The sequence below is a fragment of the Nonomuraea sp. NPDC001699 genome (genome assembly GCF_053596455.1).
The window spans coordinates 1-53,662 of record NZ_JBSFGF010000013.1 but is presented as its reverse complement, the minus strand read 5'-3'; the positions used below and the strand labels follow the sequence as shown (position 1 = coordinate 53,662).

Below are 53,662 nucleotides of genomic sequence, written 5' to 3'. Positions count from 1 at the left end.
CACGGGGATCGCCGGCTACGACCTGTACCGCCTGGACCCGGGCGGCTTCGTCCTCGCCGGCACCACGACCAGCACCGTCGGCGGCTTCTCCGGCGAGCTGAACCACCTGTACACGATGTACGTCGTGGCCAGGGACCTGGCGGGGCACCTCAGCCCGCCCTCCGCCCTGATCACCGTCCCGGCGACGCTCGGGATGACCCCGACCACCTCGCCGACCCCGCTGCCGGGCGACCACGTGCCGCCGTCCAAGCCGTCCGGGCTGCGTGACGCCTGCCTTCAGGACTATCCGGGCGTCACGTTCTGCTGGCAGCCGTCGAGCGACAACGTGGCGGTGACGGCGTACGACGTGTACCGCGAGACCGCGACGGCGTACGACAAGGTCGGCACGGTCCTGCCGCCGAGCCTGAACTTCGCCGAACCCGGCCTGGTCGTCGGGCAGCGCTACACCTACGTCGTGGTCGCCAAGGACGCCGCCGACAACCTCAGCGTGCCGTCGGACCCGTTGTCCGCGCTGGCCAGGGAGGGTCTTCCGTCGCCGAGCCCGTCGACCGGGCCGGCGTGCACGGTGACGTACCGCGCGATGACGGCCGGGCCTCGCCTGGACGCCGAGATCGTCGTGCGCAACACCGGCACGGCCGCGGTCGACGGGTGGACGCTGACGGTCGACTACCCGGCGGCGGCCGCCGTGCGCCTCGTCTCGGGCTGGTCCGCGAACTGGACCCAGGCCGGTACGGGGGTGGCCGCCGCGAACAAACCGTGGAACAAGGTCATCGCCGTCGGGTCGGCGACCCAGGTCGGGTTCACCGCGGCGTTCAGCGGGGCGCCGCCTTCTCCGGCGAGCTTCGCCCTCAACGGGAAGCCCTGCGCCACCGGCTGACCTACGCCGGCTTCGGGGCTGCACGTCGGGGCCGATCACGACGGTCAGCCCCGAGGCTGCTCGCCGGGGCCCCAGCGAGCGTGCGCCCGCGGTGACGGGGGGCCGTGTCATCGTCGGCCGCAGCTCACGCCCGTAGTGCGTCGAGGAGGCGGGACAGGGCCGCCTGGGTGTCGGCCAGGTCGTCGGGGGCGGACTGCGCCAGCCAGAGCGCGGCCTCGTTCATCGCCCCCGACAGCAGGCGGGCCAGCGGCGCGACCGGCTGGGCGGGGATGGAGCCGTCCGCGACGAGGGCGGCCAGCGCCTCGGTCAGATGCCGGACACTGGTGGCCTCGTCGATCGCGCGCCACTCGTTCCAGCCGAGCACCGCCGGGCCGTCGATCAGCATGATCCGCTGCACCTCGGCGTCGGCGCCGGCCGCGACGAACGCCGCACACCCCGCCTTGAGCTGCGCCCACGGGTCGCCCTCGGCCTCGGCCGCCGCGGCCACCCGGTCGGCCACCTCGCGCTGCACCTGTTCCAGCACGGCCCGGAAGAGCTCGGGCTTGCCGCTGAAGTGATGGTAGAGAGCGCCTTTGGTGACGCCGGACTCACCGACGATCTCCGCCAGGCCCACCCCGGCATAGCCCTTGGTCGCGAACAGGCGTCTTGCCGTGACGAGCAACGTACGCCGCGTGCGTTCCTTCTGCTCCGTCCTGGTCACTGCGTCCCCTTTGACATACCGACGGTATCCCAACTAGCGTACGCCCACATACCGTTGGTACGTGAAACTTGGAAGGAGCAGCGCATGGAACTGAGCAGCGTGTATCCGGTGGTGTGCACGGCCGATCTCGCCGCGTCGAAGGACTTCTACGTCCGGCTGTTCGGATACGAGGTGACCTTCGAGGCCGACTGGTACGTGAGCCTGCGCCGCGGGCCGTACGAGCTCGCCCTGCTCGACCACCGGCACCCGACGCTGCCCGCCGCCTACCGCCGGCCGGTCGCGGGACTGCTGATCAACTTCGAGGTCGCGGACGTCGACGCCGAATGGGAGCGGCTGGTCGTGCGCGAAGGGCTGGCCCCGGAGCTGACGTTGCGCGACGAGGACTTCGGCCAGCGGCACTTCATCGTCGCCGACCCCAACGGCGTCCTCGTGGACGTGATCACGCCGATCCCGCCCTCGGGCGAGTACGCGTCCCAGTACGCGCCCGCCTGAGTTCGGCCCGGCGGGACTCGGACTGGACCCGTCGCGCTCATGGGGAAATCATGGGAGGGTGCGCATGGCCTTCGCCCATGAGGCGACGATCGACATGGAGGCGCACGGTGACGTGCGCGCCCCCGGCGCGGCGATCACCGTGGCTCTGTGCGGGCACTGGGAGCACGAGCCGCCCTGCCCGATCGCCCCGCACCACACGACCGCCGAGCGCCGGGACGGCGCCGTCCACCTGCGCGTCCTGTTCGCGGCCGACGCGGAGGCGGCGGACGAGGTCCGGGCCCGCATCGACGCCGCGCTCGCCCGAGGGGCGCTGGAGGGCCCCGACGGGGTCACGACCCGATGGCGGCTCCTGGACACCCGCCCCGGACGCCCGCACGCCGAGGAACTGCCGCACGCCGAACGTCTCCGGAACAGCTGAATTCCACCGAATCCCGGCGACCCGAACCAGTACGCCGACCACGTTTTCCCGCGTCAGTGAAGGAGCGCCGATGACCGCCGATCCGCCGATGACCACCGATCCGACGATGGCCCGGATCGGCCAGGGGGTGGAGTTGCACCACCACCAGGGGCGACCCGAGGCCGCCCGCGACTTGTTCGCGCGGATCTGGGACGACATCGGCGGCGAGCAGGGCGACCCGCTGCACGTCTGCGTCCTGGCCCACTCGATGGCCGACGTGCAGGACGACGTGCGGCAGGAGCTGATGTGGGACCTGCGGGCGCTCGCCGCCGCCGACCGGGTCACCGACGAGCAGGTGGCACAGGCCGGGGTGGCGCTTCCGGTGGCGGGGCTGTACCCGTCGTTGCACCTGAACCTGGGCGACTGCCATCGCAGGCTGGGCGAGCTCGACCGCGCCCGTGAGCACCTGCGGCAGGCCCGGGCGCGGATCGACGTGCTCGGCGACGACGGGTACGGGCGACTCGTCAGGGGCGGCCTGGACCGGCTGGCCGGATTGCTGGGCGAGCCCGCCTGAGCGGCCGATCCCGACACAACGGCTTTCTCGCCACCATTTTCCATCGCATTCAACGCCATTTCCGGCGAATATCGAGCACCCGCAATGCTGGCTGAAATTCTCGACTGCGCGACGAACAGAGAATTGCGTTCTGCGGGAGTGTGAAAAGGAGTCCGAGCGGCGATATCACTTTGAGTCAACGAACGGTGCCACTCCGTCACGAAGAGCGCACCGGTCTCCACAAGAGGAGAGTCTTTGATCTCGAAGAGCAAGAAGAACGTCCGTTCCGTGGCGGTGGCGCTCGCCGCGGCCGCCGCCTTCACCGCCACCATCCCGATCAGTCCGGCCTTCGCCATCGATCACGTCGAGTGCCGCGGCGGGGAGAACTTCCTGAAGATCTGGTCCCACCTCAACGGCCGCGACAGCGTCGACTGCTACGCCAACCGCGGAAGGACCGACTTCGGCGGATGGTGGGTCGACAGGATCTCCACCGGCAACAACGACCTGATCTACTACGACGCCAACGGCGACTCGGTGAAGATCGAGCGCTGGCACGACATCAGCTTCCCCAACCGCCCCCCGAAGGTCAGCTCCATCGAGATCCTGTGACGGGTTGACCTGCTGTGGCACCGGCTCGGCGAGCGGGACGGGCCCAGCGGGGCCGTGACCACCGCCGCCCACCGCCGCCAACCTCGCCCACCTCGACGGGCGGAGTGACGCAGCCGTGCGCCCACCCGGTGACGGATCACCGGGTGGGCGCGCGGCGGCGGGGGTTACGCCTCTTCGGCCACGCCCAGGTACATCACGTTCGGGTACGCCGGGTTGAAGGCGATGGAGGTGACCCGGTCGTACGGGTTGTGGTTGATGGTGACGCGGTTCTTACGGGTCTCATACTTGTAGATGTCGGTGCCGATCCCGGACCAGCCGGTGCCGAAGTCGAAGTAGAGGACGTCGGCGTCCTTCGGGTGCGGGGCGAGCAGGGGCCCGTTGGGAATGGTCACCGTGGCGCTCTGGTCCACGACGGAGGTGAAGTTCCTGCCTCCGTCGTCGGAGCGGTAGATGTGCCGGCCGTCCGACGGCGCGCCGCCCTCCGTCTCCGCCATGTCGAGCCCCATCGCCCAGACGACGTTCCCGGCGGCCGGGGAGATCGCGGCGCTGAACACGTTGACCCGGCCGCCGGGCTCGGTCAGCCCCTCGGCCGAGGTCCAGGTGCGGCCGCCGTCGAAGGTGACGCGGGCGCCGAGGTCCGAGGCGCCCAGCACCACGTGGTCAAGGTCGCGCGGGTCGAACACCGCCGTGTAGGACATGCGGGTGTCGCTCGGCGTCCAGGCCGGCACCCCGACGGGCTGCCACGTGCGCCCGCCGTCCAGCGACTCGCGCAGCTGGCCTTCGAGGTCGGACGTCCGCAGGCGGTCGCCGTTGCCCCGGTCCACGCCGAGCCCGATCAGGTCGCCGCCGGGCGCGGTGAGCGGCGTGACGCCCTCGGGCGTGGCGAGCGCGACGTTGCCGTCGCGGTCCCAGGCGTAGGCCCGGCCGCCGCGGGCCGCGACCAGCTCGATGTACCAGCCCTTCATCTCGCCGGCCACGTTCCAGGTGCAGCCCGCGTCCTTCGAGGCCAGCAGCTGCCTGTTGGACATGGCCAGCAACTGGTTCGGGTTGTCGAGCGCGACGAGTCCCGTGGTGTAGACGATCGGCCCCAGCACCTTGCTGGTGGACGCGATCTTCTTGCCGTCGTTCCACGCGTACGTCACGGAACCGTCACCGGCGACCGTCTGGCAGGACGGCCGGCTCCAGCCCGCGCCGTCGAAGCCATCGCCTGAGTTGCTCGCCATGGCCGGCGCGGCGGCCGACAGGACCGTCAGCGCGGTCGCGATTCCGATGGTGAACGCCTTCTTCAACACTGCCTCCCCGACAGGAATGTCTTAGATGTCCGGTTCTATCGGTGAACACGGCGCCCAGGCCAGCCCTGACGGAGGCAGGTTCACGCCATGGCAGGTATCTGACACACTGTTTGATCATGAACGCGCACGACAACGCCCTCGCGGCCGTCGGGGTGGACGCCGAGGACGAGCTGATCTACCGAGCCCTGCTGCACCGGCCGCGCGCCACGCTGCCCGAGCTGGCCGCGCACACCGGCCGCACCACGGTGGCCCTGCGCCGCGCGTGCTCGCGGCTCGAAGCGCTCGGCCTGGTCAGCCGCATGGCGGGCCGCCCGGTCCGGTACGTGCCGACCAGGCCGGACGTGGCCGTCGCCGCCCTCATCTCCCGCCGCGAGGAGGGGCTGGCCCAGGCCAGGCTGGCCGCGCTCGCGCTGCTGGCCGAGACGCCGCGCACGGAGAACCTGGCCCCCGAGGAACTGGTCGAGGTGGTGCAGGGGCAGGCGGCCGTGGTGCAGCGGTTCACCCAGTTGCAGCAGACCGCGACCGAGGAGCTTCTGGTGCTCGACCGGCCGCCGTACGCGCAGGACCCGTCCCAGCAGAACGCGCCCGAGATGGAACGTCTCGCGCACGGCGTCCTGGTACGCGGTATCTACGACGCCTCGGCCCTGGAGATCCCCGGCAAGCTGCGGCTGGCCCAGGAGTCGGCGGCGGCCGGCGAGCAGGCCAGGGTCAGCCCCGAGGTGCCCATGAAGCTGGCCATCGCCGACCGGCGGACCGCCATCCTGCCGCTGAGCACCCACGCGTCCGCCCACTCCGACAGCGCGGTCATCGTGCACTCCTCGTCGCTGCTCGACGCGCTGGTCACCCTGTTCGAGGTGCTGTGGCGGTCGGCGCTGCCGCTGCCGCTCTTCGACGCGCACTCCCGCCCGGTCGACCTGCCGGACCCCGAGCTGTTCGCGCTGCTCGCCGCCGGGCTCAAGGACGAGGCCGTCGCGCGCCAGCTGGGGGTGAGCCTGCGCACCGTGCACCGCCGGGTCAGCGAGCTGATGGACCGGCTCGGCGCCCGTACCCGCTTCCAGGCCGGCCTGCTCGCGGCGCGCCGCGGCTGGTGGGACGCGGACGCCTGACCCCGCGCACATCGGGCCGGGGCTGCTGCCGCGCAACGGCTTCGTCCGCGAGGGGGTGCTGCGCTCCTCCAACTGGGCTCGGGCTCCTCGTCCGGGAGTGGAAGCCGGCCGCGCGGAGCTGGGCGGCGTCCCGGACAGGCCGCTCATGTCGGCGGCCCGGTCCATGACCGGGCGTCCCGATGGGCGTAGCATCGCAACATGATCTTCTCTGCGGGAGAGGCCGGCGTCGCCGTCGTCCTGGGTCCGGGCGGCCCTGTGGGCACCGCCTGGCTCCTCGGCCTGGCGGCGGGCCTGCGCGAGGCGGGCGTGGAGCTGTCGGAGGCCGATCTGCTCGTCGGAACCTCGGCGGGCGCGATCGCCGGAGCCGCCCTGGCCGTCGGGCGCGACCTGGACGAGCTCGCCGAGCTGCCACCCGCGCCGCCGGAAGGCCGGATCGGGGACCCGACCGTGATGCCGCGCGTCCTTCGGATGCTCAACACGCCCGGCGCCGACCCGCACGAGGCGCTGCGCCAGGTCGGCGAGCTCGCCCTGCGGGCGGACGCGCTGCCCGAGGAACGGCATGTGGCCGCCATGGAACGGCTCGTGGGCGCCACCACCTGGCCCGACCGGCCGCTGCTGATCACCGCCGTGGACGCCGGGAGCGGCGAGCACGTGGTCTGGACCCGCGACAGCGGCGTGCCGCTGCACCTCGCCGTCGCCGCCAGCAGTGCCGCGCCCGGCCACGCCGCCCCCGTCACCATCGGCGCGCACCGGTACATGGACGGCGCGCTGGGCGGCGGGTCCAACGTCCACCTGGCCGACGGCGCGGGCACGACGGTCCTGGTCGAACCGCTCGGGCACATGTTCCCGGGTCCCCGGATCGAGGCGGGGGTGCGGATCGTGCCGGACGAGGCGGCGCTGGAGGCGTTCGGGCCGGACGTCGGTGACCGGAGCCGATGGGGTCAGGTGTACGAGTCCGGGCTCCGCCAGTCCGCCGGCCTCGCCGACCGGATCAGGCCGTACCTGGCGGGAGGCCGTTCCGGCCCGGTCTGAGCGCGCGGCCGACCGTCTCAAGTCCTAGGACCATCGCCCGATCCGCCGTCCGCGGGCCGAAGGTCACACTGTGACGCGTGCTCGTCTCCCCACCGCGCGATCGCGCCGTACGTCTCTTCCTCGTGGGCATGTTCGTCGACGCCCTCGGCAACGGCCTGTACGTGCCGCTGACCCTGCTGTTCATCCAGCGGGTCACCGGCCTGCCCATGCCCGTGGTCGGTCTGGGCATGACGCTGGCGGCCACGGTCGCGCTGGCCGCGAACCCGGTCGCCGGGGTGCTCATCGACCGGTTCGGCACCCGTACGGTGCTGGTGGGCACGTACGTGGTCCGCGCGCTGGGCTTCGCGCTCTACCCGCTCGTGGACGGCTTCGGCCCGCTGGTCGCGGTCGCCGCCGTCATCGCGGCCGCCGACCGCGCGTACTACCCGGCCGCGAGCAGCCACGTGGCCGTGCTCGCCAGGGGCGAGGGCAGGGACCGGCTGTACGCGATGCAGGCCACGGCCCGCAACGTCGCCTTCGGGCTGGGCGGCCTGCTGTCCGCGGCCGCCGTGTCGCTGGCCGGTCAGACCGGTTTCGCGCTGATCGCGGGGCTCAACGCGGTCAGCTTCGCGACGGCCGCCGCCTGCCTGCTGTTGCCCCGCCGCACCGAGAATCCGCGCGGGACGGGCGCGCGGGAACCCGGCAAGCCGCGCGAACGGGGCGGCTACCGGCGGGTGCTGGCCGATCGGCCGTTCATGGGGCTGGTGACGGCCGAGGGGGCGTTCACGCTGACGCACCTGCTGCTGCCGGTGGGCATGCCGCTGTACGTCGTCCCGGTGCTCGGCGCCTCGCCCGCCCTGCTGGGCCTGCTCTACACCGTCAACACGCTGCTCGTCGCCGCGGGGCAGCTTCCCGTACGCCGGTGGCAGCGGCGTGCCCGGCGTACGCACGCGATGGCGCTGGCCGGAGCCGTGTTCGTGCTGGCCTGCGGCCTGTACGCCGCGACGGCGCTGCTGCCCGCCGGCCCGCCGCGGATCGGCGGCCTGCTGGCCGCCACCCTCGTCTTCACCCTCGCCGAACTCCTGCACACCGCCCCGGCCGCCACACTGGCCGCCGGGACGGCCCCTCCGGCGCTGCGCGGCCGCTACTTGGCGGTCCACCAGATGACCTGGTCGGTGGGCCAGGTCGTGGCGCCGGTCGCGTTCTCGGCCCTCGCCGGCGCGGCCCCGCCGCTGATGTGGGCCGCGCCGGCCGCCCTGCTGGCCGTGGCCTGCGCGGGGCTGCTGCGGCTGTCGCTCCGCCTGCCCGCGGAGGCCGTGGCGGCCCCCGTCGCGGCGGGGAGCGGCCGCGCGCACGGCCCGGCGGCGTGAAAACGGCCCCGGCGCCGAAGCAGCGAATCGCGGCAGGCGCGCGTTCCTAGGTCATGAACGCTGAGATTGTCGCTCGCGCGTCGCCGCCGGTCACCGCCGGCGACGCGGTGGTGACCGGCCTGTATCGCGAGCATCGGCTCGCCCTCGTACGCCTGGCCGTGCTGCTCGTCGGCGATCGGGAGAGCGCGGAGGACATCGTCCAGGACGTCTTCTCCCGGTTGCACGGGAAGAGTCCTGACGTCCTCACGCTGTCGTACGTGCGCGTCTGCGTGCTGAACGCCTCGCGCTCGCTCCTGCGCAGGCGTGCCGTCGCCGTCAGGGCGATGGTGCGGCGGCGGGATGAGCCGGTGGACTCGGCGGAGACGATCGCACTCCTGGGCGAGTCGCGGCAGGAGATGCTGACGGCGCTCGGCCGGTTGCCCCGGCGGCAGCGCGAGGTTCTCGTCCTGCGTTACTACCTCGACCTGTCCGACGCCGACATCGCCCACGCCACGCGCCTGCGGCAGAGCACGGTACGGTCCACCGCTTCCAGAGCTCTGGAGCGGCTTGAGCGCGAGCTGGGAGGCGGAGCATGACCACGATCGAGGATCGGCTCAGGGACGCGCTGGCGGCCAGGGCCGGGACGGTCGGCGACGACGGGCGGCCCCGGGTCGTGCCGTCGCCGCGCCGGGCGAGGGTCGCCGCGCGGTGGTGGTGGACGCCGGTGGCGGTGGCCGCCGCGACCGCCGCCGTGGTGGGCGTCACCGTCCTGGGAACCCGGACGATCGGCTCCGCGCCGCCCTCCCCCGCGGCCCGGCCGACGCCGTACTCCGGCCGCCTGTCGCCGCCGGTCGGGCAGGTGTGGCCGGGGGCGGTGCACGAGATCCCGGCGACGGGCCCCGGCGGCCGGGTCTTCAAGCCGGACGCCTTCGTCACCGACCGCGTGCTGGTGGGCCGGACGCTCACCGCGAACCGGCTCGACGGCATCTGGACGTACGAGCTCGACCAGCGGCTGTTCACCCAGGTCGCGCCGCTGACGGACCTCGGGGTGGCGAACGACGCGGTGGTCGTCGGCGACGGGTACGTCGCGTGGTCGGCGTACCGGGACGGCAGGTCGGAGATCTGGGCGGTTCCCGTCACCGGGGGCGTCCCGCGGGCGATCGCGACGCTGACGGCCGTGATGTCCAGCGACAACGCCTACTCCGGGATCAAGAAGCTGGCCATCGCCGGCGGCATGGCCGTGTGGTCGCCCCCCGACGGCGGCGTCTACCGGGTGCCGCTCAAGGGCGGGAACGTCTCCCTGATCCCGGGGACGAAGGGCTTCTACCTGGTCGAATGGCCCTGGGCCGGCTGGCCGGCGCACGACACGACCGTCGACCATCCCATCACCCGTCCTTTTCAGCAGTTGAAGGACGTGCTGACCGGCAGGTCCAGGAAGGCGGTCGCGCAGAAGGGGCGCTCGTCGTGGAGCGACTGCGGCCCGACGTGGTGCTTCAACGGGACCGCAGCCTGGCAGCGCGACGGATCGCACCGCCGCGACCTGCCCGGCACGGCCAGGGGAACCCTCCTGTCCGGCCGATTCGTCCTGCTCAACCAGAGGGACCCCGGCGGCGGGCAGAGCCTGGCCGTGCACGACGTCGCCACGAAGCGCACGGGCCTGCTCTTCCCCGTGCCGACGCGCAGGGGCGACAAGGCGCCGCCCACCTTGTACACCCACGAGGGAGTGATCTGGTACCGGACCGGCAAGGGCACCCAGGTGGTGATCGACCTGAAGGCCGCCGGACGATGAGCGAGGGCCGGGGCGGCCGCCCCGGCCCTCGCTCAGGGTTGGGCGTCGAGCCATTCCTGGAAGGTGGGCCCGGCCAGCACGGCGTGCGGGCCGGGCAGGAACGCCCCCTCGGCGGCGAGCGCGGCGTCGGGCATGCCCGAGCCGTCCACGCCCACGACCTGGACGCCCCGGCGGGCGCCGAGCAGTGCGGCCGCCTCCGCCAGGATCTCCTTCCGGGGGCCGGCGATCTCGGGGACCGGCGTCCCCGGAACGGCTTCGCCGAGGGCCAGGTCGGCCAGTTCCTCGGCGACGGTACGGCAGGCCACGAGCTGGGAGGGCAGCGCCGGGACGTGGGCGACGTCGCCCTGCCGCCAGTCCAGGAGCTGCCCGACGAACTCGTGGAACTGCGCGGCCCGCAGGACCCGCACGGGCAGCGGGCCGGACCGGAGCAGTTCCTCGTGCGCCTTCTTGGCGGCGAGGAACCCGGCGGTGGCCCGGTCGACGCCGATGATCGAGGCGACCGCGATCCGGGCGACCCCGGCCTTGCGACCGTGGTCGTGCAGGTTGCGGGCCGACGTGCGGAAGAACTCCGTCGCGGCCTGCTGCTCGGAGGCGTGCCACGAGGCGACGTCGATGACGATCTCGGCCCCGGTGAGCGCCTCGGCCAGTCCCTCCCCGGTGATGACGTCCACGCCGGTGGCCCGGGACATCGGCACGACCCGGTGTCCCCGTTCGGTGAGGACGTCGACGACGTGGCGTCCCAGGCGGCCGGTCGCTCCGGCGACCGCGACCGTGGTGGTGTTGTTCATGTCGGACTTCCTTATCCGTGGTGTGGCGTCGTGACGGGCAAGAGATCCCGGCGGCCCGTCCCTTGTGACAGGAGCGCCCGTGTGACATAGACCACCGCCCGCCGATGTCACGCGGCGGCGGGGCCCGGGATCGTATGACCATGGCCCGGTCACCAGCGAACAGGCAGGAACCACCGATGAGCGGACGAACCGAACGACCGACGTCCCCGGCGGACGACGGCCGCCTGGACGCGGCCACCGAGGCGTTCGTCGCCCACCGCAACCTGCTGTTCACCCTCGTCTACGAGATCCTCGGCTCGGCCACCGACGCCGAGGACGTCCTGCAGGAGACGTGGCTGCTGTGGGCGGGCGTCGACCTCGGGACGGTCCTGGACCGGCGCGCGTACCTGATCAGGATCGCCACCAGGCAGGCGCTGAAGCGGCTGCGCACGCTGGGCCGGCGCCGAGAGTCCTACGTCGGGCCGTGGCTGCCCGAGCCGCTGCTGACCGCGCCCGATGTGGCCGACGACGTCGAACTGGCCGACAGCGTCTCGATGGCCATGCTGCTGGTGCTGGAGACGCTCGGGCCGACCGAGCGGGCGGTGTTCGTGCTGCGGGAGGTGTTCGTCCTGGACTACGACGAGATCGCCGGGGCGGTCGGCAAGAGCCCGGCCACCGTGCGCCAGATCGCCCACCGGGCGCGCGCGCACGTCGCCGCGCGCCGGCCGCGCGGCACCGCGTCCCCGGCCGAGACGCGGGCCGCGCTGGAGGCTTTCCAGCGGGCGGTCGAGACCGGCGAGTTGCAGGGCCTGCTCGACATCCTCGCGCCGGACGTCGTCGCTCTGAGCGACGGGGGCGGTGTCCGGCACGCCCTGCTGCGGCCGCTCGTGGGGGCCGGCAACGTCGCCCGCCTGCTGGCCGTCGGCTGGTGGAGGCGCGAGGGGGCGCGAGGGGGCAGGTCGGTGGAGATGGTGCAGATCAACGGCGGGCCGGGGCTGCTCGTCCGGATCGGCGGCGAGGTCGACGGAGTGGTGGCGGTACGCATGGAGAACGGCTACGTGACCGGCGCCTACCACGTGCGTAATCCGGAGAAGCTCTCGCGGATAGAGCAGGAGACCGCCGTGAGCCGCTGACCGACGGGCGCTCCGACGTGCTCCGAGGCGCTTCGAGGCGCTTCGAGGCGCTTCGAGGTCAGGAAGGCTCGGTCCGGCGGATCAGGCGTCTGCCCAGCCGTTGCGCGGGCATCTCCACCCATCGCCAGGTCAGCGCGCACAGGCCGAGCAGCGCCGCGCACACCGCGGCCAGGAGCGCCAGGCGCGCCGGCAGCGGCACGTCCGACGGCTCGGGCAGGAAGAACTCGACGCTCTCCAGCAGCAGCGGGTGCAGCAGGTAGATCGAGTACGACACCAGGCCCAGCCAGGTGAGCCACGAGGGCATCGTCCGGTGGCGCAGGGCCGTCCCGGCGGCGAAGGTCAGCCAGGCCGCCACGATCGCCACCTGCACGCCGGGTTCGTCACGCGCCGGCCACAACCCCGCCAGCGGTATCAGCGCCACCCACACGAGGTGCCCGCGACCGAGTTCCCCGGCCTCCACCCGGTGGAGCGCGGTGCCGGCGAACATGGTCGCCAGGATGAACAGTCCCTGCCACGGCCCGGGATAGCTCTGGTTGACCGCCAGCAGCAGCAGGATCGTGCCCGCGACGGCCACGGCGCCCGCCTGCCGTACGCGCCTGCCGCCGCGCAGCATCGCGGCCAGCCCGGCGGCCACCACGGCGGTCACCACGACCACCACCGTGAGCATCCGGCTCGCGCCGCCGGCCGACAGGAGCGTCACCGGCAGCAGCCCCGCGCCGAGCACGGCGGCCGCCGTGAACGCCAGCGCGGTCGCGGTGCCGCGCCGGTGCACCCCGAGGGTGAACATCGCCGTCAGCAGCAGGTAGAAGGCCATCTCGTACGACAGCGTCCACAGCACGTTGGCCACGTTCGGCACGTACAGCAGGTTCTGGAGCATGCCGGCGTGGGCCAGGGCCATGGCCGCCGGGCGGGTGTCCCACCAGATGTGCAGGTCGTCCCAGCCGAGCGCCGCCAGCAGCAGCATCCCGGCCACGCACACGGTGAACAGCGGCCACAGCCGGAAGAACCGCGAGATCCAGAAGGCCCGCACGCTGCCCCGGCGCTCCAGGGACGCGGGCACGATGTAGCCGCTGACCAGGAAGAACACCAGCACGCCGTACCAGCCGGGATCGAAGACGGCCTTGATCGACGTTCGCGCCTCCGGCCACAACGGTTCGAGCGCGTGCTCGAAGACCACCACCATCGCGGCCAGTCCGCGTAACGCGTCCAGCCAGGCCAACCGCCCGGCACGCGGCGAGACCGGCTCCACGACCGAGGGGGAAGCAGGAAGCATCCGGACATCGTAGTGAGAAATATCGTTTACGGCCTTCCAGGCTGCGGTTCCCGCGATGCCGGCGGCCGTGTCCCAGGATCAGGCGCTCATGAGCCACCTGCCCACGTTTGGCGACGTCGGGCCTCGGCGACTACGTCGTCGCCGACCACGCGACGGACCGGCTCATCGGGACGTCGATGCTCGCCCGCCGCTCCCCCGAGGACGGAGGGGAACTGGAGCTGGGCCACGTCCTGCGGCGCGGCGCATGGGGAGCGGGGTTCGCCTTCGAGGCCGCGACGGCCGTGCTGCGCGCCGCGGCCTGACCAGGTGTCACAAGCCCGACATGGACGCCGCCAGGTACTGCCCGAGCTGCGGGATACGCGCGTCGGACAGGCGGCTGGACGGGCCGGAGATGCCGGCCGCGCCGATCAGGGAGCCGCGGATCCGCACCGGCACCGCGACGCACCTGACGCCGTCGAAGGTCTCGTCCCTGTCGACCGCGTAGCGGACCTCGCGCGACTCCTCCACCCGGCGCCGCAACTCGATGGGCCCCTTGGCGGCGTTCTCCGTGCCGCCCGCGTAGGACAGGCGGGCCAGGTGCGTGTCGAGGGCCTCGGGATCGAGGGCCGACAGGTAGGCCTTCCCCAGCGCCGAGCAGTGCATCGGCCGGATCGTCCCTAACTGCTCGGAGACGGCCACGACGTGCCGGGTGGGGAAGAACGCGAGGTAGACCATCGTGTCCTTGGCCGGCACCGCGAGGATCGTGGCGTCGCCGCACTCGTCGCGGATCGAGGCGAGCACGGGGTCGATGATCTGGCTCCAGTCGGTCTCCGGCGCCTGGATGAGGCCGTAGAACTTGGCCGGGACGATCGTGTAGCGCTTCGTCGCCTCGTTGCGGGCCACGTAGCCCGTGGCGACCAGCTCCGCGAGCAGCCGCAGGGCGGTGCTGCGGTTGACGTCCAGCTCGCGGGCGAGCTCGGCGGCGGTGAGCGGTTCGGTGGAGAGAAGCTCCAGCGCGCGCAGCGCGCGCTGGATGGGAGAGGCGGTGCGGCCGTCGGAGGGTTCGTTCGCACCGGGGCTCTGGTTCGTGGTCATGACAAGGATTGTCCGCCGTTCAGGCCGAAGAGATGATCAACTGCTTCGCGGTTCGTCCTGAAGGACTTCTCGGCCTGGTCCTCCCAGCCGAAGACCTGCACGGTGAGGATGCCGTCGAACCCGACCGCCTCCAGTGCCGTGCGCACCTCGGCCCAGTCGATCTCGCCGCGGCCGAGGTCGAAGTGCTGGTGGATGCGGCACGAGACGCCGGGCGGGTTGACGATGGTGCGACCGGGCCGGAAGGTGTCGGCGACGTGGACGTGGTCGAACCAGCCGCGGGCGTACTCGACCTGCTCGGTGACGCCGCCCTGGAGGTGGTAGGCGTGGGGCACGCAGTGCAGGTAGCGCAGCCGCGGGCTGTCGATCTCCTTGATCAGGTCGACGGCCCCGGCGGTCGTCTCGATGAAGTCCCAGGGGTGCGGCTCGACGACGAGCTCGACGTCCTCGCGTTCGAGCACGGGCAGGAGGTCGTCGATCGAGCGCAGGAACGCCTCCCGGCAGGCGTCTGGCTGGTCGGGGTGGCCGGACAGCTCGGTGTTGACGCGCCGGCAGCCGAGCTCCACGGCGGCGGCGATGCCGTCCCGCCACCACGCGACGGCCTGCTTGCGGACGTCCTCGTCGGGGCTGGACCACGCCTGGATCACGGCGACCGAGGCGATCTCGACGCCTGAGCCGTCCGCCGCGTCGCGGAAGCCGCGCAGATCGGCCGGCGAGGCGTGCATGGGGCCGAACGCCGGGATGAAGTCGTCGCGGTTGCCCATCTCCAGGTAGCGGTAGCCGGCCTCGGCGGTGGCGCGGGCGGCGTGCTCGACCGGTTTCCCCTGGAGCATCGCCGGGTCCAGAGCGATCTTCATGCCACTTCATCCTTCCAAACGCTGTCAGGGACGATGACCGCCTTGCCGGGGACCCGCTGGGCGCGAAGCGCGTCGAGCGCGTCGTTCACCGCGGAGAGCCGCCAGCGGGCGGTCGGGGGAAGTCGGAGTTTCCCGTCGGCGGCCAGCGCGAGGATCGACTCCAGGTCCTCGCGACGGCCCGACCGGATGCCGCGGATGTCGGCCTCCTTGCGCGCGACGACCGCGAAGTCCACGTCCGGGACGCGAGCGTACCCGGCGAGCAGGTATGTGCCGTGCGGGTCGAGCGCGTCCAGGCCCGGCGCCAGGACGGCGGGCGCCCCCGTGCAGTCGATGACGACGTCGACGGGCGCGGCGGCCGCCTCGACCGAGGCGACGACGTCGTGCCCGACGGCCCGCAGCGCGCGGCGGCGCAACGGGTTGGGCTCGACCGCCTGGACGGGCACGCCGTGCACGCGCAGCAGCTCGGCGCACAGGTGACCGATGGGCCCCGCCCCGAGGACGAGCACGCGGCGCGGACGGCGTTCCAGGGCGACCCGGACGCTGTTGGCGGCGGTCGCCCCGCCGTCGACCAGCGAGGCGGCGTCCTCCCACGACAGCGGCGGCGGCACCTCGACGAGCTGACCCGCCCGTACGCGCAGGTAGTCGGCGTAGCCGCCCCAGGCGCCGAGCACGCCGGTGATCGACACCAGCTCCGGGCACAGCCGCTCGTCGCCGGCCCGGCACGCCGCGCACGAGCCCTCGCCGGTGAACAGGGTGATGACGGCCCGGCGGCCCATCCACTGCCGCGCTCCGGCTCCGGCGTCCACGACGACCCCGGCCGGCTCGTGGCCGAGCACGAAGGGCGTCTCGGGCCGGTAGGAGTGCCCGGCCAGGACGTGCAGGTCGGTGCCGCAGATGCCGCAGGCGTGCACACGCAGGACCACGTGGTCGTCGGCCTCGGGCACCGGACGCGGCACGCGGGTGACGTCGAGCCGTTCGCTCGGGATCGAGGGGGCCACGGCGGCCTGCATGGTGTCCGTGGCTGACGTTGCTCCCACTGGTCGCCTTCTTCCGGGGGGCAGGTTCGGTGTGCACACAGCATCCACAAGTGTTGCGGCAGATGCAACCCCTTGACGCCATACGCAACACATGACTTTCCGGGAGAGGGTGGAGATTTCACAGGAAACACCCCGATCACAGGGGTTGACATGCCCTGATTGTCCGCCATAGCGTCGGGCACCACTAACGTCCCTTGGTGCAACACAGTTCGTCTGACGCAACACCTCGCTACTGATCACAGCGAGAGGTCGAGCCCCCCACGGCCGCCCGCAAGTGCTCTTCGTCGCCGACCTTGTGGATGAGACTTCAGGACGCGAGGAGTCACCGCCATCGAAATCCCTCCGACATCCCCCTTTTGCGGAGGCTTCATGGCTCATTTCAAGGAGGACAGGATGCTCCGACACCATCGCTCCGCACGAGCTCTGACCGCTGTCGCCACCGCCGCCGCCATCGGCGCCACAGGTTGCGCGGGCTCCTCGATCACCACGAAGCCGGCCGCCGCGCCGACCGACGTGGGCACGTCGTGCGCCAAGTACGGCACCGTCAAGCTGACCGTCGGCATGTCCGAGGCGGGCGAGGCCATCGCCAACGGATTCAAGGAGCAGGTGAAGTCCTTCCAGGCGGCCAACAAGAACGTCACCGTCGACCTGCAGATCAAGGACTGGGCCTCCTCGGCCAGCACCATCAAGCTGGTGATGTCCGGCAACAACCCGCCCGACGTCATGCAGGGCAACTCCGGCTGGGCCATCAACGGCGCCCTGTGGAAGGCGGGCCTGCTGCTGAACCTGGACCCGTACGCCAAGGCGTTCGGGTGGACCGAGAAGTTCCCCGAGTCCGCGCTGACGGTCAACCGGTTCACCGCCGACGGCAAGGCGCTGGGCGAGGGCAACCTGGTCGCCGTGCCGCCGGCCATCCAGTACGTCGGCGTGTTCTACAACAAGGCCGTCCTGAGCAAGCTGGGCGTCGACCCCGCCACCCTCGACGACAAGGCGGCCTTCGTCCAGGCGCTGGACAAGGCCAAGGCGGCCGGCGTCACCCCCGTCATGCTCGGCGACTCGGAGAAGTGGCCGGCGCTGCACAACCTGTCGCTGTTCAACGGCTGGTACGTGGCCCCGGACACGATCAACAACTGGGTCTACAACAAGCCCGGCAGCACCTACGACGACGACGGCCACCTGAAGGGCTCGACCGACTTCCGCTCCTGGATGGAGAAGGGCTACTTCAACTCCGACGCGCTGGCGACCAGCTTCACCGACGCCACCAACCGCTTCGGCAAGGGACAGTCCGCCTTCTTCGTCACCGGCTCCTGGGCCCTCGGCGATGTCGGCAAGGCCCTGGGCGACGACGCCGGCTTCATGCTCTTCCCCGCCGGCGACAGCGGCAAGCACGCGGCCGTCGGCGGCTACAGCCTCCCCTTCAGCATCTCCGCCAAGACCAAGTACCCCGACTGCGCGGCGGCGTTCATCGACTACGTGACCGCCGGCGACGAGGCCGTCGCGGCGCAGATCGCGGCCGGCCGCCCCTCCGCGACCAAGGCGGGCGTCAACGCCAAGATCGACGACCCGCTGCTCAAGCAGATGGTCACCGCCTACGAGCGGCTGTCGTCGGAGAACGGCCTGTTCACGTGGGAGGACTGGCCCACCCCGACGATGCTGACGTTCCAGGGCGCCGAGGCGCAGCGGCTGCTGTCCGGCGAGGTCACGCCCAAGCAGTTCAACGAGTCGGTCCAGAAGAACTGGGCCGACTACATGAAGACCCGTTCCTGATCCGCGGGGCGGCGCACGAGGCGCCTGCCCCGACCCCCATGCGAGAAAGGCCATTCGTGGACAAGGTAGTCATCACCGTAACCGTCGACTGTTCCATGTCGTATCCCGGCTTCAAGGGCATGCCGCGGATCGACGACGTGCCCGCCGTCGCCGCCGAGTACGTACGGGCGATCGACTCCGGCGCGTCGCTCGTCCACCACCACGGCGTGCACTACCTGGAGGACTCTATCCAGGAGGACGGCCGCCAGCTCTCCCGCACCGACTTCGACGGCTGGGCCGACCTCACCGACCGCATCCGCGCCGAGCGCGACTCGATCATCCAGTTCGGCATCGCCAGCGCCCGGCTGGAGGAGAAGGTCGCGCTGATGAAGCTGCGCCCGGACATGATGTCCTACGCCTTCAACGTGCACGACGAGTACTTCCGGCCCGACCCCGCCTACCCGGCCAACGAGCAGTACGCCATCCACACCCGCCCCGAGCTGGAGGCCTTCTGCAAGGCGGCCAAGGAGCACGGCGTCAAGCCCGAGGTCGAGTCGTTCTACACCGGCGCGTTCTGGAACCTGGAGTTCATCCGCGACCAGGGCCTGCTCGACGACCCGGTCTGGACGACCCTGTTCCTGGGCTGGCCCGGCGGCGCGTGGACGCCTCCCACCGAGGACTCCCTGCTGTACCTGGTCAGGCACCTGCCGCCCCGGGTCAACTGGAACGTCAGCGTGATGAACCCGAAGATGCAGTGGCGCCTGCTGGCCATGGCCATGAGCCTGGGCGGTCACGTGCGGGTCGGCTGGGAGGACAACCCGTACCTGCCGGACGGTTCGCCGTCGCGCTCCAACGCCGAGCTCGTGGACGAGATCGTCAAGATCGCGCACCTCATGGGCCGCGAGGTGGCGAGCCCCGAGGAGGCCCGCGAGATCATCGGCCTGCCCGCCGCGCCGGGCGGGGCCCGGCCGGAGGCCGCGGCCGCCGGCCGGAGCGCCTAGGAATCCGTCAGGACATGCCGGCGGGTGCGGTGCGGGGGACCGCACCGCACCGGTCGCGCCACGTAGGGAAGTTGATCGCACCATGGCCGTCACGGTCACCACAGACGCCGGCCCGGCGACGCCGGCCGGCAGGCGCCCCCGCCGGGGAGTCCGGCGGGGCGAGGTCCGCGGGATGCCGTACCTGCTCATCCTGCCCGGATTCATCTTCTACGCGCTGTTCGTCCTCGTCCCCATCGCCGACACGGTCCGCCTGTCGTTCCTCGAATGGGACGGGCTCTCCCCGCAGACGTGGGTCGGGCTCGACAACTACCTCCAGGTGCTGACCGATCCGAACACCTGGACCTCGTTGCGGGTCTCGCTCGTCTTCGTCGTCTTCGGCTGCGTGCTGCCGGTGACGCTCGCCCTGCTGCTCGTGGGCATCATCGCGCGCACCAGGATCCGCGGGCTGAGCTTCTTCCGGTTCGTGTTCTTCCTGCCGTACACGATCGCCCTGGCGGTCGTCGCGATCGCCTGGCGCTGGCTCTACTCGCTGGACGGCTCGCTCAACGCGATCATCGAGGCCGTCCTCGGCCCCGACCTGGTGCGGCCGTTCCTCGGCGACGCCGGTCTGGCGCTGCCCGCCCTGGGCGTCGTGGCGCTGTGGGCGACGTTCGGCTTCGTCGTGGTCATGCTGCTGTCCGGCACCCAGCACATCCCCAAGGAGCTGTACGAGGCCGCGCGCATCGACGGCGCCGGACCGGTGCGCGAGTTCTTCACCGTGACCCTGCCGGGCATCCGCCACGAGCTGCGCGTGTCGCTGGTGATGACCCTCACCCTGTCCCTGCGCATCTTCGACCTGCCCCTGATGGCGACGCAGGGCGGCCCCGGCTACGCCACCACCACGCCGTCGCTGATGATGTACCGCGACGTCTTCGTCAACGGGCAGATCGGGCCGGGAGCGGCCATCGCCGTGCTCCTCACCCTGGTCATCTTCATCGGCGTCGGCCTGGTCAACCGGCTCGTCAGATCGGAATAACACGATGATCTCACGCCGCAGCAACACCATGTCGTACGTGGTCCTGCTCCTGTTCGCGGCCTTCGCGATCTATCCCTTCATCTCCACGACGCTCGTCGCCTTCAACCCGCCGGACGCGTCCGTGAGCGGGCTGGCCTGGCCGAGCCAGTGGTCGCTGGACAGCTTCGTCAGCGCCTGGGAGAACCCGGACGCGGGCATCGGACGCTCGCTGCTCAACAGCGTCCTGCTGTCCGGGGTGGTGGTGAGCGTGTCGGTCTTCTTCTCGATCCTGACCGGCTACGCGTTCGGGACGATGCGGTTCCGCGGCTCGTCGCTGCTGTTCCCGCTGTTCGTCCTCGGGCTGATCGTGCCGTACGAGGCGACCGTCATCCCGCTCTACTACCAGTTCCGGGCCTTCGACCTCATCGACACCTACTGGTCGATGATGCTGCCGTGCATCGGCGGCTCGATGGCCTTCGGCACGTACTGGATGACGTCGTTCTTCAAGTCCTTCCCCCGCGAGCTGCTGGAGGCGGCGCGGACGGACGGGTCGAACCGGTGGCAGACGCTGTGGCGGGTGGTCGTGCCCACGGCCAGTTCGCCAATCTTCGCCCTGGCCACCATCCTGTTCATCTGGACCTGGAACAACCTGCTGCTCGCGGTCGTGATGATCTCTCAGCCGGAGCTGCGGATGGTGCCCGCCGCACTCAACTTCTTCGTCGGGCTGCAGTACGGCAGCAACTACCAGATCACCTGCGCGGCCGCGATCATGGTCGCGCTGCCGGTGATGATCGTCTACTACCTCCTCCAGCGCCGGTACGGCGCCGACGTGCTCGCCGGTTCGCTCAAGGGCTGAGGCCCGGCGCCCACCAACCATCCATTCGTCACATCCTGTACAGGAGAATCACATGTCAGTGTCGAAGCCGGGGATCGGCATCGCGGGTCTCGGGCTGATCTCGAAGACGCACGCGGCGGCCTACAAGCGCATGTCCGACGTGGTCGACCTCGTGGCCGGCTGCGACGTCGACCCCGAGGCGGCGGCGGCCTTCACCGGCGAGTTCGGCGCCCAGACCCATGCGAACCTCCAGGACCTGATCGACGACCCGCGGGTCGACGTGGTGGACCTGATCCTGCCGCACCACCTGCACTACGACGCCGCGATGGCGGTGCTGGACGCCGGCAAGCACCTGATCCTGGAGAAGCCGGTCGCGCCGACGTACGAGCAGTCGGTGGCCATCCAGCGCCGGGCGGCCGAGGCCGGCGTGCACTTCATGGTCGCCGAGAACAGCCGCTACATCGCCGCCTACCAGGCCGTGCACCGGCTGGTGCGCGAGGGCGCCATCGGCGAGGTCATCCACGCCAGGACGTACCTGCGCTCCAACGAGAAGGCCCACCTGTCGATGCCGGGCTACTGGCGGACCCAGTACAAGCTCGGCGGCGGCCTGGTCATGGACACCGGCGCCCACTCCTTCTACCTGCTCAAGTGGCTGCTCGGCGAGTTCGAGGAGCTGACCGGCGTCTCCAGGAAGGTGTTCCCGCTCGACAACGAGATCGAGGACACCGCCGAGGTGTACGGCCGCATGCGCAGCGGCGCCCACTTCTCCTGCGGCTTCACCTCCGTGTCGGAGGTCCCCCACAGCGAGCGCCTTGAGCTGTACGGCACCGAGGGCGGCATCCTGGTGGACCAGATGTCCGACCCGGTGGTCAAGATCTTCCGCGGCCAGCACGACTACCGCGGCGAGGCCGTCGCCGACGTCCCCTTCGGCCCCGACGCCTGGCATCCCGGGGGCTGGCACTACGAGTCCGTGATCACCGAGGTCACCGACTACGTGCGCTCCCTGGTGGAGGGACGCCCTCCGCTGATCGACTCCGGCGACACCGTGTACGCCATGCGCGTCGTCGAGGCCGCCTACGAATCCATCCAGTCCGGGAGGACCGTCACCGTCCCGGCCGGCGCGCAGCTCTGATCCACCCCGACACCGGAAGCTGGACTTCTCCATGAGACTCATGCGGATCGGCGCCGCGGGCGCCGAACGTCCGATCGTCGCGATCGACGACGAGACCTACGTCGACGTCTCCGACGTGGTCACCGACTTCGACGGCTCCTTCTTCGCCGGCGGCCTGGACGCGCTGGCCGCGACCGTCGCCGACCGGGTGGCCGCGGGCGCGGTCGCCCGCTTCGCCGGTGAGCGCGTCGGCGCGCCGATCGCCCGTCCCCACCAGATCCTGTGCGTCGGCCTCAACTACGCCGACCACGCCGCCGAGTCGGGCGCGGAACCGCCGGCCGAGCCGATCATCTTCACCAAGGCGCCGAACACGCTGGTCGGCCCCGACGACGACGTGCACATCCCGCGCGGGTCCTCGGCCACCGACTGGGAGGTGGAGCTCGGCGTCGTGATCGGCGCCCGGGCCCACTACCTGCAGAGCGACGACGAGGCGCGCGCCGCGATCGCGGGGTACGTACTCGTCAACGACGTCAGCGAGCGCGACTTCCAGCTGCGCCACGGCGGCCAGTGGGTCAAGGGCAAGTCGGCCCCGACGTTCAACCCGTGCGGGCCCTGGCTGGTCACCCCGGACGAGCTGGGCGAGGTGAACGGCCTGGGCATGTGGCTCGACGTCAACGGGCAGCGCCGCCAGACCGGCTCGACCGCCGACATGCTGTTCGACCCGGTCTTCGTCGTCCGCTACCTGAGCCGGTTCATGGCACTCGAACCCGGCGACCTGATCAACACCGGCACGCCCGCGGGCGTCGGCATGGGCTTCGACCCGCCGGTCTACCTGCGGCCGGGCGACCGGATGGAGCTCGGCGTCGACGGCCTGGGCCGCCAGACCCAGTCCGTCGTCGCCGCCCCCTGACCGGAGGGCCACAGACGGCCGCCCGAGCCCAGGGCGCCCGGGCCGAGCCGCCCGGCGCGTAACGGCGCACGTCGAAGTGTTCGGGGTCGGGGAAGGGCGCCGGGTCGTGGTTGGCCGTGTGCGAGTTCGGCAGCACGACGCCGCCGGCGCGCAGCACCGCCCCGGACGGCAGTTCGACGTCGTCGGCCAGCCGCCGCAGCAGGCCGTTGGTGCCCGGCCCGTCGAAGCGGAGGATCTCGCCCACGGCGAGCTCGGTCAGCGCGGGCTCGGTCAGCGCGGGCTCGGTCAGCGCGGGCTCGGCGGCCACCGCACCAGCTCGGTGAAGGCCGCCATGCGCGCCTCCGCGCCGGCCGCCGACGCCCCCAGGAACGCCTCGGACCACTGCTTGAAACGTTCGTGGTCGGTGCCGGGCAGGCCGATCACCGTGCAGCTGAGGCGGGCCGACAACGGTGAGGCGTAGTCGGCGACCAGGTCGGGCAGGGCCGTCCGGGCTCGGCGAGTCCGGTGCGGCTGCTGTGCGGGCAGGACAGGACGGCCCGCACGTCGTCGTACCGGACGGCCATCGGCACGATGTCGCCGCTGGGCAGGACCACCGTCCCGACCGGGTCGGACGCCAGGCGGCGGGCCAGGTCGGGAGAAGGGGTGCCGTGCGGGCCCGGGGAGAAGTCCTTCCACATGACGTCGGCGCTCATGAGCCTCCTGCCACGGCGGGTCGGGCGAGCCGCGTCGCCGGTCTCGCCCGATCACCCTGTCCGCCGCGTTTCCGCGGGGGCAAGAGGCCGGCCGATCTAGGAACGCCAGTCCGGCAGCCGGTCGGACTCGCAACCGGCGTCCTCGATCGCCGCCACGATGAAGCTCTCCTCGACCGGCCCCTCGGTGAGCACGCTCACCCGGCCGGACTCCAGGCTCACGTCCACGCCCACCACCCCCGGGATCAGGGCCAGCTCCCGCTTCACCGCCTCCACGCACTTGACGCAGCTTCCGCTGTTCAGGTCGGGGATGCCGTACGTGACGAGACTGTGGACAAGCGTGATCATAAGGTCCTCCGAAGTGCGGTACAGGGGTTGGGTATGGGGTCTGTTTCACCACGCCGTACCCTTTTCTGAGCTTGCCGTACGGCGGGCCACGACGACAGCGGATACGGCTTCCGCTTCCCGCCATGGCGGGAAGCGGACAGGAGAGGGATGTGAGCGAGGAGGCCACCGCCAGGCGGGTGTACACACGCATGCGCCGGCACCGGGAGTCGTTCGGCGAGGCCGCCACTGGGCTGGGGCTGCGCGGCACCGAGCTCCAGCGCGCACGGGAGCGGCTGACCAGGCTGGGCCTGCTCAACCCCGGCGCCGAGATCGCCGTCGACGCGATGGCCGCGCTCAGCCGCATGCTGGTGGGCGGCGAGGAGCTGCTCGGGATGCTCGCCGAGCAGCGGGCGGCGTCCAAGGAGCTCACCGAGCACTACCTGCGGCTGGACGGCGACCCCCAGGACGCCCATGTCGAGTTCTTCCCCCGGTCGCAGGTGGAGCTCCTGCGCGAGAGGCTGCGGGCGGCGACGGCGCGGGCGCGCGAGGAGATCATGGGCATGCACATGCCGCACGCCTGGGAGCCGGACCGGCTGAGGGCCTCCCGCGCCGAGGACGTGGGCGCGGTGGCGCGCGGGGTGCGGGTGCGCATCATGCACGCCCAGAGCCAGCTGGCCCAGCCTGCCCTGCGTGACCACGTCCAGGGCATGCTGGAGGGCGGCGTCGAGGTGCGGACCATGCCGTTCGTCCCGGTACGGCTGATCATGCTGGACCGGGAGCTGGCCGTGGTCGAGGTGACGCCCGGCGACCTCATGGCGGGCGCGATGATCATCGAGGGCCGCGGACTGGTCGCCTCCTACGCCGCGCTGTTCGACTACTGCTGGATGACGGCCTCCGAACCGGGCGAGGTGCCCAGGGCGGCCGACGGCGAGGACCTGGGCGAGCAGCAGCGCGCCGTGCTGCGCCTGCTGGCCACGGGCGCCAAGGACGACGCCATCGCCCGCGCCCTGGGCGTCTCGAACCGTACGGTGACCAGGGTCGTGGGGGAACTGACCGCCCAGCTCGGCGCCGACAGCCGCTTCCAGGCGGGCGTCCGCGCCGCCAAGCTCGGCTGGATCTGAGCCCGGCCCCCTCACCACGACGGGCCCGGCACCTCGGTGACATTGGTGCTGAATGATCACGCTGATCACACTGATCACTTGACACCCAGCGGGCGGCGGCACGCCTTGTATGCTGCCGCTGTTCCTGGTTTTGTGGCGCCGAGCCGCTGAGGCCGTGCGACACCGTTCTCCTGGCGGGGCGCACCTGCGCCGCCTGCGTGTACACCCGATTCACGGATGGCATGGGGCAGGTGGGATGACGACGGTTGGGGAACCGGATCAGGTGGTGCCCGACGAGGCGCGGCCGTGGCCGCGCGGCGCGGCGCGGCACTACCGGCGTGACCCGCTGGGGTTCGTGGAACAGGCGGCTCGCGCGCGCGGACCGGTGTTCCGCCTGCCCGACGACGGGTCGCTGTGCGTGGCCGACCCCGTGGAGGCCCTGCGGATCCTGCACGACGAGGCGGGCGACTACGACGAGGTGTCTGGGTTCTTCCACGTCGGCGGCGGGCTGCTGGGGCCGCGGGCGACGCAGGCGGCGATCGGCCGGGCGGCCCGTACGACGTTGCGCGCCCATGTGGCCGCCCATCGCGAGCGGCTGCCCGCCGTCGTGGCGGAGCTGGGCGAGGTCAGCCAGTGGCCCTCGGCCGGACGGGACGCCGTGCACCGGTTCCTGGCCGGCGCCCTGCTGCGGCCGGACAGCCCGCCCGCCCTGCGGGAGCTGATGGCGCACGTCGTGCGGCGCGAGGTGCTGATCCGCCCCAGCGGCCGGCTGGCGCGGGTGTCGCGGCGCGCCCTGTGGGCCCGCGTGGTGCGGACGATCGCCGCCGAGGTCCGCCACCGGCGAACCCGACCACGACCCGGCACCCTCCCGGACGCCTCCCCACCCGACCCCGACCGCCTGCCCGACGCCTCCCCGCCCGGCCTCGGCGACCTGCTGGACGCCGTCATCGGCGCCACCCCGCCCGAGACGCCCGCCGAGCACGTCGCGCAGGTGTACCTGCTGCTGTTCCGCACCTCGATCGCGCCGGTGGGCCACGTGGTGGCCTGGGCGCTGCTGTCGGCGGCGGCCGACGACGTCGACCTGGCCGCCGTGCCCGCCGGGTCGGCCGTACGCGAGTCGCTGCGGCTCTGGCCGGTGGCCTGGCTGCTCGGCCGCCCGGTACGCCGGGCCCACCAGGTCGGCGGCGTGCCGCTGGAGCCGGGCGAGAGCGTGTCCGTCTGCCCCTACCTGCTGCACCGCGACGAACGGCACTGGCCCCAGGCCGCCGCGTTCCGGCCGGAGCGCTGGGACGGCTCCGAGCCGCGCGGCCCCTACCTGCCCTTCGGCGGCGGCCCGTTCACCTGCGCCGGGGCGGCCGTCGCCCAGACGCTGGCCACCGACCTGCTCGCCGCCCTCACCGACGGCGCCCGCCTGGAGGTGCGTGCCGGCCCCGGGCGTCCCCACGTCGAGGGCATCATCACGCCCCCGCCCTTCCTGGTGCGCCGCACGGCACGCCGGACCTGACCACCACCGGTTCATCGGTTCGTCGGTTCGTCGAGGAGGGAGGTGATTCACCATGAGGAAGCTGCTGCGCCGCGTCACCGGCCGCCGGGTCAACCGGCAGGCCTGGTTCATCTGGTAACCCCGCTCGACCGGCCGCGCCGGGCCCCGGGCCCGGCGCGGTCCCAGGAGGCATCGCATGTCGCACGTCCAGGAGACGATGGCCGCCTACGAAGGCGTCGCCGCCCGCTACGACGAGCTGAACGCGCAGACGGACACCGCGGCCCTGGTGGGCCGGTTCGCCGAGGCGGCGCAGCGGCACGGGAGCCGGGGGAAGCGGCTGCTGGACGCCGGTTGCGGCACGGGCGGCAGCAGCGCGGCCTTCAAGGCGCTGGGCTACGAGGTGACCGGCTACGACCTGTCGCCCGCGATGGTGGCGGCCGCGCGGCGGCGGACGTCCGCCGAGGGCATCCCGTTCCTGGTGGGCTCACTTCTGCGGCCCCCGTCCGGGCTGGCCGGTTTCGACGTGGTCGCCTGCGTGGACGTGCCGCTGACGTACCTGACGACGGCCGACGAGCTGCGCCAGGCGCTGTCGGCCGCGCGCGCCCAGCTCGCCGCCGGCGGGGTGCTGCTCTTCGACCTGAACACCATCGGTTACTACCGGCGCACGTTCGGCGTCCCGGTCGTCGCAGACCGCGGTGACCGGTACGTGGCCTGGTTCGCCCACTCGCCGCGGATCGAGGCGGACGAGGTGGTGATCACGCAGTTCGACCTGTTCGAGCGCGTGGGCGCCGGCTGGGAGCGGCTGTCGATGCGGCACGTGCAGCGCCATCACTCCGACCGTACGGTGCGCCTGGCCGCCGAGCAGGCCGGGCTGCGCGTGGTGGCCGCTCACGGGCTGGTGGGGACGTCGGTGCACGATGTGGCCGACGAGGACGCCCACGACCGCATCCTGTACGTCACTCGTACGCCCTGATGTTCGCTATATTCAGAATATGGTGAATCTACCGTCGGTCCTGTCCCTCCACGGTTGCGACCTGCGTTACGCCGACAGCGGTGGTGACGGCGTGCCGGTGGTGTTCTCGCACGGCGCGGGGGCCGACCACGTGATGTTCGACGCCCAGTCCCGGTACCTGCGGGCGCGCGGGTACCGCGTCGTCACCTGGGACCTGCGCGGCCACGGCCTCTCGCGCCCGTCCGGCGTCCGCTTCACCGCCGAGCGCGCGATCGCCGACCTGTGCGCGCTGATCGAGCACCTGGCGCTGGAACGGCCGGCGCTCGTGGGCCAGTCCCTCGGCGGCAACCTCGGCCAGGCCGTCGTCCGGCGGCATCCCGGCCTGGCCCGCGCGCTGGTCGTCATCGGCGCCACGCCGAACACGGCGCCGCTGTCCTGGCGGGACCGCCTGCTGCTGCGGGCGGCCGCGCCGATGCTGCGGACGATCCCGGCCAGAAGGCTTCCGCGCCTGATGGCCGACGCCTCCGCGACCACCGAGGCCGCCAGGGACGACGCCCGGCGGGCCTTCGGCCAGGTGCCGAAGAAGGAGTTCGTGCAGGTGTGGCGGGCGACCGTCGGGTTCCTCTCCCCCGACCCCGGCTACCGCACGCCGGTCCCCCTGCTCCTGATCCGCGGCGAGCGGGACACCACCGGCAACATCGCCTCGGCCATGCCCGGCTGGGCCCGGCTCGAAGGCGTCGATGAGATCGTCGTCCCCGGCGCGGGCCACATCGCCAACCAGGACGCCCCGCAGGCGGTCAGCGAGGCGATCGACACGTTCCTGCGGACGATCCCGGCGCCGAGGCAGGCACGGCGATGAGCGAGCGGCACGCGTTCGTCACCTCGGTGGGTGACCTGCTGGCCTCCTGGAACCTCCCGCACGCGACCGGGCGCACCTACGGGCTGCTGCTCCTCACCGAGGAGCCGATCTCGCTCGACACCATCGCCGCCGAGCTCGAACTGAGCAAGGGCGCGGTGAGCACCGCGGTACGGCAGCTCGATTCCTGGGGACTGGCCAGGGTGATCCCGCAGCCCGGCAGCCGGCGGCTGCTGGTCGAGGCCACCGGGGGGATCGAGTCGCTGCTGGAGGCGAGCCAGGCGCGGGCCAGAACCCTGATCGCCGCCCTGCGCGAGGGCGAGACTCTGGTGAACCCCGGCCCCGCGCAGGAGCGGCTCCAGGAGGTGATCGGGTTGTTCGCCGGCTATGTCGACGTCGGAGGCCGGATGCTGGCCGGCTACCGGGAGCGACGCCCCGGAACCGACGCGGCGGGGTAGCGTCTGACCCACGAAGTCGATCAAGGGGGCCCGGTGGCGGAACGGTCGGACATGTCCAGGAACGCGCGGGCCGGCAGGTACGGCGACGTCGCGACCGCGCTGGCGTTGCACAGCGACAGGCGGCTCGGCCAGGCGCTGGAGCAGGCCCGGGTGCTGGGCTCCGGCATCGGCGGCACCTCGGCGCTGCTGGACGTCGACGGCGTGCCGGTCTTCGCCAAGCGCATCCCGCTGACCGACCTGGAACGCGGCCCGGCCAACGTGCTGTCCACCGCGAACCTGTTCGAGCTGCCGCCGTTCTGCCAGTACGGGGTCGCCGCCATCGGCGCCCCCGGCTTCGGCGCGTGGCGCGAGCTCGCGGCCGCCGTCATGACGACCAACTGGGTGCTGGCCGGGCACAGCCCGGCCTTCCCGCTGCTCTACCACTGGCGGGTGCTGCCGGGCGCGCCGCCGCCCGCCGACGAGCACGCCGACGTCGAGGCGGCCGTGGAGTACTGGGAGGGCTCCCCGGCGGTGGGCGAGCGGCTGCGCGCCCTGGCCCGCGCCTCGGTCTCCGTCGTGCTGTTCCAGGAGTACATCCCGCACGACCTCGACCACTGGCTGGCCGCCCAGGTCGCCGCCGGTCAGGACGCCGCGACGGCGGCGGCCGTCCTGCTCGAATCGCGCCTGCTCCCCGCCGTGGCCTTCATGAACAGCCGCCACCTGACGCACTTCGACGGGCACTTCGGCAACATGCTCACCGACGGCGAACGCCTGTACATCGCCGACCTCGGGCTGGCGACCTCCTCCCGGTTCGACCTGTCCGGGCCGGAGATCGAGTTCCTGGAGCACAATCGGACCCACGACACCGCGTACGCGATGGCACGGCTGGTCAACTGGCTCGTCACCGACATCTGCGGGGTGAAGGTGCCGCCGGACGGCGTGCCGGAGGAGCGCAACGCGTACATCCGCGCGTGCGCGGAGGGCGCCGACCCCACCGGTGCGCCGCCGGCGGTGGCCACGATGATCCGCCGGTACGCCCCCGTGGCGACGGCCATGAACGACTTCCACTGGGACTTCTACGGCACCAGCCGGACGACGGCGTACCCGGGCGAGAAGATCGAACGCGCCCTGAAGGCGATGCCCTGACCCCGGCGCGCCGGGCTGGGCCAGGGTCCCTGGTGACGGCCCGGCCGCGGGTGTCATACCGTCACATCATGGACGAGCACCGCCAGAGCATCCCCGACGTTCTCCGGCCCGTCAGGGACGCCGCCGCGGCCCTGGGAGCGGACTTCCCCGACCTGGGCGCCGCGCTGCGCGCGTTGCGGCAGGTCGAGGTGGAGGTGGAGCTGGCGACCGATCTGCTGATGCGGCAGTCCAACGCGCAGGCGAACCAGGACGCGAGGCCACTGGGCGACCCGGCCTCCTGACCGCCACGGCGAAGTCGAGGTTCGTGCCCCCGGTACCCCAGGAACGCAGGTCCACCTGCAGGCGATCGCGCGCCTCCCGGCCCGTGCGGTCCGGCCGGCATGTGACGCAGCTACCACTTTCCCGTGAGGAAAACAGATGGTACTTTCCTTACAGGAAAGCAGTAATCGACCTCCGGGAAGACCCCATGAACCAGCACGACGCCCAGTTCTCACTCGACGACATCCACCGCCTCCAGGACAGGACCCGGAAGCAGATCGTCCAGCAGAGCTTCGCGCCTCCGCGCGTGGCCGTCTCCGCGCTCGGCCTTTTCGGCACCCTGGCGGCCATCGATCTCCCCAGCCCCTGGCACTTCGTCGTCGCGGCGCTCGGGATGCTCGTGTACGTGGGCGTGGGCATCGTCTACGAGCACCGGGCCTCGGTCCGCCGGAAGGCCACCAGCATGGAGGTCCTGTTCCACGGCGGGCTGCTGGCCTACGTCATGGTGGCCTTCACCATCGGCCGGATCGTCGCGTTCACACTGTTCGACCTGCCGTCTCACGGGCTGCTGTCACAGTCCGTCGTGGGCGCGGTCGTGGCGGCCGTGGCGTACGTTGCGGCCACGCCCGTGAACCGCTCCGTCCTGACGTCGATCGTCCGGCGGAGCGGCGGGGCCGCCTGATGGATCCGCTCTTCGACGAGTTCCTGCACGTCCCGGCGCGGCTGTCGGTCGTGGCGCTGCTGGCTCCGGCCGAATGGGTGGACTTCGGCTTTCTCAGGGACTCGGTCGGCACCAGCGACTCGGCGCTGTCCAAGCAGGTCTCGGCGCTGGCCGCCGCCGGGTACGTCACCGTCCGCAAGGACCAGGACAAGCGGGCGCGGCGGACGTACGTGCAGCTCACCCCGCAGGGACGGCTGGCCTTCCAGCGGCACGCGGCGGCCCTGGAGCGGATCGTCGCCCTCGCTCGCGAGTCCGCCGACCGTCCCGCCGCCGGCTGACCGCGCGTCCGCCGCCGGCGGGTCAGTGCGTGAGCACGTCCGGGTATCCGAACGTCGTGACCAGGGCGGGATCGTGGAACTTGATCACGCGGGAGACGCCGGTGGCGGTGGAGGCCAGCACCACGACGCCGTCGGCCCGCAGCGCGCCGTCCGCGTCCCGGTGGTAGACGACGGCGGAGGGCTGGCCGTTGGCGGTGGTCGCGATCATCCGCCAGTCGCCCGGCGAGCCCAGCACGTACGCGTCGAGCAGGTGGAGGCATCTCCTCCGGCCTGACCGCCAGTCGCGGAACGGCGTCGCCTCCAGCGTGGCGTCCGCGCGCAGCACCTGTTCCAGCAGGCCGACGTCGGAGCGTTCGAAGGCCGCGATGTAGCCGTCGAGCAGCGCGCGGGCCCGCCGGTCGGTCGGTTCGAGCAGTTCCGCGGTCTCGGGTTCCAGCTCGTCGAGCCGGGCGCGGGCGCGCTGGAGTCCGCTCTTGACCGCCGCGGTGGTGGTGTCGAGGATCTCCGCGGTCTCGGCCGCCGAGAACGCCAGCACCTCGCGCAGGATGAGGATCGCGCGCTGGCGGGCGGGCAGGTGCTGGAGGCTGGCGATGAGCGCCAACCGCAGCGACTCGCGTTCGACCGCCACCGCGGCCGGATCGTCGGCGGGCGGGGCGATCCAGGCGTCCGGCAGCGGTTCCAGCCACGAGACCTCGCCCGGCGCGACGGGGCTCGGCGGGCGGTCGGCTCCGTCGTAGGGACCCGTCAGACCCGAGGGCAGCACCCGGATCGGGCGCGGCTTCAACGCCGTCAGGCAGACGTTGGTGGCGATCGTGTACAGCCACGACCGGATCGACGCCCGGCCCTGGAATCCGGAGTAGGACCGCCACGCCCGCAGGTACGTCTCCTGCACCAGGTCCTCGGCGTCGTGCGCCGAGCCGGCCATGCGGTAGCAGTGTGCCAGCAGCTCCCGGCGGAACCGCCCGGTCTCGGCGGTGAACCGGTCCTGATCCGGCGCGGCCCGCGGATGCGCCGTCACGCCGCGAGCCTACGGGTGTCATGGCCCACGTTCCAGGGGCGGCGCGGGCACGCTCCCATGATCACACCTCGTCCAGTCGCAGGATCATGCCGGCTCAGGGCAGCAAGGCCAGTTTGCCGACGGTGGCCCTGGCCTCCAGTTCCGTGAGCGCCTTCGAGCCGTCGGCCAGCTCGTACGCGGTGGGCAGGCCGGGGACGAGCACGCCGGCCGCGATCAGCGCGGACAGCTCCCCCATGATCTCGCCGAAGATCTGCGGTGCCGCCTGGATCAGCACCCCGACATTGAGGCCGACGACGTGGACCTGGTGCCTGTACACCAGGTCCCAGTTCGTGATCGGAGCCTCGCCGCCCGCGACGCCGTAGACGACGACCCGGCCGGTGACCCGCTTGGCCGCGGCCAGGCCGTCCTCGAAGGCGGCGCCGCCGGCCGACTCCAGCACGAGGTCGGCGCCGGAACCACCGGTCAGCCGCAGCACCTCGGCGGCGAGGTTCCCGCCGCGGGAGTCCAGGACGTGGTCGGCTCCCAGTGCCAGCACCGTCTCGTGCTTGCCCGGCGATGCGGTGGCGATGACCGTCGCGCCGTAGTGCTTGGCCATCCTCACCGCGGCCTGGCCGGTCGCACCCGCCGCGGCCTGGATCAGCACGACGTGCCCGGCGGCTACGCCACCCAGAGGCCTGAGCGCGGCCAGCGCGGTGGGCCAGTTCACGACGAGCCCCAGCGCCTGCTGCTCCGTCCAGCCCGAAGGCACCGGCGCCGCGGCAGCGGCAGGCAGCACCATGTACTCGGCGAAAGCGCCGTCCCCGATGCCGACGACCCGGTCCCCCGGCCGGAGGTCGGTCACCCCCTCGCCCACCGCGACGACCTCACCGGCGGCCTCGAAACCCGCCAGGTACGGCGGTCGGGGGCCGCCCGCGAACGTGCCGTGCGCCTTGGAGACGTCGGCGAAGTTGACCCCGGCGGCGGCGACGCGGACCAGGACGTCGCCCTGGCCGGGGCTCGGCACTGGCGCGTCGGTGATCAGGCGCATGTCCTGCGGGCCGTTGAGTGAGGTCTGCTGCAGCGCGCGCATGGTCGCGGGGATGCTCATTGGCGATCGGCTCTTCTTCGTCGGCGTACATGAGAGACCGGCCCGGCGTGCGGGCCGATCTCTCATGTAGACCCCGGCCACCGCGCAAAGGAATCGGGCCGCTCCCGAACGGCCGTGGTTCAGACGCGGTCGAAGGTCTGGACGGTGAGCAGGCAGACGAACGCCGCGAGCGCGAGCCCGGTCCGGACCAGGTGCAGGTTCTGCCATCGACCACGGATCTCCTGCCAGTCGGCGGGCAGGAGGTCGGGATCCCAGGCGTCCGCCCTCCGGTTGAGGGGCCCCAGGCCCGCCGGCGTGAGGACGACGGTGAGGATCACCAGGCCCGCCGGCGTGAGGACGACGGTGAGGATCACCAGGATCAGGGCGACCGCGCCGGCGCCGAAGGCGAACCAGCCGCGGCGCCACGACAGGGCGGTCACGACGATCAGAGCCGCGATCCCGGCCGGCAGCAGCGGAGGCACGGCGCGGCCGTGGTCGACGATGAGCGCCCGCCAGCAGCGGACGTACGCGGGGCCCGGCAGGCGAGCCACGGACGGGGCGAGCACCACGAAGGCGACGCCACCGACGTGCAGGCCGATCAGCAGCGTCGCGACCATCCTGGAGGCACCGAGGACACCCGCACCTCCTCCGGCGAGCAGCATCTGGCGCCGCCCCTACTCCAGCGTTCTCCGCCAGGAGCAGGCCGAGGCGGCCGGCGACGCCCGGCCCGTGCACCGCGTCCTGCGCGCGGCCGCCGCCGCCTCTCCGACCGACGCGGGGCTCCAGGAGGTTCTGGCCGACATCGAACGTGAAAGGCCGAAGGGCAGCCACGGGCCGGCCCACCGCCTGCACGCGCTCGGGGCCCTGCGTCCGGACCTCACTCCGGCCAGAGCGGCCGACCAGATCTACGTCCTCACCTCGACGGAGAACATCGAGAAGCTGACCGAGGTCTGTGAGTGAGCCGAGACCGAATACCAAGAATGGCCCTCACCGCCACCCTCCTCCACTCGTGACGATCACAGCCACACGATGAAGCCGCCCTCCTCGCACAGAGGGGGCGGCTTTCTGCTTGGTCTACAGGTCCTTGCACCACATCCACTTGCCTTCGATGTAGCACTTGTACCAGCCGTCGTTCGCAGGATTCCACGCGTAGGCGGGAGTGCTCGTCATGCTGATCGTGAACACGGTGGAGACGGACAGCAGGACCAAGGCCATCGCCCGGCGCATGCCCCGGGCCGCGAAGAGGTTTCTCATGCCGCTCATGAAACAGGCCACCACTTGGGCTGCTCTTAACACCCACTCGCGCCCGACTTGGCGACCGCCGGCGAGCTCGAAATGAGCATCGTGGATGGATGCGTCGCTGAAGCATGCCCTTACCGTTGAGAGGTGCAGAAGGCGCTCACGTATCTGGATCAGACATTCATCAACTTCCGTGAGTTCCCCTTCGGTGATCACGCATATCGCTGGGTCGACATCAAGCGCTTCGGCGTGTCTCACCCGGACGTCGGCGACGCCTGCCTACTGACCGAGCTGATTGGCCACGAGCAGTTCCGGGACGACTACGCCGGAGGGGGAGTCAAGGTCGACGGGCTTCGCCACGGCCCCTACTGGCTGCGGAACGTGACCCCGACCGCATACGGGCACGTGGACGAGATGACCGCGAGCGCCCTTCTGCGCGACTGGGCGGCACAGTTCGGCCCCCTTCCTGCGGCTCTGTCCGCCCAGCTGGACCACGAAGTTCATCCGCTGATCACAGGAGCCACCGACAGATACCGGCTCGCAGACCTCGGCCACGAGGCCTTTCACGACTGGGGCCCGGTTCACAGCGACTTTCACGAGCTCGTCCTCGTCGACCGCCCCGCCAAGGTCCTGTCGCTCCTGGTCGCCGCTGACGACTGAGCGCTCGACGACGGTGCGTCGCGTACGTGGGGCTCAACCTCGCCGGCCCTCGGGCTGAGTCGCGGTGGCCCGGCATGATGCGATGAACAGGATGCCCGCGGCGGCCGCGGCGGTGAGCAGGCCGGACGCCGTCGAGACGACGGGGTCGTCGTAGTCGGGGACGTAGGCGGCGGTGACATTGACCATCGCGTGCGCCAGGATCGCCGCTGACACACCTCCGGAGGCGTTGCGCAGGCCGAGGATGACCACGCGGCCCGCGACCGTACCGAGGAACCAGCCTCCGATCCAAGCCGCACCATGACCGGCCTGCACGAGCGGGATCACATGCCACGCGCCGCAGAAGAGCCCGAGGAGCAGCCCGGCTCCGGCCGTGCCGAACCGGCGTTGCAGCGGGTCGGAGGCGTAACCGGTCCAGCCCAGTTCCTCGCACGCGGCCGCCGCCAGCGCCGCGGCGAGCAGCAGCGGCAAGGCCGCCGGCGACGTAGGAAGGGTCGAGCCCGCTTGGCCGCCGAGCCACCCGAAGATCCACGAGAGGGCGCCGATCGCGGCCGGCAGCGATGCCGCGGCGGCATACCAGCGGGTTCGTCCCGCGGGCCGGTCGACGACGCGGGCCAGCAGCGCCGTGACGGCGCCCCGGCCGCCGTCACGGCGGGCCAGGATCGCGGCGGCCAGCACCGGCAGCACGAACATGGTCGCGCTCGCGGGCAGGTCGAGGGCTCCGATGCGGACGGCGGGCGACACCGCCCCCAGGACGTAGAACGGCACCGACAACACGGTGACGAGGACGAAGAACCGCACCGGGTGTCCGGTCCGGTCGCGCGGTGGACTGCTGGTCGCGGACATTCTCATGGATTCACCATCACAAGTTGAGACACGATATCCCAAGTACCATAGACTACGATGGTGACACGAGAGACCCCGGAGAGCGGCCTGGCGCGACGCCGCAAGCGACTGTCCGACGAAGAGACCGCACGGCGGATGCTCGACGCCGCGACCGCCACGGTCGAAGAGGCCGGGCTGACGGTGAGCCTGGAGCACATCAGCTTCGAAGAGATCATCCGGGACGCCGGCGTCGCCCGCAGCGCCGTCTACCGCCGCTGGCCGTACAAGGATCTGTTCTTCAGCGACCTGCTGCGCGAGCTGGCCAAAGGCGCCAGCCCGGCCATCACCGAGGCCAACCCCGGCGCGTCGCAGGCGGCGGCCCGCACCGCGCTCGCCCATCTCGGCTGGGCCCGCACGCCGGGTCTGCGCCGCGCGCTGGCCGCGGAGGTGCTACGGGAGGGCACGCTCGGCGAGTTCGGGATCTTCCACCGGTCATCGGCCTGGCGTACCTATCTCGCGTTGCAGGCCACCGTCCGCAGCCTGCCGGACGGTGACCTGCGCGCCGAGGTCCAGCAGGCCCTCACCGAGTCGGAACGCTCGATGGTCGCAGGCGTGGCGACCGCCTACTCCTGGGGGGCGAGACTGATCGGCCTGCGTCCGTGTGCCGGCGTCACATTCGAGACGGTGGCCCGCCTGGCCGTCGCCACATTGCGCGGGCTGATCCTGATGGCCCCCGGCAATCCGGAGATCGTCACCCGGCGGTTCCAGGCCAATCCGTTCGGGGCGCCCGAGCCCGCCGAATGGTCGGAGCCCGCGCTGGCGATCACGTCCGTGGTGCTCGGCCTGCTGGAAGCCGACCCCGAGGTGGAATGGACCGACGAACATGAGCGCTCGGTCGCGGCTGCTCTGCGAAGCGGGCGGTGGGCGGCGAGCTGACAGCCGCCGCGCGGGGGCCCGGCCGGGACGGGCGTCTGATCAGAGGTCGTCGCCGGTCAGGCTGCCGGGTACCACGGTGCCCTGACCGGCTCGGTTTGACGGCGGGGTCAGCCGAAGCGGCGCTTCTCGTACTCGTCGATGGCCTTGCCCAGCTTCGCCAGGCGCTCAGTGAACCAGACGTTCTCCGCGCCTGTCGCGGGACGGTTCGGGTCGACGTACTGGTAGCCGAGGTTGGAGAACAGGGCGACGACGTACGTGCGGCCGCCCTTGCCGGGCAGGGCCTTGACGATCCCCGCGTCGGCGCCGGAGTTGTTCACCCAGCCGTTCTTGTGGGCGTAGGTCACCTCGGCCTTCTGGTCGCACGGTCGCACGTCGCGGCCGTAGGAGATGCCCTGGCCGGGAACCGTCACGGTGCCGTCGGCGCCGAGCCACCGCGAGGGCGTGAGCTGCGGGATGCCGGGGGCGGGATAGTCCGCGCCGCACCAGTTCGTGGTGGAGAAGGTGACGTTCATGCCCTGCTCGGCCAGCCTGCTCCTGAAGAACGTGCGGGAGGCGTCGCTCAGGACGTCGGCCGTGACCGCGGTGCCGCCCGGGGTCTTCCACAAGGTGCCCGCCCCGCCGTTGACCAGCGTCAGCAGCTTCGCCGTGTCGAGCGACGTCATCGTGACGGGGTTGCCCCATCGCGCGCCGTTGTCGGGGTTGGTGTTCTTGAGCTGGAGCGTCTCCAGGCCGAGGTCCTGGAAGGTCTGGTTGAGGCCGTTCACCGCGCCCTTGTCGTGCAGCAGCTTGACCATGGCGCAGGCGGAGGCGTTGGACGACCAGGTGAGCGCGGCGTCCAGGAAGTTACGGACCGTGTCGCTGCGGGCTGGGCCGCACAACGAGCTGACCGTGACCGGCTGGTAGGCGTAGGTGTCGTCGAGCGAGATCTGGCCCGCGTCCACCAGTCGCAGCACCCCGAAGCCCACCATCAGCTTCAGGACGGAGGCGGGGTAGGGGCTCATGAAGTCGATGGCGGCGTTCTCGCGGCCCGGCACGATGTCGATGCTGCCCTGGCCGCGGTTGGCGTACCAGCCGGCGTCGTCCCACTGCCTCCAGCGGACCGCCGAAGTACGCAACTTGTCGTCCATCGGGACGATCTTGCCCTCCGGGTACTGCGGGCTCATCAGCACGGTGCCGGAGGACAGGGGGCGGCCGAGCCTGTCCAGCTCGATGACGGTCAGGTCGATCTGCGGCTGCTGCGTGATCGGCGCGGCGGCCGCGGCGGCCGCGCGCAGGTCCGCCTTCTGCGGGACCTGCTTCGCCTCCTTGGCGGCACCCTCCCGCCGCAGCGTGTTCAGGTCCGTCGCACTCGTCGGCGGGCTGGTATCCAGGACCTGCTCGAACTGCTGACGGCCGAGCGCCTGTTGCAGGAAGTGCGCCAGCACGCTTCCTGAGCTGTTGTCCTCCTCCGCATTCGCAGGGTTCGACACGACGAGGCCACCCAGGAGCACGGCCGTGGCGGCGAGCCCGGACATGACTCGCCTCGGACGACTTGTTGATCTAGTCAGAATCACAAGATCACCATAGTCAGAAATGATCTCTGTTATGCGGTAGTTATGGAAGATCTCACAATAAGTCACGACTCGTGATCATCCGATCGCCGGCGGCGATGCCATCGGACTCGCCGGCCTGCACCACGTCACACACGTAAACAATCCATTACTCTCCGTGACAGTCGTGCAGTCTGCGCCATACGGTATGGATCAGCCGATAGGGCCACTTTCGCTGGACGGTGCTTCGCGAAGCGCCGTCCGCCGAGCCATCCCGGCCCTTGGGCGATTCGCCATGTTCAAGTCTTTGCGGTCGACGCGGCCGCACCCTTCCTGGCCTTTGACGTGCAGCAGGCGCCAGGAGGCGAACAGTTCACGGAGGACACCATGAGACGCGCAGCCCTTCTACGAGGTGCCGCCATACCGATGCTGGCCACGGCACTGCTGATGGGAGCCGCTTCCGCGGCCCAGGCGGCGACCGGCGGTGACGGCGACGGCGGCGGAAAGGGCCCCTGCCCGCACGCCTGCCCACCGGGACGCCCCGGCCCTCCCGGACCGCCCGGACCTCCCGGACCGACCGAGCCGACCCAGATCATCCGGACCCCGCACACGCTGACGTCCGGCCTCAACACCGGCACCTCGACCTGCCCGGCGGGAACCGTCATCACAGGCGGCGGACTGGTGACGCCCCTCGGCGGCAACAACCTCACCGTCCAGGTGTACGAGTCCTTCCCCTCCGCCGAGAACACGTGGACGGTGTCCTTCAACAACTCGGCGGGCACCACGGGCACCTACACGGTGTACGCCATCTGCATCCCCGTGACCCCGACGACCTGAAGCCTCCTGGCACACGGACACGGCCAGGACGGTCATGAGCGGGCCACACCGCCGCTCGACGTCACATCAGGCCGGCCATGACAACGGGCATGGGCGCCACCCCACTGAGGTGGCGCCCATGTCGATGGGGCCTCCTGCCCTGGACGTGCGACGCGCGCAAGGCGAACGTCGTCCACGCCGACCGGTAGGCTTTTGCACCCCATCGCGGCGCCCTCCAGGCCGATCTCAGTGTGGTCGGACGTCCCAGGCCGGCCGTTGGATCTGATCGTTGTACACGATGATGTCGGCGTGGTCGGTCGGGCGGGCTGTGGCGAAGTAGAGCTGCTGGGAGGGGATATAGCGGTTGTGCCAGGACCGTTCGATCACGGCGGTGTCGGCGGAGGAGCCGGTCAGCGCCGCGGCTCGGTCCCGGGCACGATCCACCGTCTGCTCGAAGGGGACGGACACGAAGATGCGCAGGTCCCACCGGTCGACGAGTTCCGGACGCAGGAGGAAGACGCCGTCGAAGAGCAGTACGGCGTCCGCGGCGGCGGTCATGGCCGGCGGTAGCGACTGAGTGTCGCTGTCCCTGTCGTAGACCGCGTGCCGGAACCTCCGGTCTCCGCCCGGGCCCAGCGGATCGAGCAGGACCCGGCACAGCGCGGCGTTGTCGTGGGCGTCGAAGTAGCAGGCTTCGGCCGAGTACCGGCCGCGCCGGTAACGCTGTGCACTGGGGAAGAGGAAGTCGTCGATGCACGCGCGGACGACGTCGCGGTCCTGCGCCCGCAGGACGACGGCGAGCTCGTCGGCCAGGGTGGTCTTGCCGGCGGCCGGCGGTCCGTCGATGGCGACCCGCAGCGGGTGCGCGATCGTGACGGACCTGACCGCCTCGGCCAGCCGGCTGATGAGCTCGCCACGGGTGCCTTGTTCCATTGCTGCCTCTCTCGTCCACCGTCTGCGGAGAGCCGACCGCGTGAACACCTACGCCACGGGCGAACCCCCTTCCAAGCAGGATGAAGGAAACAACCCCGCGAGGAACGATCCTCAGCCCGTCCCGCCGCCCCGGTGCACCGCTCGCCACGCACGCTCGCCATACTGCAGGAGGCGCGCGGTGAAGAGATGAAGATTCACCCGGCACCCGCGCCGGCCTGATGCTCCGGCACCGCCATCGGCCCGGAGCACCAGCGCCACGACATCCACGACGTCGGAAGGCCCTGATGACAGCCGACCAGCCCATCTGCTGCCCCACCTGCAAGGGGGTCCTCCCCGGACGGCAGCGCAGCGACTACACGGCCGCCCGCGGCCGCCTCGTCGTCGTCAACGGCTACTGCCAGGGCCGCTGCCCCGCCCCCGCACCGCCGCCCCGCATCCAGGTTCCCGCCGAACAGGCCGGGGGCGTACGGCAGCCCGAGAGCGTACCGGCACTCTGACCCCGGAGCGCCGAGGCCGCGTCGAGGTCGGACGGCCGGTCGTTCAGCCGAGGATCTCCACGTACCCGTCGGTCCCGTGAACGCGGATCCGCTGCCCGTCCCGGATCAGCCGGGTGGCCCCCTCCACCCCCACCACCGCCGGCAGCCCGTACTCACGCGCGATCACCGCTCCGTGCGTCATCAGGCCGCCCACCTCCGTCACCAGTCCGGCGATGCCCACGAACAAGGGGGTCCAGCTCGGGTCCGTGTAAGCCGTGACCAGGACGTCTCCCGCCTCCAGGTCGGCCCGCGCCATGTCCGTCACCACCCGGGCACGGCCCTCGACCGTCCCGGCCGAGACCGCCAGACCGGCCAGCGCGCCGGGCGGCGCGTCCGCGTTCCGGTACTGGCCGGCGAGCACCTCGCCGTCCGACGTCAGCACCCGCGGCGGCGTGAGCGTCTCATAAGTCCGGAAAGCCTCCCGTCTGCGTAGAACGAGCTCGCCGTCCGCCTCGCCCGTGCGCACGACCTCCCGCAGCTCCTCGAACCGCAGGAAGAAGACGTCCTCCCTGTCCCGCAACGTGCCCGACCTGACGAGCCGGTCGGCCTCCCGCAACAACGCCTGCTTGTACGCGAAATAGCGGCAGACCATGCCGTACTTGGGATACTCCCGATATCCCGCGAAAGTCCGCACCCGCTCGATCATCCGCCGGGTCTCCTCGGCCTTGCTCTCCCCGTCGGGCAGGGCACGCAGGCGCGTCAGCAGCTCCCGCTCCTTGCGCAGCGACTCCTGACGTCCCTGCTCGAAGCGCCGGGCACCGGCCCCCGGCTCGAAGTTTCTGACATTTCCGAGAATGGCGGGCACGAGCATGGCGGGCCGCTCGCTCCACCGCGTCCTGGTGATGTCGATCTCCCCCGCGCAACGCATGCCGTACCGATCGAGATACCCCCGGACGGCCTCGCCCGCCTCCCGCCCGCCGGGCAGCTCACCCAGCTCCTCCAGGAAGCCGTCGCCCTCCCGGCCCTCCTCCGCCACCCGGCGCAGGAACGCCACCACCTCCGGATGCGGACGGATCGCGTCGGCCACGTCCAGGAGCGCCAGCCCCATCTCCGACGTGACATTGTCCGGGACGGACTGCGTGAGCACGTCGGCCGCGTTCTTCTCCCCCAGCCACGTCTCCAGGTGATCGTTCAGCCACCAGGCCGCCTCCATCCCCGCCATGATCGCCTGGAAGCTGCGCGGACCGAACAGCAGCCGCCTCAGCTCCTCGATGTCGGCGAGAATGAACTCGAACAACGCGGGCCCGGACAAACCCTCGATCGTGCGCCGCAGAGTGGCCACGGACGCCTGACCGTCCCGGACGAGCTCGGCGACCACCTGCGGATCGGTCTCGATCGGCACCCGCGCGGCGCCGGCGGGCGCGACACCGGACTCCTCCTCCGGAACCAGGCGCAGGAAGTCACCGCGGTCCACCACCGTCTGCAGCGCGTCCCGGATGAGCGGATCGGACTTCCCCAGGGTCCCGATGAGGTTCGCCCGGCCGGCCGACGTCGCCAGGACCGGAGCCACGTCCACGAACAACCGCCCGCCCGCCTCCGCCATCGGCCGCGGCGTCGTCAACTGCCACATGGACAGTCCCAGCGGCTTCATCGCGTCCGTCATCATCTGCTGATGGCCGACGGAGACGTAGACGTGGTTCTCCTCGTCGCCGGCCACCGGAACCGGGAACAGCGTGGTGATCGGCCGGCTCTGGACAATATGGAAGTCCTCGCCCGTCAGACACCACTCGATGTCCTGCGGACAGCCGAAATGCGCCTCGATCCGGCGGCCCAACCGCACCAGCCGAACCACCTGGGCATCCGTCAGAGCCCGCCGCGCCCGCCGCTCGGCCTCGACCGGCCCCTCCTCGGTGCCGCCGCCGGGCGACGCCCGTACCCACCGCGCCTTGGACCCCACCGACACGCTCACGACCTGGTCGTCACGGACCGTGTAGACGTCCCCCGACACCACGCCCGAGACCAGCGCCTCCCCCAGCCCCCAGCCCGCCTCCACGGCGGCGAGCTTCCGGTTCGACGTCACCGGATCGGCCGTGAACAGGATCCCCGCCGCGTCCGGGAACACCATCCGCTGCACGACCACGGCCATGCGCACCCTGCGGTGATCGAACCCGTTACGACGCCGGTAGACCACCGCCCGCTCGGTGAACAGCGAGGCCCAGCACCGCCGCACATGCCTGACCACCTCCGCCAGGCCCACGACGTTCAGGTACGAGTCCTGCTGACCGGCGAAGGACGCGGTCGGCAGGTCCTCGGCCGTCGCGCTGGACCGCACCGCGCAGGCAGCCTGCTCCCCGAGCCGGCCCAGCGCCTCCCCGATCGCCGCCACCAGCTCGTCGGGCACCGCCGCGCCCTCGATGACGGCACGGATGTCCGCGCTCAGCGCACGGACCGCCGCGTGGTCGTCCGGGTCCACCCGGGACAGCAGGTCGAGTTCGGCGTCGAACGACGGCGCCGCGGACACGACCCGCTGGAAGGCGTCCGTCGTGACGCAGAAGCCGTCCGGGACGCGGACGCCGTCGATCCGCGCGAGCTCGCCCAGAGCCACCCCCTTGCCGCCGACGTCCGCGAGATTCGTCGAGCCGATCTGCCCGAAGCCCATGACGTAGCCCAATTTCCGTCGCTCCATCCTTCGTCGGAGTTGGTTCGCACCGGGCAGTATGAAGGACTTTCCGAGGTCTCATGAGGCGCGCGGATCAGATATAGAGTGAAACTGAGGGGGTCCCCCGGCGAACGGTTCTCTTCAGGGGTCGGCCCCTCCTTCACACGGGCCGCGAGGCACGGGACGGCCTTGAGGGCGTGCGGTGCGCCTCGATCCGGCGGCCCAACCGCACCAGCCATACCACCTGGGCATCCGTCAGAGCCCGCCGCGCCCGCCGCTCGGCCTCGACCGGCCCCTCCTCGGTGCCGCCGCCGGGCGACGCCCGTAGAAGATGTCGGCCGCGCCGGACCTGCTGTTGTCGTCGTCCTGCCAGGTCGAGATGGACCACTGGTCCGCAGGCCGCGTCGTGCTGGTCGGCGACGCCGGTCACTGCGCCGCGCCGACGCCGGCATGGGCACCTCCCAGGCCCTCATCGGCGCCCACACGCTCGCCCCGCGGCTGGCCGAGTCGGACGGCGACCACGGCGCCGCCTTCACCGCCTACGAGCGTCAGGTCCGTCCGTACGTCACCGCCAACCAGCGGCACGGGCGGGAGGCGGCCAAGCTGTTCGGAGCCGGCTGAGGCGGCACGTCGCCGCCCGTCCCGTCGAGGCGCCGGGCGGCCTGCGCACCGCGGACTTCGTCCTGGACCACGTGCGAGGCCACCGCGGAGGCCCGGGACGAGCCGTCGGGCCCCGCTCGGCGAGAAGCGGTCGCTCGACGATGTCCGCCGAGCGGGAACGTGCCAACCCCTCGACGCGACGCTGACGACGACGTCCCGGCGCCTGACGATCACAAAGGCGCAAAGGTTACCCCCAATCGGGACGCTCCTCCCCCCGCCATCACGCCAAGCAATAAAAAAGTAGCCACCGAGATAGGAAAAGCTGGCGTCCCCGAATCGGGAGTCACAAATCCCCACATAACCGGAAATATCCCCAACTTACCGACACTCTTCGAGGGCGACGGGCGTAGAAATCACCTGACTTCTCCGCCTTTGTCGCCCAGCGAGGCTTTCCGGCGACTTATTCCAGATGATGGTTTTTGCGTTTCTCTGGTCGCCCAGGACCTGGTCACTCGCTGGTCAGGTTCCGTTATAGAGTCTGCACCCGTACCCCCCGGAAGAAAGGTGACAGGCATGCAAGACGCGGCCCTCGACCGAGTAAAACTGATCTTCACCCTGTTCGACGCCGACGGCACCGGTTACCTTGAGGTCGAAGACTTCGATCGTATGGCCAACCGCGTACTGGCGGCTTCCCCACGTTCCACCGAAGCCGCCAAAAGCGCAATCAGTGATGCTTTCCGCCGTTACTGGACGACCCTTGTCGAGGAGCTGGACCAGGACAAGGACGGGCGCATCAGTTTCGAGGAGTACTGCGCGTGCGTGCTGTCCCCCGAGCGTTTCGACGACGCGCTGACCGACTTCGCCGACGCGCTGGCCGAGCTGGGTGACCCCGACGGCGACGGCCTCATCCACCGCACCGACTTCATGGCGCTCATGACCGCCATCGGCTTCAAGCGGCGCAACGTCGACACCCTCTTCGACGCGTTCGGCCCGTCACAGGACGACCAGGTCAAGGTCCCGGTCTGGGCCGAGGGCATCAAGGAGTACTACAGCCCCGAGAAGGCGGACATCGCGGGCGACCTCCTGCTCGGCGAGTCGAGCTGACGACCGACACGAGCCGATGCGTCCGGCCTTCGACGACGAAAAGGGAGCAGTAGTGGAACCAGTCATCGGACTTGCCATCGGCCTGGGAACGGGCCCCGAGCTCGCAGACGTCTTCGAGCGGGTGCTGGGCGGCATCGCCGACGTCTGCGGGGCGAAGGTCGCCCTCACGCGCTCGGAGCGGATCTATCACTCCTACGTGTCCCTGAAGGCCGGTGCCGAGGCCGAGAGGATCCGCGAGAGCACGCGCGAGGACGCCGACCACTACACGCAGTTCTGCCGCACAATGGCGGCCTCCGGCGTCCGCGCCGTCTTCCGCACGGCGATCAACGCCCAGTCGCTCTACCTGGTCCGCCAGCGCCTCCAGGCGGTGAAGATCGACGCCATCACCGCGCCCGGGGCGTCGCTGCTGATGGTCAGAGACCAGGCCCAGGGCTTCTACACGGGCGAGAACGTGCATCTTCCCGGCGCGCTCGTCCGTACGATGACCTTCAGCAAGGAGATCACCGAGAAGGTCATCGCCCTGGCCGTGCGGCGGGCGCGGCAGGAGTGGCCCGACGGCCACATCGACGAGATCGTCATGGCCTACAAGTTCCACCTGCTCGACGGGGCGCTCGACGAGTGGGTGGCCGAGAGCGCCGCGCGGCACGGCGTGCAGATCGGCCTGTTCCAGCCGGACACGGTCAACCGCAACCTCATCGAACGCGGCCCCCGCCCCCGCACGGTGATCATCGCGGGCAACGAGTGGGCCGACATCATGCACGTGGTGCTGCTCGACCGCTTCGGCTCCGAGCGGCAGGAGAACCGCTGCACCGAGAACGTCTACCTGCATCCCGACGCGAGCGGCCTGGTCGAGTACCAGACCGTGCACGGCTCCGCCGACGACCTGGCGGGCACCGGCAGGGTCAACCCGACGGCCACCATCCGTGCCGCGGCGACCATCGCCGAGCGGCACGCGGGGTGCGCCGGAGCGGTCCGGATGGTCGAACGCGGCCTGACGACGCTCGACCACCACGGCATCGCCACCCCCGACGCCGGTGGACGACACTCCACCACCGCCGTGGTCGACGCCCTGCTCGACGCGCTGGAGCCGGTGGCCCGGCCGGTCCTGATGGCAGACTCATGACCGTCGGGCAGCACCGGCCCACCCCGGTGGCCGACGAGCATCTACCCGCCCCGGTGGCCGACGAGCACCGCGGCGCCCCCGAGCGCGCGGCCCTGGTCGTCGTCGACCTGCAGAACGACTTCTGCACCGGCCCGACCGCCCGCGCCCGGTACGCCGGTGACCTGGCGACCCTGGAAGCCGCCGTGACGAACACCGCCAAAGCCCTCGAATCGGCCCGAGCCTGCGGCATGGACGTGGTCTTCGTCCGGTTCGTCGGTGACGTCGAGCATCAGGGGCCGAGCTGGCGGCGGCGCGACCTTGAGCAGGGCAAGGCCCTCAAATGCCTGGAGGGCACCTGGGGCGCGCAGTTCCACAAGGTCGCGCCCGCGCCCGGGGAGCCGGTCTTCACCAAGTGGGCCTGCTTCGACGCCTTCCTCAGCGAGGGCTTCGAACGGCACCTGCGCGGGCGCGGCATCGCCCGCCTGGTGTTCGCCGGTCTCTACACCGACGTCTGCGTGGACACCACCGCCCGCACCGCCTTCCAGAAGGGCTTCCACATCACGGTGCTGACCGACTGCACCACCGGCCGCTACCTACCCGACGCGGAGATCCTGCGCTTCATGGCGGCCCTCTACGGCGCCCACCTCGCCTCCCACGACGCCCCCGGCTCGTGGATCCCGGAACAGGAGACCGCCGCGGTGCCAGCCGCCGGTCGAACGGCCCGAGAGGAGAGCACGTGCCGGACAACCGACAGCTCGAAATCGAGCACGGCGTCGGCCTGACCGCTCTCATGGTCGCCGCCGCGCGCGCGATCGAGACCCATCGTCCCGACTCCCTGGCCGCCGATCCCTACGCCGAGCACTTCGTACGCGCCGCCGCGTCGTCGGCCGCCTGGCCGACCCGTCCGCAGGACGTGCCCGATGGTGACGCCAATCCCCTTTGGGGAAGGTTGGGGCGCTACTTCGGTCTGCGTACCCGGGTGCTCGACGACTTCCTGTCGCGCGCGGCTAAGGCGGGCATCCGGCAGGTGGTCCTGCTCGGCGCGGGGCTCGACACGCGGGCCTTCCGGCTCGGGTGGCCGCCGGGACAGGTCGTGCACGAGATCGACCGGGCGGGCGTCCTGGAGTTCAAGGAGGACGTGCTCGCCTGCCTCGCCATGGAGCCGTCTCCCCCGGTTCCGGTCGTCCCGGCGGCCCGGCGCCGGGTGGTCGCGGCCGACGTGGGCGACGACTGGGCCAGGTCGCTGGTGGCCGCGGGCTTCGACCCGACCGTCCCGGCCGCCTGGCTGGCCGAGGGGCTTCTGCTCTACCTGCACCCGGAAGTCGAACGGCGGCTCCTGCGGACCATCGACGTCCTGAGCGCCGAAGGCAGCGTCCTGGCCTTCGAGGCCAAGCTCGGGCTGGGGACACCGGCGGTGCGCGGCGGCCCGATCTATGCGGCGGCCAAGGCGCAGATCGGCGTGGATCTGCTCGCGTTGTTCGACGGGAATCCGCGGCCTGACTCCATCGGGCTGCTGAGGGCACGGGGGTGGTCCGCCACCGTGCACACTCCCTACGACTTCGCCCGCCGGCACGGCCGAGGCCCCCTCCCCGAACCGGACGACGCCTTGGCCACCAACCGGTGGGTGTTCGCCGACAAACCACGACAGAGCCACGTCTTGGGGGTGTCGGTACCGACGTTCCGGGACTGCTGATACCTGGAGCCGATGGTGGAGGGAAGCGGTCGTGGCGGTGCTGGCGGATTCGTGCCGAGTGGCCGCCTCGACTGGCCCAGGGATCTGTTGGATGGCGCCCTGAACCCGGCCGGGCGGCTGTCGGGAGGCGGCCTGAACCCGCTCATGCGGCTGTTTGGATGGCGGCCTGAACCCGCTGGGGTATCTGTCCGGGATGGCAGCTTGAACCTGCTGGGGGCGGTTGTCGGGATGGCGGTTTGATTCTGCTGGGGAGGCTGCTCGGACGGCTGTCCGGGAAGCCGGCTGCGGCGGCCGTCCGGGAGGCGGGCTGATCCTGCTCCGGTGGCCTGACCTGCTCGGGGAGCTAGGTGATGGCAGTGGTGGGGATGCGGGTGGGGTGCGGGCGCTCCTCGGCGTGGGCGACACACCACCGCCTCTCCCGCCGTCCGTCCTCGCGGCTTGTGTAGGGGCGGCGGCGCGGAGCCGCTGCGGCGGTGACGTACGCCGCGCCGACGTCGCCTCGGCTGGCCGCGCAGCTCCCAGCCGGTGGCGTGACCTCGGCTGTCGCATCGCCTTGAGCCGGATGGCCTTGCTACAGCCACCGCACCCGTTCTCAGCCGGGGGTGTGGCCTCGGCTGTCGCGTCGCTCTGGGGTGGGGCTGTTGGGTCGGGGTCAGTTGGTGGTGGTGTGTTCGCGCGCGGACACCAGGATTTCCAGGATTGCCAGGGTTTGGGCCCATGGCACCGGGTTGGGGCCGCCGTGCACCATGTTGAGGAATGCCTCGATCGTGCCGGTGTACCCGAGGGTCTGGGCCGGGTCGGGGCCGCCTTGGATCACCACTGACTCGCTGCCGTGCCGCCTGTGCAGCGTCACCGTGTACGCGTCGTCCTCCGACACTCCCAGGATCTCGACCGTGCCGACGATCCCGTTCGCCCACTGCAGCGCCAGCACGCCGGTGTCCTCCGAGCGCAACGTCCGGTAGTGCCTTCTGGTTCCGGCGGCGCCCACCAGGCGGACGTCCGGGCCCAGCAGGGCGACCAGCAACTCCACGCCGTGGATGCCTATGGTCACCATCGTGCCGCCGCCCTCGCCGGGCGTGTCCTGCCAGGCGTTGTAGCCGTCGGCCCACTGGCCCACGTCGTGCCGGATCGTCGCGCGTACCGACAGCACGTCCTGCGTGTCGGGGCGGAGCGCGGCGAAGGCGGGTGCGAAGCGAATTACGGAACCCGACATCACCCGCTCGTGCACCGGCAATCGGCGCAGGGCGTCGAGCTGCTCCCTCGTCGCGGCGGCGGGCTTGTTGACGAAACAGGGCGCGCCGGTCTCCAGCACGCGTTCGAGGACGGCGGGCACCTGCGGGTTGGGCACTGTCAGCACGACTCCGTCGGGCTCGGCCGCCAGGAGCTCGTCGAGGTCGTTCGCCACCTTCGCGTCGGGGTGCTCGTCGGTGAAGCGGCGCAACCGATCGGGGTCCGGCTCCCAGACGGCCAGCTCGGCGTGGCGGGTCAGGGTGCGGGCGTCGGTGTACGGATGGCTGGTGGCGAGCCCGGCGAGCGCGATACGCACAGCTTTTGTCTCCGAGTGGGTGATATTTCGGGAAATGATCCCCATGATGTCAGTGTCCCCATGCGCGTCCCTCGCGAAGGTCCGCCGCGAACGCGGCACCTGGCGTAACACGACGAACCGCGGGTGGAGGCAGCGCCCCGCCGGCGCGGCAGGGGCTCCATGGCTACGCGGTCTTCTCGAAGGGGGCCGGCGCCGCCCCCTTCGAGAAGACCGCGCGTTTGCTCGACGGTGAGCGTCCTTGTCGGGTGAGGATCTCGGTCGCCCGCCGCTGGTCGCCGGCGGCGCCCTTGCCACGGGTAACGTCACGGGCAGACAGGCATCGGCCCGGTCGGCGACTGCGAGTCCGCCGGGTCGTCCCGGGTCGAGGAAGGAGGCCGGCGGCGGGCGGAGTCAGTCTCCGCGGCGGTACCGGGAATCGTCGAAGAAGGCACGAAGCCGCGGATCGTGCTTCTCCACGGCACCCGGATCGACGATCCAGAACGCGTACGCCTCCGCGAACAGCTCCCCGTACGACGTCCGCGCGTACGGGGTGAGGTCCGTGCCCACGTTCTCCTTGCTCACGAACGTGACGAAGTTCCGCAGGCACGGCGTGATGTCGCGCCCCTGCGGCGTCTTGTACTTCGCCCGCCAGCGGACCTCCAGGATCTGCGCGTCGCACCACCGGACGACCTCCTCCCGGAAGCTCCGCCAGGCCGCCTGGGTCACCTTGCTCGTCACGTCGTTCTTGAACCGGACGAGCGCGTCCTCCTGCTGGTACGTCCCCTTCTCACCGTCCACGATCCACTCCTGGACCTTCTCGATCGCATCGCACAGGGCGTTGTACTCGGCCGTGGCGGCGGAGTTCGGGAGCTGGGCGCCGAGCCGGTTCAGCGCGTCGTTGTCCGTGCGGAGCTGGACGGCCTCCGTCACCAAATCCTGCGGGACGCGTTCGGGCGAGCGGTACCGCTGCCCGCCGGTGCTCTCGACGGCCCAGGCCGCGTTGTTCCGGGAGTCGGTCCGGCACGGGGCGCTCTCCACGGCGTGACCGACCTCGTGCAGGATATCGCGCACGCTCGGCGGGCAGGCGCGCGAGGTGACACCGCCGTAGAAGCCGATCTCGTCCTCCTGGAAGATCGCGTCCGCCAGCTTGAGCGTGCCGAGCGACCCGGTCCACGGGCCTCTTTCGTAGGAGAACCTGCCCTTGTTGTGACCGTCCGGGCCCGTGAGCGTCCCCACTCGCTGGATCTCGACGCCCTGCAGCGCCGGACGGTCGGCGACGGGGACGAGCCGCAGCGCGTCGTGCAGCCTGACCAGCTGTTCGGCGGTCCAGACGCCGGTGATCGCGGCGAGGCCGTAGGTGTCCTTGAGCGACTGCTTCAACTGGGCCGGATCGCGGCTCGGCGGCTCGACACCGGCCGGCATGCCGCGCCCGGCCAGGGTCGCGGTCGCGTGGCCGTTGTCGCCGTAGGTGAGGATCACCTGTCCGACGGTGGTGGCCGTGAGGGGCATGATCTGGTGATTGGTCTGCTTGCTGTACGGCTGTGGGGCGTACGCGGCGAGCAGCCACGTCAGGGCGTGCCGTTCCGGTTCGGTCAGGGCGCCGTCCGGGAAGGTGACCTCCGTCGAGGCGAGGCCGCTCGTCTTGACCATGGACGCGGCGACGTCGGCGTTCAGGGGCTGCGGTAGTCGCAGTCCCTGCAGTCTCACGAACGTGTAGTCGATTGGCATGGGGCTTCTCCTCCTGGTGCCCGCACCCTGCTCGGGTGCCCTGCCCTGTCCTGGAGACGCGCCGGACGGTGCTTGATACGGCCCGACGCCTTTACAATGTAGATTCATTCATTCGGACGAGATCGACGGGGAACACGAGTGCCCGGACGGCGGCCCCGCGGCCGCCCGGCCAGTGCCCCGTGACGTCGGAGACGACGCGGAGGCGCATCAACTGCTTGCCGAACGTCCGCCCGGGCAGGACGTACAGGAACATGACCACGACGGCGAGCAGGGGTGTCGGCTCGTCGAGGCGGAGCCAGTTCAGCAGCCCGAAGTCCAGGCGGCTCAGCCCGGGCTCGAAGGCGGCCAGGAAGGTCACGAGGAACAGGTAGTCGATCGCGAAGGCCGCCGCCCGGCGACCGGTGAACCCGCCGGGAGCGGGATGCCCACCGGTCCTGGTGGCCAGCAGGACCAGCAGCGCGGAGAGCAGAAGGGCCGATTCGTACGGTCCGTAGGCGTTCAGCACGCGCGCGAACCATCTGTTGCTGAGGACGGGGATCATCGAGCATCCGTCGTCGGACATGTACAACGGGGTGAGCAGCCCGGCCACGCGGCGGCCGATCACGCCCCCGTTGCCGGTCCCGACCGACGCGAGCAGCCCGGTGAGGACGGTGATCGCGGGCACCCCCCACTGGAGGGCCGAACGGGTGGGAGCGGAGGCGAGACCAGGTCGATGAGCTCGAAGCGGAACCAGAGGGGCATGCCGATACAGCCGAGAACGGCGGAGGCCCCGCCCTCGGCCTGGTGCATGTCCCAGGTGGGATACGCGGCGGCGGTGAGCGAGGCCGGCCAGGCGAACAGGCTTAATCGTGACACGAATTTTTCGCCACACCCTGGCGCCGGCCTCACGGTCCGACGAGGCAGAGAGTTCCGGCCGCCGCGGACGTCGAGGCGATCGGATCACGAATTCGGCCGGAGTCTCGCGATCAGATGACGATGCCCGCCGGGCGGCTTTGCGTTGGCTAGCCTCACCGCCATGCCCCTCGCCTCGATTCCCAGCCCTTCCCAAGGAGTCTGGTATCTCGGATTCGTCCCGATCCGGGCCTACGCGTTGTGCTTCATCGTCGCCATCGGGTTCGGCATCTGGCTGAGCGAGCGCCGCTGGCGCGCCCGGGGCGGCGAGCGGGGCGCGATCGGCGACATCGCGATGCCCGCGGTGATCTTCGGGCTGATCGGCGGCCGCCTCTACCACGTCGCCGTCGACTGGCAGACCTACTTCGGCCCGCGTGCGATCAAGGAGCCGTACCAGGCGTTGTTCGTCTGGGAGGGCGGGCTCGGCATCTGGGGCGCGGTCGCCCTGGGCGGCGTCGGCGTGTGGCTGGCCTGCCGCCGGCGGGGGCTGCCCCTCGGCGCCGTGGCCGACACGATCGCGCCGGGCATCGCGTTCGGGCAGGCCATCGCCCGCTGGGGCAACTGGTTCAACCAGGAGCTGTACGGCAGCCCGACCACCCTGCCGTGGGGCCTGGAGATCGACCAGGCGCACGGCGGGCAGCCCGGCACGCTCTACCACCCGACGTTCCTGTACGAATCCCTGTGGGACGTGGCTCTTGGCTTCGCCCTGATCCTGGCCGGCCGGCGGCTGAAGCTGACCCACGGACGGCTGTTCGCCCTCTACGTCGCCGGTTACACCGCGGGACGGTTCTGGATCGAGGGCCTGCGGATCGACCCGGTCGGCGGGGTGGACCACGCGGTGACCCTGCTCGGCCTGCGGATCAACCAGTGGACCTCGATCGTGCTGTTCGCCGGCGCGCTGGTCTTCCTCTGGGCGACTCGCCACAAGGAGAACGAACCGGCCATGGAACCCGGTCGCTGAGAGCAGGGACGGCGTCAGCCGGTCGGGGCGAGCAGTCGTCGCAGGTCGGCGACCGGCTGGACCCCGGAGACCGGCGGGCGCCCGTCGATCACCAGGCTGGGCACGCCGGTGACGCCGTGCTCGGCCCCGCGGCGGCGGTCGGCGCGCACCTGGTCGGCGTACGCGTCACCGGCCAGGACGGCGGACACCTCGTCGTCGTCCAGGCCGGCCGCGCCGCCCAGGCGTCGCAGGACCTGCTCGTCGGCCACGTTGAGCCCTTCGGTGTGGTAGGCGTACAGCAGAGCCTCCATCACCTCGTCGGCCCGGCCGTGGTCGGCGGCCAGCTTGACCAGCCGGTGGGCGTCGAAGGTGTTCACCGGGCGGGCCAGGTGCAGGTTCAGCTCCAGGCCCTCCGCCGCGCCCAGCGCCCGGATGTGGGCGACGCGGGCGGGGGCCTGCTCGCCCCACCAGCCCGCCATGGCCTCGGCGGCGGTCGGGCCCGGGGTCCGGCCTTCCTCGGGCGCGAGTTCGTGGCCGCGCCAGATCACCTCGACGCCGTCGCGGGCGGGGTGCCCGGCCAGCGCGCGGGACAGGCGTCTTTTGCCGATGTAGCACCAGGGACACAGCACATCGGCGTAGATCTCAAGCTTCATGAACGTCCTGCCCAGGTCGGGAAATCACGGGGGTCCAGGACATCGTGCAATCTCAACCGCGGGGTCCGGGTGATCTGGTCGGACGTGTGCTCGGGCAGGGCGCGCAGCAGGGTGG

General features: G+C 71.4%; 60 protein-coding genes and 1 pseudogene (1 of these 61 cut by a window edge). 38 read left to right on the top strand and 23 right to left on the bottom strand.

Annotation, left to right across the window (positions count from 1 at the left end; all coding sequences use genetic code 11):
- On the top strand, positions 1 to 877 hold the 3' portion of the coding sequence (locus ACWCSU_RS32845; RefSeq protein ID WP_449940147.1) for a cellulose binding domain-containing protein. It extends 266 nt beyond the left edge of the window; 877 of the gene's 1,143 nt are visible here — the last part of the coding sequence; its start codon lies beyond the left edge, outside the window; it ends in the stop codon at positions 875 to 877.
- Between the two features lie 124 nt (positions 878 to 1,001).
- Here the strand turns inward: ACWCSU_RS32845 and ACWCSU_RS32840 are convergent, their stop codons facing one another.
- The gene (locus tag ACWCSU_RS32840; RefSeq protein WP_357701676.1) at positions 1,002 to 1,577 is read right to left on the bottom strand and encodes a TetR/AcrR family transcriptional regulator; all 576 of its coding nucleotides are present in this window, start codon (positions 1,575 to 1,577) and stop codon (positions 1,002 to 1,004) included.
- Positions 1,578 to 1,661: 84 nt separating this feature from the next.
- On the opposite strand from ACWCSU_RS32840, the gene ACWCSU_RS32835 reads away from it, so the two are divergent.
- From ACWCSU_RS32835 to ACWCSU_RS32820, 4 genes are all read left to right on the top strand, one after another.
- The gene (locus ACWCSU_RS32835; protein WP_364092864.1) at positions 1,662 to 2,069 is read left to right on the top strand and encodes a VOC family protein; all 408 of its coding nucleotides are present in this window, start codon (positions 1,662 to 1,664) and stop codon (positions 2,067 to 2,069) included.
- Between the two features lie 64 nt (positions 2,070 to 2,133).
- Positions 2,134 to 2,487, top strand: coding sequence for a hypothetical protein (locus ACWCSU_RS32830; protein WP_357701672.1), 354 nt, complete (start codon positions 2,134 to 2,136; stop codon positions 2,485 to 2,487).
- A 70-nt stretch (positions 2,488 to 2,557) separates the two neighbouring features.
- Positions 2,558 to 3,040, top strand: a complete 483-nt coding sequence (locus tag ACWCSU_RS32825; protein WP_449940143.1) for a tetratricopeptide repeat protein — start codon at positions 2,558 to 2,560, stop codon at positions 3,038 to 3,040.
- 234 nt (positions 3,041 to 3,274) lie between these two features.
- Positions 3,275 to 3,628: a beta/gamma crystallin domain-containing protein gene (locus tag ACWCSU_RS32820; protein ID WP_449940142.1), complete on the top strand. Its 354-nt coding sequence runs from the start codon at positions 3,275 to 3,277 to the stop codon at positions 3,626 to 3,628.
- 164 nt (positions 3,629 to 3,792) lie between these two features.
- Here the strand turns inward: ACWCSU_RS32820 and ACWCSU_RS32815 are convergent, their stop codons facing one another.
- Entirely contained in the window at positions 3,793 to 4,917 is a 1,125-nt protein-coding gene (locus ACWCSU_RS32815) for a WD40/YVTN/BNR-like repeat-containing protein (protein WP_449940140.1), read from the bottom strand.
- Positions 4,918 to 5,036: 119 nt separating this feature from the next.
- On the opposite strand from ACWCSU_RS32815, the gene ACWCSU_RS32810 reads away from it, so the two are divergent.
- From ACWCSU_RS32810 to ACWCSU_RS32790, 5 genes are all read left to right on the top strand, one after another.
- Complete coding sequence (locus tag ACWCSU_RS32810) at positions 5,037 to 6,026, top strand: helix-turn-helix transcriptional regulator (RefSeq protein WP_357709152.1); 990 nt, start codon at positions 5,037 to 5,039, stop codon at positions 6,024 to 6,026.
- A gap of 198 nt (positions 6,027 to 6,224) precedes the next feature.
- Positions 6,225 to 7,058, top strand: a complete 834-nt coding sequence (locus ACWCSU_RS32805) for a patatin-like phospholipase family protein (protein ID WP_449940136.1) — start codon at positions 6,225 to 6,227, stop codon at positions 7,056 to 7,058.
- A 77-nt stretch (positions 7,059 to 7,135) separates the two neighbouring features.
- The gene (locus ACWCSU_RS32800) at positions 7,136 to 8,407 is read left to right on the top strand and encodes an MFS transporter (RefSeq protein ID WP_449940134.1); all 1,272 of its coding nucleotides are present in this window, start codon (positions 7,136 to 7,138) and stop codon (positions 8,405 to 8,407) included.
- 53 nt (positions 8,408 to 8,460) lie between these two features.
- Complete coding sequence (locus ACWCSU_RS32795) at positions 8,461 to 8,982, top strand: RNA polymerase sigma factor (protein ID WP_449940132.1); 522 nt, start codon at positions 8,461 to 8,463, stop codon at positions 8,980 to 8,982.
- Positions 8,979 to 10,175: a hypothetical protein gene (locus ACWCSU_RS32790; protein WP_449940129.1), complete on the top strand. Its 1,197-nt coding sequence runs from the start codon at positions 8,979 to 8,981 to the stop codon at positions 10,173 to 10,175. Before ACWCSU_RS32795 ends, ACWCSU_RS32790 begins: the two co-directional genes overlap by 4 nt.
- 32 nt (positions 10,176 to 10,207) lie before the next feature.
- On the opposite strand, the gene ACWCSU_RS32785 is transcribed toward ACWCSU_RS32790, so the two are convergent.
- On the bottom strand, positions 10,208 to 10,963 hold the full coding sequence (locus ACWCSU_RS32785) for an SDR family oxidoreductase (protein WP_449940126.1): 756 nt from the start codon (positions 10,961 to 10,963) through the stop codon (positions 10,208 to 10,210).
- 176 nt (positions 10,964 to 11,139) lie between these two features.
- Here ACWCSU_RS32785 and ACWCSU_RS32780 point away from each other — a divergent pair, with 176 nt between their 5' ends.
- A complete protein-coding gene (locus ACWCSU_RS32780) occupies positions 11,140 to 12,075 on the top strand; it encodes an RNA polymerase sigma-70 factor (protein WP_357709131.1) in 936 nt (311 codons plus the stop codon).
- A 58-nt stretch (positions 12,076 to 12,133) separates the two neighbouring features.
- On the opposite strand, the gene ACWCSU_RS32775 is transcribed toward ACWCSU_RS32780, so the two are convergent.
- A complete protein-coding gene (locus ACWCSU_RS32775) occupies positions 12,134 to 13,348 on the bottom strand; it encodes an acyltransferase family protein (RefSeq protein ID WP_357709128.1) in 1,215 nt (404 codons plus the stop codon).
- Between the two features lie 107 nt (positions 13,349 to 13,455).
- On the opposite strand from ACWCSU_RS32775, the gene ACWCSU_RS32770 reads away from it, so the two are divergent.
- Positions 13,456 to 13,650 carry a GNAT family N-acetyltransferase gene (locus ACWCSU_RS32770; RefSeq protein WP_449940123.1) on the top strand — a complete coding sequence of 65 codons (195 nt, stop codon included), beginning with the start codon at positions 13,456 to 13,458 and terminating at the stop codon, positions 13,648 to 13,650.
- Positions 13,651 to 13,657: 7 nt separating this feature from the next.
- On the opposite strand, the gene ACWCSU_RS32765 is transcribed toward ACWCSU_RS32770, so the two are convergent.
- Genes ACWCSU_RS32765 through ACWCSU_RS32755 form a run of 3 tightly spaced genes read right to left on the bottom strand, consistent with a single transcriptional unit; the run spans position 13,658 to position 16,313 of the window.
- Positions 13,658 to 14,422 carry an IclR family transcriptional regulator gene (locus tag ACWCSU_RS32765; RefSeq protein WP_357709122.1) on the bottom strand — a complete coding sequence of 255 codons (765 nt, stop codon included), beginning with the start codon at positions 14,420 to 14,422 and terminating at the stop codon, positions 13,658 to 13,660.
- Positions 14,419 to 15,276: a sugar phosphate isomerase/epimerase family protein gene (locus ACWCSU_RS32760; RefSeq protein WP_449940121.1), complete on the bottom strand. Its 858-nt coding sequence runs from the start codon at positions 15,274 to 15,276 to the stop codon at positions 14,419 to 14,421. Before ACWCSU_RS32760 ends, ACWCSU_RS32765 begins: the two co-directional genes overlap by 4 nt.
- Positions 15,273 to 16,313 carry an alcohol dehydrogenase catalytic domain-containing protein gene (locus ACWCSU_RS32755; protein ID WP_449940118.1) on the bottom strand — a complete coding sequence of 347 codons (1,041 nt, stop codon included), beginning with the start codon at positions 16,311 to 16,313 and terminating at the stop codon, positions 15,273 to 15,275. The genes ACWCSU_RS32760 and ACWCSU_RS32755 overlap by 4 nt, the downstream gene beginning before the upstream one ends.
- 393 nt (positions 16,314 to 16,706) lie before the next feature.
- On the opposite strand from ACWCSU_RS32755, the gene ACWCSU_RS32750 reads away from it, so the two are divergent.
- From ACWCSU_RS32750 to ACWCSU_RS32725, 6 genes are all read left to right on the top strand, one after another.
- Positions 16,707 to 18,080: an ABC transporter substrate-binding protein gene (locus ACWCSU_RS32750; RefSeq protein ID WP_357709113.1), complete on the top strand. Its 1,374-nt coding sequence runs from the start codon at positions 16,707 to 16,709 to the stop codon at positions 18,078 to 18,080.
- Between the two features lie 56 nt (positions 18,081 to 18,136).
- Complete coding sequence (locus ACWCSU_RS32745) at positions 18,137 to 19,060, top strand: 3-keto-5-aminohexanoate cleavage protein (protein ID WP_449940116.1); 924 nt, start codon at positions 18,137 to 18,139, stop codon at positions 19,058 to 19,060.
- A gap of 172 nt (positions 19,061 to 19,232) precedes the next feature.
- Complete coding sequence (locus ACWCSU_RS32740) at positions 19,233 to 20,075, top strand: carbohydrate ABC transporter permease (protein ID WP_364092832.1); 843 nt, start codon at positions 19,233 to 19,235, stop codon at positions 20,073 to 20,075.
- A 4-nt stretch (positions 20,076 to 20,079) separates the two neighbouring features.
- Entirely contained in the window at positions 20,080 to 20,910 is an 831-nt protein-coding gene (locus ACWCSU_RS32735) for a carbohydrate ABC transporter permease (protein WP_357709104.1), read from the top strand.
- Positions 20,911 to 20,962: 52 nt separating this feature from the next.
- Positions 20,963 to 22,021, top strand: a complete 1,059-nt coding sequence (locus ACWCSU_RS32730; protein ID WP_449940115.1) for a Gfo/Idh/MocA family protein — start codon at positions 20,963 to 20,965, stop codon at positions 22,019 to 22,021.
- 31 nt (positions 22,022 to 22,052) lie between these two features.
- The gene (locus ACWCSU_RS32725; protein WP_449940113.1) at positions 22,053 to 22,910 is read left to right on the top strand and encodes a fumarylacetoacetate hydrolase family protein; all 858 of its coding nucleotides are present in this window, start codon (positions 22,053 to 22,055) and stop codon (positions 22,908 to 22,910) included.
- 112 nt (positions 22,911 to 23,022) lie between these two features.
- Here the strand turns inward: ACWCSU_RS32725 and ACWCSU_RS32720 are convergent.
- The 4 genes and pseudogenes from ACWCSU_RS32720 to ACWCSU_RS32705 form a co-directional block, all read right to left on the bottom strand.
- A pseudogene (locus ACWCSU_RS32720) lies at positions 23,023 to 23,154 on the bottom strand (hypothetical protein); the annotation flags it as partial.
- A 41-nt stretch (positions 23,155 to 23,195) separates the two neighbouring features.
- Positions 23,196 to 23,357, bottom strand: coding sequence for a hypothetical protein (locus tag ACWCSU_RS32715; RefSeq protein WP_449940111.1), 162 nt, complete (start codon positions 23,355 to 23,357; stop codon positions 23,196 to 23,198).
- Positions 23,330 to 23,602 carry a hypothetical protein gene (locus ACWCSU_RS32710; protein WP_449940109.1) on the bottom strand — a complete coding sequence of 91 codons (273 nt, stop codon included), beginning with the start codon at positions 23,600 to 23,602 and terminating at the stop codon, positions 23,330 to 23,332. The genes ACWCSU_RS32715 and ACWCSU_RS32710 overlap by 28 nt, the downstream gene beginning before the upstream one ends.
- Positions 23,603 to 23,698: 96 nt before the next feature.
- Positions 23,699 to 23,947, bottom strand: a complete 249-nt coding sequence (locus ACWCSU_RS32705; protein WP_357709091.1) for a heavy-metal-associated domain-containing protein — start codon at positions 23,945 to 23,947, stop codon at positions 23,699 to 23,701.
- Positions 23,948 to 24,096: 149 nt separating this feature from the next.
- Between ACWCSU_RS32705 and ACWCSU_RS32700 the strand changes: the two genes are divergently transcribed.
- The 9 genes from ACWCSU_RS32700 (at position 24,097) to ACWCSU_RS32660 (ending at position 31,157) form a co-directional block, all read left to right on the top strand.
- On the top strand, positions 24,097 to 25,047 hold the full coding sequence (locus ACWCSU_RS32700; RefSeq protein WP_357709089.1) for a helix-turn-helix transcriptional regulator: 951 nt from the start codon (positions 24,097 to 24,099) through the stop codon (positions 25,045 to 25,047).
- A gap of 235 nt (positions 25,048 to 25,282) precedes the next feature.
- The gene (locus ACWCSU_RS32695; protein WP_449940108.1) at positions 25,283 to 26,530 is read left to right on the top strand and encodes a cytochrome P450; all 1,248 of its coding nucleotides are present in this window, start codon (positions 25,283 to 25,285) and stop codon (positions 26,528 to 26,530) included.
- 175 nt (positions 26,531 to 26,705) lie between these two features.
- Complete coding sequence (locus tag ACWCSU_RS32690; protein WP_449940106.1) at positions 26,706 to 27,482, top strand: class I SAM-dependent methyltransferase; 777 nt, start codon at positions 26,706 to 26,708, stop codon at positions 27,480 to 27,482.
- Positions 27,483 to 27,501: 19 nt separating this feature from the next.
- A complete protein-coding gene (locus ACWCSU_RS32685; protein ID WP_449940105.1) occupies positions 27,502 to 28,320 on the top strand; it encodes an alpha/beta fold hydrolase in 819 nt (272 codons plus the stop codon).
- A complete protein-coding gene (locus ACWCSU_RS32680) occupies positions 28,317 to 28,775 on the top strand; it encodes a GbsR/MarR family transcriptional regulator (protein ID WP_364092818.1) in 459 nt (152 codons plus the stop codon). The genes ACWCSU_RS32685 and ACWCSU_RS32680 overlap by 4 nt, the downstream gene beginning before the upstream one ends.
- 33 nt (positions 28,776 to 28,808) lie before the next feature.
- Positions 28,809 to 29,900, top strand: coding sequence for a serine/threonine protein phosphatase (locus ACWCSU_RS32675; RefSeq protein WP_449940104.1), 1,092 nt, complete (start codon positions 28,809 to 28,811; stop codon positions 29,898 to 29,900).
- A gap of 68 nt (positions 29,901 to 29,968) precedes the next feature.
- Entirely contained in the window at positions 29,969 to 30,181 is a 213-nt protein-coding gene (locus tag ACWCSU_RS32670; protein ID WP_357709071.1) for a hypothetical protein, read from the top strand.
- 185 nt (positions 30,182 to 30,366) lie between these two features.
- Complete coding sequence (locus tag ACWCSU_RS32665; RefSeq protein ID WP_357709068.1) at positions 30,367 to 30,840, top strand: hypothetical protein; 474 nt, start codon at positions 30,367 to 30,369, stop codon at positions 30,838 to 30,840.
- On the top strand, positions 30,840 to 31,157 hold the full coding sequence (locus ACWCSU_RS32660; RefSeq protein WP_364092812.1) for a winged helix-turn-helix domain-containing protein: 318 nt from the start codon (positions 30,840 to 30,842) through the stop codon (positions 31,155 to 31,157). The genes ACWCSU_RS32665 and ACWCSU_RS32660 overlap by 1 nt, the downstream gene beginning before the upstream one ends.
- Before the next feature lie 22 nt (positions 31,158 to 31,179).
- Here ACWCSU_RS32660 and ACWCSU_RS32655 read toward each other — a convergent pair whose 3' ends face one another.
- The 3 genes from ACWCSU_RS32655 to ACWCSU_RS32645 all read right to left on the bottom strand — a co-directional run bounded on the left by ACWCSU_RS32655 (position 31,180) and on the right by ACWCSU_RS32645 (position 33,858).
- On the bottom strand, positions 31,180 to 32,175 hold the full coding sequence (locus tag ACWCSU_RS32655) for an RNA polymerase subunit sigma-70 (RefSeq protein WP_449940102.1): 996 nt from the start codon (positions 32,173 to 32,175) through the stop codon (positions 31,180 to 31,182).
- Positions 32,176 to 32,269: 94 nt separating this feature from the next.
- Complete coding sequence (locus ACWCSU_RS32650; protein WP_449940101.1) at positions 32,270 to 33,262, bottom strand: zinc-binding dehydrogenase; 993 nt, start codon at positions 33,260 to 33,262, stop codon at positions 32,270 to 32,272.
- Between the two features lie 119 nt (positions 33,263 to 33,381).
- The gene (locus tag ACWCSU_RS32645; RefSeq protein WP_449940100.1) at positions 33,382 to 33,858 is read right to left on the bottom strand and encodes an anthrone oxygenase family protein; all 477 of its coding nucleotides are present in this window, start codon (positions 33,856 to 33,858) and stop codon (positions 33,382 to 33,384) included.
- A 112-nt stretch (positions 33,859 to 33,970) separates the two neighbouring features.
- Here ACWCSU_RS32645 and ACWCSU_RS32640 point away from each other — a divergent pair, with 112 nt between their 5' ends.
- Entirely contained in the window at positions 33,971 to 34,201 is a 231-nt protein-coding gene (locus ACWCSU_RS32640; protein WP_449940099.1) for a hypothetical protein, read from the top strand.
- A 114-nt stretch (positions 34,202 to 34,315) separates the two neighbouring features.
- Here the strand turns inward: ACWCSU_RS32640 and ACWCSU_RS32635 are convergent, their stop codons facing one another.
- Positions 34,316 to 34,495, bottom strand: a complete 180-nt coding sequence (locus ACWCSU_RS32635) for a hypothetical protein (protein ID WP_357709051.1) — start codon at positions 34,493 to 34,495, stop codon at positions 34,316 to 34,318.
- 132 nt (positions 34,496 to 34,627) lie between these two features.
- Here ACWCSU_RS32635 and ACWCSU_RS32630 point away from each other — a divergent pair, with 132 nt between their 5' ends.
- Positions 34,628 to 35,140 carry a hypothetical protein gene (locus ACWCSU_RS32630; protein WP_449940098.1) on the top strand — a complete coding sequence of 171 codons (513 nt, stop codon included), beginning with the start codon at positions 34,628 to 34,630 and terminating at the stop codon, positions 35,138 to 35,140.
- Between the two features lie 33 nt (positions 35,141 to 35,173).
- On the opposite strand, the gene ACWCSU_RS32625 is transcribed toward ACWCSU_RS32630, so the two are convergent.
- Positions 35,174 to 35,989, bottom strand: coding sequence for a CPBP family intramembrane glutamic endopeptidase (locus ACWCSU_RS32625; RefSeq protein WP_357709048.1), 816 nt, complete (start codon positions 35,987 to 35,989; stop codon positions 35,174 to 35,176).
- A gap of 51 nt (positions 35,990 to 36,040) precedes the next feature.
- Here ACWCSU_RS32625 and ACWCSU_RS32620 point away from each other — a divergent pair, with 51 nt between their 5' ends.
- A complete protein-coding gene (locus tag ACWCSU_RS32620; RefSeq protein WP_449940097.1) occupies positions 36,041 to 36,898 on the top strand; it encodes a TetR/AcrR family transcriptional regulator in 858 nt (285 codons plus the stop codon).
- 107 nt (positions 36,899 to 37,005) lie between these two features.
- Here ACWCSU_RS32620 and ACWCSU_RS32615 read toward each other — a convergent pair whose 3' ends face one another.
- Positions 37,006 to 38,412 (bottom strand): serine hydrolase, encoded by a 1,407-nt coding sequence (locus tag ACWCSU_RS32615; RefSeq protein ID WP_449940095.1) that lies wholly within the window; start codon positions 38,410 to 38,412, stop codon positions 37,006 to 37,008.
- A 441-nt stretch (positions 38,413 to 38,853) separates the two neighbouring features.
- Here ACWCSU_RS32615 and ACWCSU_RS32610 point away from each other — a divergent pair, with 441 nt between their 5' ends.
- Positions 38,854 to 39,264, top strand: coding sequence for a hypothetical protein (locus ACWCSU_RS32610; RefSeq protein ID WP_449940093.1), 411 nt, complete (start codon positions 38,854 to 38,856; stop codon positions 39,262 to 39,264).
- Between the two features lie 225 nt (positions 39,265 to 39,489).
- On the opposite strand, the gene ACWCSU_RS32605 is transcribed toward ACWCSU_RS32610, so the two are convergent.
- Positions 39,490 to 40,176 carry a cytidylate kinase family protein gene (locus ACWCSU_RS32605; protein ID WP_449940091.1) on the bottom strand — a complete coding sequence of 229 codons (687 nt, stop codon included), beginning with the start codon at positions 40,174 to 40,176 and terminating at the stop codon, positions 39,490 to 39,492.
- Positions 40,177 to 40,460: 284 nt separating this feature from the next.
- Between ACWCSU_RS32605 and ACWCSU_RS32600 the strand changes: the two genes are divergently transcribed.
- The gene (locus ACWCSU_RS32600; protein WP_357709033.1) at positions 40,461 to 40,673 is read left to right on the top strand and encodes a hypothetical protein; all 213 of its coding nucleotides are present in this window, start codon (positions 40,461 to 40,463) and stop codon (positions 40,671 to 40,673) included.
- A gap of 43 nt (positions 40,674 to 40,716) precedes the next feature.
- Here the strand turns inward: ACWCSU_RS32600 and rph are convergent, their stop codons facing one another.
- Positions 40,717 to 43,323 carry a rifamycin-inactivating phosphotransferase gene (gene rph, locus ACWCSU_RS32595; RefSeq protein ID WP_449940089.1) on the bottom strand — a complete coding sequence of 869 codons (2,607 nt, stop codon included), beginning with the start codon at positions 43,321 to 43,323 and terminating at the stop codon, positions 40,717 to 40,719.
- 438 nt (positions 43,324 to 43,761) lie between these two features.
- Between rph and ACWCSU_RS32590 the strand changes: the two genes are divergently transcribed.
- The 5 genes from ACWCSU_RS32590 (at position 43,762) to ACWCSU_RS32570 (ending at position 47,810) form a co-directional block, all read left to right on the top strand.
- Positions 43,762 to 43,932, top strand: a complete 171-nt coding sequence (locus ACWCSU_RS32590) for a hypothetical protein (protein ID WP_449940088.1) — start codon at positions 43,762 to 43,764, stop codon at positions 43,930 to 43,932.
- Between the two features lie 552 nt (positions 43,933 to 44,484).
- The gene (locus ACWCSU_RS32585; RefSeq protein WP_357709027.1) at positions 44,485 to 45,015 is read left to right on the top strand and encodes an EF-hand domain-containing protein; all 531 of its coding nucleotides are present in this window, start codon (positions 44,485 to 44,487) and stop codon (positions 45,013 to 45,015) included.
- Positions 45,016 to 45,067: 52 nt separating this feature from the next.
- A complete protein-coding gene (locus tag ACWCSU_RS32580) occupies positions 45,068 to 46,138 on the top strand; it encodes an isocitrate/isopropylmalate family dehydrogenase (RefSeq protein WP_449940087.1) in 1,071 nt (356 codons plus the stop codon).
- Complete coding sequence (locus ACWCSU_RS32575) at positions 46,135 to 46,899, top strand: cysteine hydrolase family protein (RefSeq protein ID WP_449940085.1); 765 nt, start codon at positions 46,135 to 46,137, stop codon at positions 46,897 to 46,899. The genes ACWCSU_RS32580 and ACWCSU_RS32575 overlap by 4 nt, the downstream gene beginning before the upstream one ends.
- Positions 46,854 to 47,810, top strand: a complete 957-nt coding sequence (locus ACWCSU_RS32570) for an SAM-dependent methyltransferase (RefSeq protein WP_449940083.1) — start codon at positions 46,854 to 46,856, stop codon at positions 47,808 to 47,810. Before ACWCSU_RS32575 ends, ACWCSU_RS32570 begins: the two co-directional genes overlap by 46 nt.
- Before the next feature lie 652 nt (positions 47,811 to 48,462).
- Here ACWCSU_RS32570 and ACWCSU_RS32565 read toward each other — a convergent pair.
- The 3 genes from ACWCSU_RS32565 to ACWCSU_RS32555 form a co-directional block, all read right to left on the bottom strand.
- A complete protein-coding gene (locus tag ACWCSU_RS32565; protein ID WP_449940081.1) occupies positions 48,463 to 49,356 on the bottom strand; it encodes a Gfo/Idh/MocA family protein in 894 nt (297 codons plus the stop codon).
- 390 nt (positions 49,357 to 49,746) lie between these two features.
- Entirely contained in the window at positions 49,747 to 51,063 is a 1,317-nt protein-coding gene (locus ACWCSU_RS32560; RefSeq protein ID WP_449940079.1) for a hypothetical protein, read from the bottom strand.
- Between the two features lie 91 nt (positions 51,064 to 51,154).
- Positions 51,155 to 51,727 (bottom strand): RDD family protein, encoded by a 573-nt coding sequence (locus tag ACWCSU_RS32555; protein ID WP_449940078.1) that lies wholly within the window; start codon positions 51,725 to 51,727, stop codon positions 51,155 to 51,157.
- A gap of 351 nt (positions 51,728 to 52,078) precedes the next feature.
- Between ACWCSU_RS32555 and lgt the strand changes: the two genes are divergently transcribed.
- Positions 52,079 to 52,915: a prolipoprotein diacylglyceryl transferase gene (lgt, locus tag ACWCSU_RS32550; protein ID WP_449940076.1), complete on the top strand. Its 837-nt coding sequence runs from the start codon at positions 52,079 to 52,081 to the stop codon at positions 52,913 to 52,915.
- A 14-nt stretch (positions 52,916 to 52,929) separates the two neighbouring features.
- On the opposite strand, the gene ACWCSU_RS32545 is transcribed toward lgt, so the two are convergent.
- On the bottom strand, positions 52,930 to 53,547 hold the full coding sequence (locus ACWCSU_RS32545; protein ID WP_449940075.1) for a DsbA family oxidoreductase: 618 nt from the start codon (positions 53,545 to 53,547) through the stop codon (positions 52,930 to 52,932).
- Positions 53,548 to 53,662: the final 115 nt, after the last annotated feature.

What these genes read in the sequence shown, in the direction of transcription:
- ACWCSU_RS32835 (WP_364092864.1), top strand. Translation starts at nt 1,662, where the DNA reads ATGGAACTGAGCAGCGTGTATCCGGTGGTGTGCACGGCCGATCTCGCC.
- ACWCSU_RS32830 (WP_357701672.1), top strand. Translation starts at nt 2,134, where the DNA reads ATGGCCTTCGCCCATGAGGCGACGATCGACATGGAGGCGCACGGTGAC.
- ACWCSU_RS32825 (WP_449940143.1), top strand. Translation starts at nt 2,558, where the DNA reads ATGACCGCCGATCCGCCGATGACCACCGATCCGACGATGGCCCGGATC.
- ACWCSU_RS32810 (WP_357709152.1), top strand. Translation starts at nt 5,037, where the DNA reads ATGAACGCGCACGACAACGCCCTCGCGGCCGTCGGGGTGGACGCCGAG.
- ACWCSU_RS32805 (WP_449940136.1), top strand. Translation starts at nt 6,225, where the DNA reads ATGATCTTCTCTGCGGGAGAGGCCGGCGTCGCCGTCGTCCTGGGTCCG.
- ACWCSU_RS32795 (WP_449940132.1), top strand. Translation starts at nt 8,461, where the DNA reads ATGAACGCTGAGATTGTCGCTCGCGCGTCGCCGCCGGTCACCGCCGGC.
- ACWCSU_RS32790 (WP_449940129.1), top strand. Translation starts at nt 8,979, where the DNA reads ATGACCACGATCGAGGATCGGCTCAGGGACGCGCTGGCGGCCAGGGCC.
- ACWCSU_RS32785 (WP_449940126.1), bottom strand. Translation starts at nt 10,963, where the DNA reads ATGAACAACACCACCACGGTCGCGGTCGCCGGAGCGACCGGCCGCCTG.
- ACWCSU_RS32780 (WP_357709131.1), top strand. Translation starts at nt 11,140, where the DNA reads ATGAGCGGACGAACCGAACGACCGACGTCCCCGGCGGACGACGGCCGC.
- ACWCSU_RS32775 (WP_357709128.1), bottom strand. Translation starts at nt 13,348, where the DNA reads ATGCTTCCTGCTTCCCCCTCGGTCGTGGAGCCGGTCTCGCCGCGTGCC.
- ACWCSU_RS32765 (WP_357709122.1), bottom strand. Translation starts at nt 14,422, where the DNA reads ATGACCACGAACCAGAGCCCCGGTGCGAACGAACCCTCCGACGGCCGC.
- ACWCSU_RS32760 (WP_449940121.1), bottom strand. Translation starts at nt 15,276, where the DNA reads ATGAAGATCGCTCTGGACCCGGCGATGCTCCAGGGGAAACCGGTCGAG.
- ACWCSU_RS32750 (WP_357709113.1), top strand. Translation starts at nt 16,707, where the DNA reads ATGCTCCGACACCATCGCTCCGCACGAGCTCTGACCGCTGTCGCCACC.
- ACWCSU_RS32740 (WP_364092832.1), top strand. Translation starts at nt 19,233, where the DNA reads ATGCCGTACCTGCTCATCCTGCCCGGATTCATCTTCTACGCGCTGTTC.
- ACWCSU_RS32735 (WP_357709104.1), top strand. Translation starts at nt 20,080, where the DNA reads ATGATCTCACGCCGCAGCAACACCATGTCGTACGTGGTCCTGCTCCTG.
- ACWCSU_RS32730 (WP_449940115.1), top strand. Translation starts at nt 20,963, where the DNA reads ATGTCAGTGTCGAAGCCGGGGATCGGCATCGCGGGTCTCGGGCTGATC.
- ACWCSU_RS32725 (WP_449940113.1), top strand. Translation starts at nt 22,053, where the DNA reads ATGAGACTCATGCGGATCGGCGCCGCGGGCGCCGAACGTCCGATCGTC.
- ACWCSU_RS32710 (WP_449940109.1), bottom strand. Translation starts at nt 23,602, where the DNA reads ATGAGCGCCGACGTCATGTGGAAGGACTTCTCCCCGGGCCCGCACGGC.
- ACWCSU_RS32705 (WP_357709091.1), bottom strand. Translation starts at nt 23,947, where the DNA reads ATGATCACGCTTGTCCACAGTCTCGTCACGTACGGCATCCCCGACCTG.
- ACWCSU_RS32695 (WP_449940108.1), top strand. Translation starts at nt 25,283, where the DNA reads ATGACGACGGTTGGGGAACCGGATCAGGTGGTGCCCGACGAGGCGCGG.
- ACWCSU_RS32690 (WP_449940106.1), top strand. Translation starts at nt 26,706, where the DNA reads ATGTCGCACGTCCAGGAGACGATGGCCGCCTACGAAGGCGTCGCCGCC.
- ACWCSU_RS32685 (WP_449940105.1), top strand. Translation starts at nt 27,502, where the DNA reads ATGGTGAATCTACCGTCGGTCCTGTCCCTCCACGGTTGCGACCTGCGT.
- ACWCSU_RS32680 (WP_364092818.1), top strand. Translation starts at nt 28,317, where the DNA reads ATGAGCGAGCGGCACGCGTTCGTCACCTCGGTGGGTGACCTGCTGGCC.
- ACWCSU_RS32670 (WP_357709071.1), top strand. Translation starts at nt 29,969, where the DNA reads ATGGACGAGCACCGCCAGAGCATCCCCGACGTTCTCCGGCCCGTCAGG.
- ACWCSU_RS32665 (WP_357709068.1), top strand. Translation starts at nt 30,367, where the DNA reads ATGAACCAGCACGACGCCCAGTTCTCACTCGACGACATCCACCGCCTC.
- ACWCSU_RS32660 (WP_364092812.1), top strand. Translation starts at nt 30,840, where the DNA reads ATGGATCCGCTCTTCGACGAGTTCCTGCACGTCCCGGCGCGGCTGTCG.
- ACWCSU_RS32650 (WP_449940101.1), bottom strand. Translation starts at nt 33,262, where the DNA reads ATGAGCATCCCCGCGACCATGCGCGCGCTGCAGCAGACCTCACTCAAC.
- ACWCSU_RS32645 (WP_449940100.1), bottom strand. Translation starts at nt 33,858, where the DNA reads ATGGTCGCGACGCTGCTGATCGGCCTGCACGTCGGTGGCGTCGCCTTC.
- ACWCSU_RS32635 (WP_357709051.1), bottom strand. Translation starts at nt 34,495, where the DNA reads ATGAGAAACCTCTTCGCGGCCCGGGGCATGCGCCGGGCGATGGCCTTG.
- ACWCSU_RS32625 (WP_357709048.1), bottom strand. Translation starts at nt 35,989, where the DNA reads ATGAGAATGTCCGCGACCAGCAGTCCACCGCGCGACCGGACCGGACAC.
- ACWCSU_RS32620 (WP_449940097.1), top strand. Translation starts at nt 36,041, where the DNA reads ATGGTGACACGAGAGACCCCGGAGAGCGGCCTGGCGCGACGCCGCAAG.
- ACWCSU_RS32615 (WP_449940095.1), bottom strand. Translation starts at nt 38,412, where the DNA reads ATGTCCGGGCTCGCCGCCACGGCCGTGCTCCTGGGTGGCCTCGTCGTG.
- ACWCSU_RS32610 (WP_449940093.1), top strand. Translation starts at nt 38,854, where the DNA reads ATGCTGGCCACGGCACTGCTGATGGGAGCCGCTTCCGCGGCCCAGGCG.
- ACWCSU_RS32605 (WP_449940091.1), bottom strand. Translation starts at nt 40,176, where the DNA reads ATGGAACAAGGCACCCGTGGCGAGCTCATCAGCCGGCTGGCCGAGGCG.
- ACWCSU_RS32600 (WP_357709033.1), top strand. Translation starts at nt 40,461, where the DNA reads ATGACAGCCGACCAGCCCATCTGCTGCCCCACCTGCAAGGGGGTCCTC.
- ACWCSU_RS32590 (WP_449940088.1), top strand. Translation starts at nt 43,762, where the DNA reads ATGGGCACCTCCCAGGCCCTCATCGGCGCCCACACGCTCGCCCCGCGG.
- ACWCSU_RS32585 (WP_357709027.1), top strand. Translation starts at nt 44,485, where the DNA reads ATGCAAGACGCGGCCCTCGACCGAGTAAAACTGATCTTCACCCTGTTC.
- ACWCSU_RS32575 (WP_449940085.1), top strand. Translation starts at nt 46,135, where the DNA reads ATGACCGTCGGGCAGCACCGGCCCACCCCGGTGGCCGACGAGCATCTA.
- ACWCSU_RS32560 (WP_449940079.1), bottom strand. Translation starts at nt 51,063, where the DNA reads ATGCCAATCGACTACACGTTCGTGAGACTGCAGGGACTGCGACTACCG.
- lgt (WP_449940076.1), top strand. Translation starts at nt 52,079, where the DNA reads ATGCCCCTCGCCTCGATTCCCAGCCCTTCCCAAGGAGTCTGGTATCTC.
- ACWCSU_RS32545 (WP_449940075.1), bottom strand. Translation starts at nt 53,547, where the DNA reads ATGAAGCTTGAGATCTACGCCGATGTGCTGTGTCCCTGGTGCTACATC.